This window comes from Streptomyces sp. NPDC005494 (assembly GCF_042872025.1).
In the GTDB taxonomy this organism is placed as follows: Bacteria; Actinomycetota; Actinomycetes; order Streptomycetales; family Streptomycetaceae; genus Streptomyces.
In genome coordinates, this window is sequence record NZ_JBIAJR010000002.1 from 228,821 (window position 1) to 284,332 (window position 55,512).

The 55,512-nt window shown below is 71.2% G+C and carries 53 protein-coding genes and 1 pseudogene (1 of these 54 running past the window's edge); 31 read left to right on the plus strand and 23 right to left on the minus strand.

Features of this window, described 5'->3' with window-relative positions; all coding sequences use genetic code 11:
• Positions 1 to 41: 41 nt before the first annotated feature.
• The 8 genes and pseudogenes from ACFYQ6_RS06830 to rpmG form a co-directional block, all read right to left on the minus strand.
• Entirely contained in the window at positions 42 to 1,526 is a 1,485-nt protein-coding gene (locus ACFYQ6_RS06830) for a SulP family inorganic anion transporter (protein ID WP_361573103.1), read from the minus strand.
• Positions 1,527 to 2,933: 1,407 nt separating this feature from the next.
• A complete protein-coding gene (locus ACFYQ6_RS06835) occupies positions 2,934 to 4,343 on the minus strand; it encodes a hypothetical protein (RefSeq protein WP_361573101.1) in 1,410 nt (469 codons plus the stop codon).
• Positions 4,344 to 4,810: 467 nt separating this feature from the next.
• Positions 4,811 to 5,101 (minus strand): annotated as a pseudogene (locus ACFYQ6_RS06840) (transposase family protein); the annotation flags it as partial.
• Between the two features lie 133 nt (positions 5,102 to 5,234).
• Entirely contained in the window at positions 5,235 to 5,537 is a 303-nt protein-coding gene (locus ACFYQ6_RS06845; protein WP_388761189.1) for a hypothetical protein, read from the minus strand.
• 203 nt (positions 5,538 to 5,740) lie between these two features.
• On the minus strand, positions 5,741 to 6,007 hold the full coding sequence (rpsR, locus tag ACFYQ6_RS06850; RefSeq protein WP_388761192.1) for a 30S ribosomal protein S18: 267 nt from the start codon (positions 6,005 to 6,007) through the stop codon (positions 5,741 to 5,743).
• 37 nt (positions 6,008 to 6,044) lie between these two features.
• Positions 6,045 to 7,199, minus strand: a complete 1,155-nt coding sequence (locus tag ACFYQ6_RS06855) for a GTP-binding protein (protein WP_361573095.1) — start codon at positions 7,197 to 7,199, stop codon at positions 6,045 to 6,047.
• Positions 7,199 to 7,453 (minus strand): type B 50S ribosomal protein L31, encoded by a 255-nt coding sequence (locus ACFYQ6_RS06860; protein ID WP_361573093.1) that lies wholly within the window; start codon positions 7,451 to 7,453, stop codon positions 7,199 to 7,201. The genes ACFYQ6_RS06855 and ACFYQ6_RS06860 overlap by 1 nt, the downstream gene beginning before the upstream one ends.
• A 43-nt stretch (positions 7,454 to 7,496) precedes the next feature.
• Positions 7,497 to 7,661 carry a 50S ribosomal protein L33 gene (rpmG, locus tag ACFYQ6_RS06865; RefSeq protein WP_388761197.1) on the minus strand — a complete coding sequence of 55 codons (165 nt, stop codon included), beginning with the start codon at positions 7,659 to 7,661 and terminating at the stop codon, positions 7,497 to 7,499.
• Positions 7,662 to 7,729: 68 nt separating this feature from the next.
• Here rpmG and rpmB point away from each other — a divergent pair, with 68 nt between their 5' ends.
• The gene (gene rpmB, locus ACFYQ6_RS06870; RefSeq protein WP_388761200.1) at positions 7,730 to 7,966 is read left to right on the plus strand and encodes a 50S ribosomal protein L28; all 237 of its coding nucleotides are present in this window, start codon (positions 7,730 to 7,732) and stop codon (positions 7,964 to 7,966) included.
• On the plus strand, positions 7,966 to 8,271 hold the full coding sequence (gene rpsN, locus ACFYQ6_RS06875) for a 30S ribosomal protein S14 (protein WP_361573090.1): 306 nt from the start codon (positions 7,966 to 7,968) through the stop codon (positions 8,269 to 8,271). Before rpmB ends, rpsN begins: the two co-directional genes overlap by 1 nt.
• Before the next feature lie 164 nt (positions 8,272 to 8,435).
• Here the strand turns inward: rpsN and aztD are convergent, their stop codons facing one another.
• From aztD to aztB, 4 genes are read right to left on the minus strand one after another with little or no spacing between them, the layout of a single operon-like run.
• Positions 8,436 to 9,629 (minus strand): zinc metallochaperone AztD, encoded by a 1,194-nt coding sequence (gene aztD / locus ACFYQ6_RS06880; protein ID WP_388761203.1) that lies wholly within the window; start codon positions 9,627 to 9,629, stop codon positions 8,436 to 8,438.
• A 49-nt stretch (positions 9,630 to 9,678) separates the two neighbouring features.
• Complete coding sequence (gene aztC, locus ACFYQ6_RS06885) at positions 9,679 to 10,632, minus strand: zinc ABC transporter substrate-binding protein AztC (protein WP_388761206.1); 954 nt, start codon at positions 10,630 to 10,632, stop codon at positions 9,679 to 9,681.
• Positions 10,629 to 11,849, minus strand: a complete 1,221-nt coding sequence (locus ACFYQ6_RS06890; RefSeq protein ID WP_388761209.1) for a hypothetical protein — start codon at positions 11,847 to 11,849, stop codon at positions 10,629 to 10,631. Before ACFYQ6_RS06890 ends, aztC begins: the two co-directional genes overlap by 4 nt.
• The gene (aztB, locus tag ACFYQ6_RS06895) at positions 11,846 to 12,727 is read right to left on the minus strand and encodes a zinc ABC transporter permease AztB (protein ID WP_388761212.1); all 882 of its coding nucleotides are present in this window, start codon (positions 12,725 to 12,727) and stop codon (positions 11,846 to 11,848) included. The genes ACFYQ6_RS06890 and aztB overlap by 4 nt, the downstream gene beginning before the upstream one ends.
• 65 nt (positions 12,728 to 12,792) lie before the next feature.
• On the opposite strand from aztB, the gene aztA reads away from it, so the two are divergent.
• Entirely contained in the window at positions 12,793 to 13,494 is a 702-nt protein-coding gene (gene aztA / locus ACFYQ6_RS06900) for a zinc ABC transporter ATP-binding protein AztA (protein ID WP_388761215.1), read from the plus strand.
• Between the two features lie 166 nt (positions 13,495 to 13,660).
• A complete protein-coding gene (locus tag ACFYQ6_RS06905; RefSeq protein ID WP_388761218.1) occupies positions 13,661 to 14,458 on the plus strand; it encodes a hypothetical protein in 798 nt (265 codons plus the stop codon).
• A 121-nt stretch (positions 14,459 to 14,579) separates the two neighbouring features.
• On the opposite strand, the gene ACFYQ6_RS06910 is transcribed toward ACFYQ6_RS06905, so the two are convergent.
• A complete protein-coding gene (locus ACFYQ6_RS06910; RefSeq protein ID WP_388762207.1) occupies positions 14,580 to 15,059 on the minus strand; it encodes a DUF6194 family protein in 480 nt (159 codons plus the stop codon).
• A 47-nt stretch (positions 15,060 to 15,106) separates the two neighbouring features.
• Between ACFYQ6_RS06910 and ACFYQ6_RS06915 the strand changes: the two genes are divergently transcribed.
• From ACFYQ6_RS06915 to ACFYQ6_RS06925, 3 genes are all read left to right on the plus strand, one after another.
• Positions 15,107 to 15,865, plus strand: coding sequence for a MerR family transcriptional regulator (locus ACFYQ6_RS06915; protein WP_388761221.1), 759 nt, complete (start codon positions 15,107 to 15,109; stop codon positions 15,863 to 15,865).
• 317 nt (positions 15,866 to 16,182) lie between these two features.
• Entirely contained in the window at positions 16,183 to 16,578 is a 396-nt protein-coding gene (locus tag ACFYQ6_RS06920) for a DUF6281 family protein (protein WP_388761224.1), read from the plus strand.
• Between the two features lie 411 nt (positions 16,579 to 16,989).
• On the plus strand, positions 16,990 to 17,730 hold the full coding sequence (locus ACFYQ6_RS06925) for a DUF6193 family natural product biosynthesis protein (RefSeq protein WP_388761227.1): 741 nt from the start codon (positions 16,990 to 16,992) through the stop codon (positions 17,728 to 17,730).
• 234 nt (positions 17,731 to 17,964) lie between these two features.
• Here the strand turns inward: ACFYQ6_RS06925 and ACFYQ6_RS06930 are convergent, their stop codons facing one another.
• Complete coding sequence (locus ACFYQ6_RS06930) at positions 17,965 to 18,636, minus strand: TetR/AcrR family transcriptional regulator (protein WP_388761230.1); 672 nt, start codon at positions 18,634 to 18,636, stop codon at positions 17,965 to 17,967.
• A gap of 63 nt (positions 18,637 to 18,699) precedes the next feature.
• On the opposite strand from ACFYQ6_RS06930, the gene ACFYQ6_RS06935 reads away from it, so the two are divergent.
• Positions 18,700 to 19,326, plus strand: a complete 627-nt coding sequence (locus ACFYQ6_RS06935) for a class I SAM-dependent methyltransferase (protein ID WP_388761233.1) — start codon at positions 18,700 to 18,702, stop codon at positions 19,324 to 19,326.
• A gap of 144 nt (positions 19,327 to 19,470) precedes the next feature.
• Here the strand turns inward: ACFYQ6_RS06935 and ACFYQ6_RS06940 are convergent, their stop codons facing one another.
• The 3 genes from ACFYQ6_RS06940 to ACFYQ6_RS06950 form a co-directional block, all read right to left on the minus strand.
• Positions 19,471 to 19,806 (minus strand): SCO0607 family lipoprotein, encoded by a 336-nt coding sequence (locus ACFYQ6_RS06940; RefSeq protein WP_388761236.1) that lies wholly within the window; start codon positions 19,804 to 19,806, stop codon positions 19,471 to 19,473.
• Positions 19,807 to 20,029: 223 nt separating this feature from the next.
• Positions 20,030 to 20,299 carry a GlsB/YeaQ/YmgE family stress response membrane protein gene (locus tag ACFYQ6_RS06945; RefSeq protein ID WP_388761239.1) on the minus strand — a complete coding sequence of 90 codons (270 nt, stop codon included), beginning with the start codon at positions 20,297 to 20,299 and terminating at the stop codon, positions 20,030 to 20,032.
• Positions 20,300 to 20,598: 299 nt separating this feature from the next.
• Positions 20,599 to 21,783, minus strand: a complete 1,185-nt coding sequence (locus ACFYQ6_RS06950; protein WP_388761241.1) for a serine hydrolase domain-containing protein — start codon at positions 21,781 to 21,783, stop codon at positions 20,599 to 20,601.
• A gap of 332 nt (positions 21,784 to 22,115) precedes the next feature.
• Between ACFYQ6_RS06950 and ACFYQ6_RS06955 the strand changes: the two genes are divergently transcribed.
• Positions 22,116 to 22,544 carry a hypothetical protein gene (locus ACFYQ6_RS06955; protein WP_388761244.1) on the plus strand — a complete coding sequence of 143 codons (429 nt, stop codon included), beginning with the start codon at positions 22,116 to 22,118 and terminating at the stop codon, positions 22,542 to 22,544.
• A gap of 184 nt (positions 22,545 to 22,728) precedes the next feature.
• Here ACFYQ6_RS06955 and ACFYQ6_RS06960 read toward each other — a convergent pair whose 3' ends face one another.
• Positions 22,729 to 23,547, minus strand: coding sequence for a DUF427 domain-containing protein (locus ACFYQ6_RS06960; protein WP_388761246.1), 819 nt, complete (start codon positions 23,545 to 23,547; stop codon positions 22,729 to 22,731).
• A gap of 230 nt (positions 23,548 to 23,777) precedes the next feature.
• Between ACFYQ6_RS06960 and ACFYQ6_RS06965 the strand changes: the two genes are divergently transcribed.
• The 20 genes from ACFYQ6_RS06965 to ACFYQ6_RS07060 all read left to right on the plus strand — a co-directional run bounded on the left by ACFYQ6_RS06965 (position 23,778) and on the right by ACFYQ6_RS07060 (position 50,064).
• Positions 23,778 to 24,761: a ferric reductase-like transmembrane domain-containing protein gene (locus ACFYQ6_RS06965; protein WP_388761249.1), complete on the plus strand. Its 984-nt coding sequence runs from the start codon at positions 23,778 to 23,780 to the stop codon at positions 24,759 to 24,761.
• Between the two features lie 132 nt (positions 24,762 to 24,893).
• Positions 24,894 to 25,085, plus strand: coding sequence for a hypothetical protein (locus ACFYQ6_RS06970; RefSeq protein ID WP_388762210.1), 192 nt, complete (start codon positions 24,894 to 24,896; stop codon positions 25,083 to 25,085).
• Positions 25,086 to 25,291: 206 nt separating this feature from the next.
• Positions 25,292 to 26,446: a bifunctional glutamate N-acetyltransferase/amino-acid acetyltransferase ArgJ gene (argJ, locus tag ACFYQ6_RS06975; protein ID WP_361573054.1), complete on the plus strand. Its 1,155-nt coding sequence runs from the start codon at positions 25,292 to 25,294 to the stop codon at positions 26,444 to 26,446.
• 230 nt (positions 26,447 to 26,676) lie between these two features.
• Positions 26,677 to 28,311, plus strand: a complete 1,635-nt coding sequence (locus tag ACFYQ6_RS06980; RefSeq protein WP_388761253.1) for a LuxR C-terminal-related transcriptional regulator — start codon at positions 26,677 to 26,679, stop codon at positions 28,309 to 28,311.
• Positions 28,312 to 29,142: 831 nt separating this feature from the next.
• On the plus strand, positions 29,143 to 30,651 hold the full coding sequence (locus ACFYQ6_RS06985; protein WP_388761255.1) for a class I adenylate-forming enzyme family protein: 1,509 nt from the start codon (positions 29,143 to 29,145) through the stop codon (positions 30,649 to 30,651).
• Positions 30,648 to 31,793 (plus strand): hypothetical protein, encoded by a 1,146-nt coding sequence (locus tag ACFYQ6_RS06990; protein ID WP_388761258.1) that lies wholly within the window; start codon positions 30,648 to 30,650, stop codon positions 31,791 to 31,793. The genes ACFYQ6_RS06985 and ACFYQ6_RS06990 overlap by 4 nt, the downstream gene beginning before the upstream one ends.
• Positions 31,793 to 32,434 (plus strand): FMN-binding negative transcriptional regulator, encoded by a 642-nt coding sequence (locus ACFYQ6_RS06995; RefSeq protein ID WP_388761261.1) that lies wholly within the window; start codon positions 31,793 to 31,795, stop codon positions 32,432 to 32,434. Before ACFYQ6_RS06990 ends, ACFYQ6_RS06995 begins: the two co-directional genes overlap by 1 nt.
• A gap of 203 nt (positions 32,435 to 32,637) precedes the next feature.
• Entirely contained in the window at positions 32,638 to 35,766 is a 3,129-nt protein-coding gene (locus tag ACFYQ6_RS07000) for an AMP-binding protein (RefSeq protein ID WP_388762213.1), read from the plus strand.
• Positions 35,756 to 37,054 (plus strand): alanine racemase, encoded by a 1,299-nt coding sequence (locus tag ACFYQ6_RS07005; protein WP_388761264.1) that lies wholly within the window; start codon positions 35,756 to 35,758, stop codon positions 37,052 to 37,054. The genes ACFYQ6_RS07000 and ACFYQ6_RS07005 overlap by 11 nt, the downstream gene beginning before the upstream one ends.
• Positions 37,047 to 41,012, plus strand: a complete 3,966-nt coding sequence (locus ACFYQ6_RS07010; RefSeq protein ID WP_388761267.1) for an amino acid adenylation domain-containing protein — start codon at positions 37,047 to 37,049, stop codon at positions 41,010 to 41,012. The genes ACFYQ6_RS07005 and ACFYQ6_RS07010 overlap by 8 nt, the downstream gene beginning before the upstream one ends.
• Positions 40,999 to 41,262: an acyl carrier protein gene (locus ACFYQ6_RS07015; RefSeq protein ID WP_361573040.1), complete on the plus strand. Its 264-nt coding sequence runs from the start codon at positions 40,999 to 41,001 to the stop codon at positions 41,260 to 41,262. Before ACFYQ6_RS07010 ends, ACFYQ6_RS07015 begins: the two co-directional genes overlap by 14 nt.
• A 95-nt stretch (positions 41,263 to 41,357) precedes the next feature.
• Positions 41,358 to 42,185 carry a TauD/TfdA dioxygenase family protein gene (locus ACFYQ6_RS07020; protein ID WP_388761270.1) on the plus strand — a complete coding sequence of 276 codons (828 nt, stop codon included), beginning with the start codon at positions 41,358 to 41,360 and terminating at the stop codon, positions 42,183 to 42,185.
• 73 nt (positions 42,186 to 42,258) lie between these two features.
• Positions 42,259 to 42,771, plus strand: a complete 513-nt coding sequence (locus ACFYQ6_RS07025) for a redoxin domain-containing protein (RefSeq protein ID WP_361573036.1) — start codon at positions 42,259 to 42,261, stop codon at positions 42,769 to 42,771.
• Complete coding sequence (locus ACFYQ6_RS07030; RefSeq protein WP_361573034.1) at positions 42,768 to 43,094, plus strand: rhodanese-like domain-containing protein; 327 nt, start codon at positions 42,768 to 42,770, stop codon at positions 43,092 to 43,094. The genes ACFYQ6_RS07025 and ACFYQ6_RS07030 overlap by 4 nt, the downstream gene beginning before the upstream one ends.
• 167 nt (positions 43,095 to 43,261) lie before the next feature.
• Positions 43,262 to 44,041 (plus strand): enoyl-CoA hydratase/isomerase family protein, encoded by a 780-nt coding sequence (locus tag ACFYQ6_RS07035; RefSeq protein ID WP_388761273.1) that lies wholly within the window; start codon positions 43,262 to 43,264, stop codon positions 44,039 to 44,041.
• A gap of 2 nt (positions 44,042 to 44,043) precedes the next feature.
• On the plus strand, positions 44,044 to 45,459 hold the full coding sequence (locus ACFYQ6_RS07040) for an asparagine synthase-related protein (RefSeq protein WP_361573030.1): 1,416 nt from the start codon (positions 44,044 to 44,046) through the stop codon (positions 45,457 to 45,459).
• Positions 45,460 to 45,621: 162 nt separating this feature from the next.
• Entirely contained in the window at positions 45,622 to 46,272 is a 651-nt protein-coding gene (locus ACFYQ6_RS07045) for a GNAT family N-acetyltransferase (RefSeq protein WP_361573028.1), read from the plus strand.
• A gap of 2 nt (positions 46,273 to 46,274) precedes the next feature.
• The gene (gene argH / locus ACFYQ6_RS07050; protein WP_361573026.1) at positions 46,275 to 47,690 is read left to right on the plus strand and encodes an argininosuccinate lyase; all 1,416 of its coding nucleotides are present in this window, start codon (positions 46,275 to 46,277) and stop codon (positions 47,688 to 47,690) included.
• Positions 47,687 to 48,880 carry an argininosuccinate synthase gene (locus ACFYQ6_RS07055; protein WP_388761277.1) on the plus strand — a complete coding sequence of 398 codons (1,194 nt, stop codon included), beginning with the start codon at positions 47,687 to 47,689 and terminating at the stop codon, positions 48,878 to 48,880. The genes argH and ACFYQ6_RS07055 overlap by 4 nt, the downstream gene beginning before the upstream one ends.
• Before the next feature lie 2 nt (positions 48,881 to 48,882).
• Complete coding sequence (locus ACFYQ6_RS07060) at positions 48,883 to 50,064, plus strand: MFS transporter (protein ID WP_388761280.1); 1,182 nt, start codon at positions 48,883 to 48,885, stop codon at positions 50,062 to 50,064.
• Between the two features lie 67 nt (positions 50,065 to 50,131).
• Here the strand turns inward: ACFYQ6_RS07060 and ACFYQ6_RS07065 are convergent, their stop codons facing one another.
• From ACFYQ6_RS07065 to ACFYQ6_RS07080, 4 genes are all read right to left on the minus strand, one after another.
• Positions 50,132 to 50,527, minus strand: a complete 396-nt coding sequence (locus ACFYQ6_RS07065) for a GNAT family N-acetyltransferase (protein WP_388761283.1) — start codon at positions 50,525 to 50,527, stop codon at positions 50,132 to 50,134.
• 120 nt (positions 50,528 to 50,647) lie between these two features.
• Positions 50,648 to 51,685: a MerR family transcriptional regulator gene (locus ACFYQ6_RS07070; protein ID WP_388761286.1), complete on the minus strand. Its 1,038-nt coding sequence runs from the start codon at positions 51,683 to 51,685 to the stop codon at positions 50,648 to 50,650.
• The gene (locus ACFYQ6_RS07075) at positions 51,679 to 52,419 is read right to left on the minus strand and encodes a HEAT repeat domain-containing protein (protein ID WP_361573430.1); all 741 of its coding nucleotides are present in this window, start codon (positions 52,417 to 52,419) and stop codon (positions 51,679 to 51,681) included. Before ACFYQ6_RS07075 ends, ACFYQ6_RS07070 begins: the two co-directional genes overlap by 7 nt.
• Positions 52,420 to 52,957: 538 nt before the next feature.
• The gene (locus ACFYQ6_RS07080; protein ID WP_388761289.1) at positions 52,958 to 53,842 is read right to left on the minus strand and encodes a DUF4429 domain-containing protein; all 885 of its coding nucleotides are present in this window, start codon (positions 53,840 to 53,842) and stop codon (positions 52,958 to 52,960) included.
• Positions 53,843 to 54,157: 315 nt separating this feature from the next.
• Here ACFYQ6_RS07080 and ACFYQ6_RS07085 point away from each other — a divergent pair, with 315 nt between their 5' ends.
• A complete protein-coding gene (locus tag ACFYQ6_RS07085) occupies positions 54,158 to 54,592 on the plus strand; it encodes an ATP-binding protein (protein WP_361573014.1) in 435 nt (144 codons plus the stop codon).
• Positions 54,593 to 54,691: 99 nt separating this feature from the next.
• On the opposite strand, the gene ACFYQ6_RS07090 is transcribed toward ACFYQ6_RS07085, so the two are convergent.
• Positions 54,692 to 55,480, minus strand: a complete 789-nt coding sequence (locus tag ACFYQ6_RS07090) for an STAS domain-containing protein (RefSeq protein WP_388761292.1) — start codon at positions 55,478 to 55,480, stop codon at positions 54,692 to 54,694.
• Here ACFYQ6_RS07090 and ACFYQ6_RS07095 point away from each other — a divergent pair.
• Positions 55,401 to 55,512, plus strand: the 5' portion of a protein-coding gene (locus ACFYQ6_RS07095) for a helix-turn-helix transcriptional regulator (RefSeq protein ID WP_361573010.1). It continues 842 nt past the right edge of the window; the window shows 112 of its 954 coding nt (coding positions 1–112); the start codon lies at positions 55,401 to 55,403; the stop codon falls past the right edge of the window. The genes ACFYQ6_RS07090 and ACFYQ6_RS07095 overlap by 80 nt on opposite strands.

The following is a 55,512-nucleotide window of genomic DNA, read 5'->3' on the forward strand; positions in this document are numbered from 1 at the left end:
GGGCGCCTGAACGGGCGCCCCGGCGAGTCGTCATCCGTGGTTCAGGAAGCCGTGGTCACCCCTTCCGTCCGGGTCAGCCGAACCGGGTCGGTACCGGACGCACTGTGCCGCTCCGCCCAGTTCTCCAGCGCCGTGCGGCAGGCGTGGTCCAGATGGTGAAGGCCGGACAGGTCCAGCGCGATGGGCCGGTCCGTGGGCAGTGCTTCCAGGCTGTCGAGTATCTTCGGCAGCCGCAGGAAGGTCGCGTTGCCCGACAGCCGGGCCCGGACGCCCTCCGCGTTGCTGTCAACGATCTCCAGCTTGATGTGCGAGGCGTCCCAGGCCGCCTTGGCCACCGAAAGGGCCAGACCCGTCAGCACACCCTCGAACATGTTTACCGTCACGATCGCCACGGCTGTGACGATCAGGATCAGCGCCTCTCCTCGGTGGTCGCGCCACAGCGCCACCAGCGCGCGCAGCGGAATCAGCTTCCAGCCGGCGTGGATGAGGATGCCTGCCAGGGCGGGGAGCGGGATGAGCCCGAGCGCGGACGGCAGCAGCGCGGCGAACAGCAGCAGCCACACCCCGTGCAGCACTCGGGAGGCCTTCGTCCGCGCACCTGCCCGCACGTTGGCCGAGCTGCGCACGATGACCGCGGTCATCGGCAGCGCGCCCAGGAGCCCGCTCACGGTGTTCCCGGCGCCCTGAGCCATCAGCTCCTTGTCGTACTCGGTGCGCGGCCCGTCGTGCAGCCGGTCCACCGCGGCCGCGCTGAACAGGCTCTCGGCGGAGGCGATCAGCGTGAAGGCCGCCACGGTTCCGAGCAGACTCATGGTCGCGAGCCCACCGAACTCGGAGAGGGCTGGTACCTGGACTGCGTCGAACAGCCCCTGCACCTGAACGGTGGCGACCGGCAGGTCGAACGCGAGTGTGGCGAGCGTGGCGAGCAGGACGGCCGCGAGCGCGCCAGGAACGGCCCGCACCCGCTTCGGCATCCTGTCCCACAGGGCGACCAGGACGATGGTCGCCGCTCCGACCGCCAGCGACGTGAGAGCCGCCGCGTCGGAGGCGGCGTCGACCAGGAGACCCGGAACACCGGTGAGCTTGCCCAGTCCGGTGAGCGGAGCCTCGATGCCGGCGGCTGCGTAGAGCTGGCCGGCGATGAGGACGAGCCCGATGCCCGCGAGCATGCCCTCGACGACGGAGACCGAGATGGCCCGGAACCAGCGGCCCAGCCTCAGCGCTCCCATGGCCAGCTGGAGCAGCCCAGCGGTGACCACGATCACCCCGAGGGCGGGCAGCCCGAAGGTCTGGACGGCCTCGAAGACCAGCACGGTCAGGCCGGCGGCCGGTCCTGACACCTGGAGGCTGCTGCCGCGCATGCAACCGGTGACGAGACCGCCCACGATGCCGGTGATGAGGCCCAGTTCGGCCGGGACGCCGGATGCCACGGCGACGCCCACGCACAGGGGCAGGGCGACGAGAAAGACGACGAGTGACGCGGCGAAGTCCTGCCGCAGGTGGGGGAATTTGGCGACGCGGTCCATGGCGGCCCTCATCCCGTGCGGAAGGGGGCCGAGCGCACGTCGCCGGGCGGGGGTGCCCACACGGCGCTGTCAGTTGCTTGTCGTGCGTGAACCGCGTGGTGGTCGGCGAGAGCTTGCATACCAGTTGTTCCTCCTGGCGCGCCGAGGACCGGCGCGTCGCTACGGGTGGGTGAACTGAGCGGTACGGGAGGGCACGGCGGTATGGCCCCGTGTCGGTGTGCCCGGCAGGGCCGGGGACAGGGGGACGGTTTCCGTACGCCTCGGATCAGCTCAGCAGCGGAACACCTGGAGCACGGGCGCGGAGTGTGCCGCCGAGGATCTGGCGGTGTGGTGCGCTCTGCCCATCGCGGCCACGGCGGCGGGAGCGAGCAGCCCGCGATCGCCGGTCGCCACCAGGGAGCGTGACGGAGCGTCGGGTGCGGGAACGACGGTCGGACGATGGCGGTCACGATGCCGCAGGAGCCCTTTTGACTCACCGCCGCGATCGGGGGTGCCACACGTGCCGTATTCCCCGCGCATTCCTTCCGGAACCGCACCTGGAAAGGCGGCCAAGTGGATTTGCGGGTTGCGAGCCTGGGCGCCGGAGAAGGGTGCGCCGGACGGCGGGAACAACGAAGCGGACAGGAGACCCATCAGGAGCGTCAGTACGAAGCGGACTGCCGCTGCGCGCATTCTGGCCTCCTTCCGGACTGCATCCTTCCTCGGGACGCTAACAGGCCGGGGGGCTTATGAAGTTAACCCTTTGTGAAGAGTCCGAAAGTCACCGTAGAAACGAGCGAATTGCGCCCCGGACCGGCTGTGGCCTGCACATGAGCCCTTGTTCGATTCTCAAGGACCGGGACAGCCGTGCGTGGGGGCCGTCGCATATGCCGAACGGCTGAAAACAAAGGCGTTCGTACAGTCGTTCGGTCCGGAAGGAGTTCGGAGGTTCCGAGGTCCGGAGGGTGCCGTATTGGGTTGCGCCGGAAAGAGGACTCACGGCATCGGTGCGGCGGGCGTGACGCGGGCGCGGAAATCGGCGATACGGGCTGCGCGTGGCCGGCCGGGTAAATGGTTCCGGTTCTGGGGAAAGGTGCACCGGCACATGATGTTCGGGTGGTGTTCGATTCCTGGTGCGATCGTGCAGCCGTTCCCGCGTGATTCCGAACGCGTCGCCCGTGCGCCGGACGCACGCGGCCGGACGCCGGTACGGATGTACCGCACCGGCGCCTGCCGGTCACTGCCGTTCGCGTCCGCCGCGAGCAGGGGGCCGGCCGGTCCCGTGGCAGCGGTCAGTGAGCGTTAACAGCGCTGCCACTCCGGGATGAGGACGGCTTTGGCGATGACGGTCATGCGCTCGGGGCTGATGCGGCACCTGCGAACGCCAGGGCGTCCCCGTCCTCGCCGACCGCGCCTACGTCGGCGCTCTCAGTGTGCCGACAGGCCCAGGCGTGCCCTGGCGTTCCTCAGGTCGGCGGTGAGCGCGTCGCCCATCGGATCCGCGGCTCGTTCCAGTATGCCGACGAGAACGGCCGCTCCGGCCAAGGCGCTCTCCTCGGCCTCGCGCAGCGGTACGGTCGCGGTGGACTCGCCGGTGTTCAAGGTGGTCCAGCGGCGGGCGGCATCGCAGAGGAGCAGTGCCTCCCAGAGCACCCGCAGTGCCGCGGGAAGGCGGTCGGATGCGATCAGCTGGTGGCCGACCCGGGCGAGCGAAGTGACCTGACGTGGAACAGCGGTGACCACGTTCATCCGGCCCGTAGCCGAGAACCTGCCTCCGTCCCCGCCGCAGAGGGAAAGTCGCAGCGTCCGGATCTCCAGCGGATCCAGGGCGCCGGCCCGCACACCGCCTGCGAGCCTCGTGGACTCCGTCCGCTCCGCTTCCAGCAGTGCCTCCCGCAGACTCGGCGCAAGTGCCGAGCCGAACTCCCGCTCCATCTCCGCGATCCGATCATGCGGCCCGCGGGCGGCCATGGCCAGATGTCCGGCCGCCTCCGCGTCCCGCCCGGCCTCTCTCAGGTGGACGCCGATCCGGGCATGAGCCCCGGAACTCCCGACCTGGCCGAGTTCTGCGGCCTCCAGAATCAGACCGTCCACGGCCAGCGCCGCGTCCCACTGCCCACGCGCCGCCTCCAGCATGGAGACGACCGGGGCGGCGAAACCGATCGCGTACGGCATTGCCTCAGGGCCGATTCGGCCCATCTCCTGGTATCGGGCGAGGGACTCCTGGCCGCATTCCAGAGCCAGTTCATGGTCTCCTGCACGCAGTTGGATCCGCGCCCCGACCGCGAGGATCCGGGCCGCGTCCCCGGACCGGTCCGACAGGGGAGTGAAGGCTCCCGCCCGCATGTACCCCCCGATCGACATGTCCAGATCGCTGAGGGCGCTGAAGGGACGGTCCCACTCGGCATAGGCCCGGGCCCTTCGTAGCCGGACATCGGCCGTCAGCAGGACCGCGGGAACGAGATCCGTCTCCTGCCGGTCACCCCGCTGCTCACCCTCCCTCCGGGCGGCGAGCTGCTCCGACTCCATCCGCTGGTACAGCTCCTCGGCCTGGTCCAGGGCTGCGACTGCACCGGTCACGTCCCCGACATCAGTCCTGGCCCCTCCCGTGGCGTAGAGCAGTCCTGCTCTGGCCTGGGGAACCTCAGGCAGGCCCGGGGAGGCGGCGTCCAAACGGTCCAGGGCGTGCTGCGCCCGCGCGAACTCGGCCAGCGCCTGTGCCGGCCCCTGGCTCTGCTCGGCGGCGAGCCCCCGTTCGTAGGCCGTCCGGTACTCCTGGATCGCCTGCTCGGTACGATCCCGGCCCTGAGAGGCTCCACGCCGCCGAAATATCTTCATCTTCCCTGGATTCCCCTTGAGTTGACTGCATCCAGCCGTCCGGTGAAACGCCGACAGCGGGCGCATCCTGTCACGGCGTCTCCACCGGATGCCCTCATTCCCTCCAAGGGGTCTGTCACGGGGTCTGTCACAGGTTCTCTGGCCGACTTGTGCCGGTGTGTCGGTCGCGCGCGGGTGTTGGCGGGGCGTGCGGCGCCTGCGATCGACGGACGGCCTGGCCCCAGGTGCGCGGCGGCGGCGACGGCGCCTCGGTTCGCTCGAGCGTCGGATCAGGGGAGCGGCAGGGGGCGGTCCAACCGCTCGCGTCCGTCGGGCGCCGTCATGCCGGGGGGCGTGCGCGACGAGCCGGAGGCGGCCGTCGACCAGCAGGTACAGGGTGGTTCCGTCGCGGTCATCGAGGCGGGGAACAGTGACTGCCCCGGTGGGCATGAGTTGCCGGCACAGGCCCTGTCAGGGAGTGAGCGCTTTCAGCGCTGCCTCTCCGGGGTGAGGACGGCTTTGGTGATGACGGTCATGCGGTGGGGACTGATCCGGGATCTGCGGAAGATCTGCCAGGACTTCAGCCGTGCCATGCCGCGATCGACCGGCGCTCTCGCAGCGGCCAGGGCCGGGTTGACGGTGCGCTGGGTCAGGGCGAGTTCACCGCCCGGTGGCCGTTTGAGCCCGGTGGTGGCCCAGGGGCCGGCACCCTGGTAGGCGCGGTCGGCGAGGCTCGGGACGCCCTGGCGTTCGCAGATCCGGATGATGCGGTGGGATGCGGAAGCAACAGGGCTCCTGTGCCGCTGGGTTGAGACTTCGAACACCTTCCCCAACGGCACGGGGGCTTTGTGCGTTGCGGCCCTCACCTCGTCCTCATCGGCGTCATCCGATCAGTGACCACCCTGAGAACGCTCAGTGATCGTCCCAATGGCCGTCGTGCGAGGCGTGCCGGTGGCCGTCGTGCGCGTAGTCGAGGTGGTCTGCGTGCGGAACTGCGACATGGCCGCAGTCCGGGCCGTGCTGGTGGTCGTGCTCTGCGTGCACGGAGTGCTCCGGGTTCACGCACTCGTCCACATGGCCTTCGTGTGCGCGGTGCAGATGGGTGTCGTGCGCGTAGTCGACGTGGTCGTTGTGCGGGATCGCCACGTGGCCACATCCCGGGGCGTGCTGATGAGCGTGCTCGGGGTGGGGGTGGTGCGCCGTGGTCGTGGACATCTCGCTGACTCCTTCACGGTTTGCGCTGCCTGGAGGGCGCCGGGCGACCGCCGAGGAGGATGGCGGATATTTCCGGCGTATCTGGCAGCGTAAGCCTCTCCGGCCCCGGGCACCTCCGGCGCGCCGTCGACGCCGGAGGCGGGTCACCGACGGCTCTCATTCGTCACGTTGCGTCACGCTACCGGGCTGCTCGGGGCCGAATTTCACCTGCCGGAGCCGGAGCCGGAGCCGGGCCCGGAACCGGAGTAGGGCAGGAGTGCCATCTCGCGTGCGTTCTTGATCGCGGCGGCGACCTGTCGTTGCTGCTGAGCGCTGACGCGGGTCACCCTCCTGCTGCGGATCTTGCCCCGGTCGGAGATGAACTTCCGCAGCAGATCGGTGTCCTTGTAGTCGATGTAGGTGATCCCGGCCGCGTCGAGCGGGTTCGGCCGGTGCTTCACGGGAGTGCGGGGGTCCTGGCGGCGGGCCATCGGAATTGCCTCACTGTGTGGGTGTGTGGTGGGTGGGTCAGTGCACCGGATCGAGGAGGGCGTCGAACGCCGCCGGCAGGCTCAACCACGCGGCGCGGCCGGCCCGGTACTCGTCGTCGGTCAGGAGGCAGGAGTCGAGCAGGGCGGTCAGGCCGTCCCGGTCGAGGCCGGGGGAGACGAAGACCAGATGCTGGCAGCAGTCGCCGTGCTCGGGGTGCCAGTCCAGTGCCGCGGCTGCCCTCCGCATCGGCGAGACCATGTCCCAGGCGGCGTCGGGCAAGGATGCGAGCCAGGGGCCGTTGTTCTCGACGCAGAGCGCACCGCCCGCGGCGTCCCAGGACAGCAGGGTGTCAGGACGGTCGGCGAGCCAGAACCTGCCCCGGCTGCGGGCGGCCGCGCACGTCAGATCCTCCAGCGCGTCGTACAGACGCTCCGGGTGGAACGGACGGCGCCTGCGCCATACGAGCGTGCTGACACCCGCCTCCTCGGCCTCTTGCGGCAGCAGGGCACAGGCCGGATGCTGGCCGGCGCCTGCCGCCTCCACGTCGAATCCCGCCAGAGCCAGTTCTGTCAGCTCCGGCGAACCGGACGCGGCATGCGGTGCCGTCGGGTGCAACTGGCGGAGCAGGGCTGTGTCCTCGTCGTCCGCCGTGCCGTCGTCCACCAGGGCGACGGCCGACGCGTACTCCAGCTGCCTGGCCCATGTGTCACCGACGGTCCGCCCGTCGGTCGGGGCCGCGGCCAGGCCGGCCTCGGCGAGGTCGTCGCCGTTGGCGAGGCAGGGCAGTACGAGCGCGGGGTCCACGGCGGTGATCACGCTCGTCACCTCGATCAAGCCCCGGCCGTCGGCTGCGATGACCTCGGCCATCGCCTTCGGCTCGACGGAGTCCCAGAGTTCGACGACGGCCATCCTGGTCGCCCCGTCGGCGGCCAGCCGCTCCAGCTCCGGCACCAGGTCCTCGCGCAGGGCGCAGCAGGCGCAGTCGTTCACCAGCGGGGTGTTGCCGCTGGACAGCACGCCGGAGGCGTCGCGTACCGTCCGGCGGACGGAGCCCTGCTCGGCCGTCGAGAGGTCATGGTGCAGGGCGACGCTGCGGGGCACATCCCTCAGCAGGCCCTCCACCACCTCGTGGCGCGCTTCGGAGTGCAGCCCGTTCACGATGACGACGGGAAGCCTGTGCTGGTTCTTCATCACCGGTCCTGGCCACGGCCGTAGCGCCGCTCGAAGCGTTCGACGCGTCCGGCGGTGTCCATGACGCGGGCGGTCCCCGTGTAGAAGGGATGACTCGCGGAGGAGATCTCCACATCGACGACCGGATAGACGTTGCCGTCCTCCCATCCGACGGTCCGGTCGCTGGTCAGGGTGGAACGGGTCAGGAAAGCGAAGTCCGCGGCCTTGTCGCGGAAGACGACGGGGCCGTAGGCGGGGTGGATTCCGGGCTGCATGGCGGTGTCCTGAGGTCGGTGGCCGGACGGGGGGTGGAGGGGGTCAGCGCTCTTCGCGGAAGTCGACGTGACGGCGGACGGGCGGGTCGAACTTCCGCAGGACCAGCCGGTCGGGGTCGTTACGGCGGTTCTTGCGGGTGACGTAGGTGTAGCCCGTCCCCGCGGTGGAGCGGAGCTTGACGATCGGGCGTAGTTCGTTGCGAGCCATGCCGCTACTATATGGCAATGGTTTCCATTTTCAATACGGATCCATGTCGATGAGAGGCAGGTAACTCCATGTCCGCCCACTGCCAACTGACCGGTGCTCAGCCGGGCTTCGGCAACAACATCTCCCATTCGCACCGGCGTACGTCGCGCCGGTTCGACCCGAACATCCAGCGCAAGCGCTACTGGCTGCCCAGCGAGGGACGGCATGTGCGCCTCGTGCTGAGCACCAAGGCGATCAAGACGATCGACGTCATCGGCATCGAGGCGGCGGTCGCCCGTATCCGTTCCCTAGGGGGGAAGGTCTGATGGCGAAGAAGAGCAAGATCGCCCGGAACGAGAAGCGCAAGGCCGTCGTCGAGCGGTACTCCGCGCGGCGTGCCGAGCTGAAGGGCCTCATTCGCCGGCCTGGCACCTCGGAGGCCGAACGGGCGGCCGCAGTAGCGGAGTTGCGCCGCCAACCGCGCGACGCCAGTGCGACGCGGGTGCGTAACCGTGACAGTGTGGACGGCCGTCCGCGCGGTCACCTGCGGAAGTTCGGACTGTCGCGCGTGCGGATGCGCGAACAGGCACACTCCGGATTTCTCCCGGGAGTGACCAAGTCCTCCTGGTGACGCTCCGGTGTCCGTGACGGGTGGTGGTACGGCCTGAGGGCGGACCACCACCCGTCAGCGTTTTCCCGGACCCCACGGCGAAGTGGCGGGCGGGGGCGCCCGCCACCACACGAGGAGCGCGCCCCCGCCCGGCGGGAACGCGCTCCTCGTGTGGTGGCGGAGGGTCAGTGCTGCTTGACGCCGCTCAGCTCGTTGGGGGCTTCGGGCAGCACCGTCGAGGCCAGCTGCTTGCCGGACTCGATGTCGATGGCCAGCAGCTTCTTGCTCGACGGGTCCGAGACGTATGCCGTGTGGTCGCGCACGAACATCGCCGGACGCGGTTGCTGCCAGTCCAGCGGCTCCTGCCACGGGCCGAGGGCGGAGATCTTCCTGGTCACCTTGCCCGTGTCGGGGTCGATGACGTGGACCTTGCCGTCGGTGCCCAGGACGAGCGCCTCACCGTGCGGTCCCCGTGCCAGCGAGCGGAAGGTGTAGCTCGTACCGATGTCGACGAGCCGCATCGTGCCCGTCCGGGTGTCGATGAGCGACACCTGCTGCGGGCGTTCCAGCTCGGCGTCCTTGTCCTTCTTGTAGTCACCGAGCACCACGGGCGACTCGTCGGACCCGGCCTGATTGCCTATCCGGCCGTACTCCGTGGGGCTCTTCACCTTCTTGACCGCGCCCTCCTTGTAGATCAGGACGCCGTCCTCGCAGCCGATGACGACCGCCTCACCCCGCGCGGTCGCCTCTCCGTGGACGCCGGGGCACTCCTCGCTGCGGGTGATCTCCTTGCGGTCCTTGTCCAGTACGGTGATGCCGACGCGCTTCTCCTCCGTGCCGAGGGTGGTCACCAGTGTGCCGTCGGCGAGCTGGATGGCGACACCGTGGTGCGGGGCGGCGGAGGTGTACGTCTCGGCCTTCGGTGCGGTGTCACCGAGGTCCTCGGGGGCGAAGACCGTGACGACGCCTGTGCCGTCGGCGAAGAGGACGGTCTTGCCCGCGTGGCGTACGACATGGCCCGGCTTGCTTCCCTCGAACTCGACACCGGTGAGCTTCCGGCCCGCCGCGTCCAGCACGCGGAAGCCGGTCGCGGTCGAGACCATCACATGCCGGTCGCTGCCGGCGGGATTGACCCGGTTGAACCCTTCCAGGTGTATGTCCTCGGCGAGCTTCAGCGTCTTGCCGTCCAGGATGTACAGGCCCCCGTCGTACGTCGTGACGATCGGGTCCGCGACCGGAGCCGCCGGTGCACCCGACGGCTTGTCCGCCGCCTTGGCGGCGGGCTCCCCGGCCTCGCCCCCGCAGGCGGTGAGCGCGACGGAAGCCGCGAGAAGGGCGCTGACGGCAGCTGCCGTCCTCGGGCGTACTGCATGCTTCATCGTGTTGTCTCCTTCTTGTTGCTGTCGTCCGTGACGGGCGACGACGTCGCTATGCGGTGTCCAAGCCGGTGGCTATGGACGTGGTGTTGGCGCGCATCATTTCCAGGTAGGTGGCGGCGCCCTTCCCCTTCGCGGTGAGGGACTCCGAGAACAGCGGTACGACGTCGACGTCGATCCCGCTCTCCCGCTTGAGCACCTGGGCCAGCCGGTCGGGTTGCGAGGAGTCCGCGAACACGGCCTTCACGCCTGCCGTTCCGATCGCGGTGGCAAGGGACTTGAGGTCCGAGGCGCTCGGTGAGGCGAGCGTGGTGCCACTCGGGATCACCGCGCCCACGATCCGGAAACGGAAGCGCTGCGCGAGATAGCCGAAGACGTGGTGGTTGGTCACCAACTGGCGCTGAGAGGGCGGGATCTCGTCGAACTGCTTCCGCATCCACGCGGTGAGTTCGGTGAGTTGTGCCGCGTAGGCGGAAGCGTTGCTCTCGACGGTGGGCCCGTCGGCGCCCCGTACGTGCGCGGTGACTTCGTCCGCGATGAGCCCGACAGCCTTGCGGACACGCTCGGGGTCGGTCCAGAAGTGCGGGTCGGGCTGGTCCGCGGACTCGCCCGCCGTGTAGGTGAGCGGGTCGACGCCCTCCCCGACGGCCAGGGTGGCGACACCGGCCTCCTCCGCGGCCGCCACGTGGCGCAGGATGTTCTCCTCCAGACCGAGGCCGTTGTGGACGATGAGATCGGCTTGCTCGATGGACGCCGCCTGCGGAGCCGATATGCCGAAGGAGTGCGGATCCGCGTCGGCCTGCATCAGTACGGTCACCTCGGCCTCGTCGCCGACGACGTTGCGGGTGATGTCACCGAGGATGTTCGTGGTGACGACCACGGAAGGCCGGTCCTTCTCGCTTTTCGCGCACCCGCTCACCCCCAGGAGCAGTACGCCGGCCAGGCAGGCGAGCAGGAGACGCCTGGGCGTCCGGCGCCTGTGGGCGTGTGTGGAATCGAGGTTCATCGGCCGGTCTCCACCATGTACGTCGGAGCGAAGTCGAGTGTGAAGGTGCGGGCGACCCGGAGCCGGTCGTTGTAGTCGATCTCGTGGACCTTCCGGGCAGCGGCGTCGTTGACGTACGCGCGAGTGGTGTCGACCTCGATGGCCACGGATCCAGGGCCCTCGGACTCGGCTCCCTGCGACAGGAGTTGCTTGCGAGCGACGCTCCTGCCGGTGGCTGTGTCGTAGGCCGTGAGCACGCCGTCCGTGCCGAGCGCGAGCAGGGGGGACCCCTCCCCGGCGGTGTTGGCGGACAGGACCGGGCCGGTCTCGACACGTGTCCAGGTGCGGTCGGTGACATCGAGGACCCAGACGGCGTCATCGCCGGACAGTGCCGCGAGTGTGGTGCTGCCCGCCCGGTGGTGGAAACCGGCGGCCCGCTCCGATGGCTTCACCGCTGTGCCGTAGGGAATCTTCTCGGCGTCGAACGTGCCCTTGTCCTCGCTGACCAGGAGAGCGCCGTCGGCACACCCGAACACCACGCCCCGGCGTGTGACTGCTGAACCGCGTACCTGGGCGCACGGCTCCTCGAACGAGGTGACCCGTGTGCCCTCCCGGTCGTGGACCGCGACGGTGTCCTTCCCCGCCTCCGTCCCGGTGACGAGCAGGTGTTCCCTGTAGGGCACGACGGGTCCGCTGCCCGCGCCGGTCAGAGCGCGGCCGGCGGGGACTGTGCCGGCCTCGAATGCCGCACGGTCGTACAGCTTCGTGCCGGCTGCGGAGGAGACGGCGGTGAGGGCCTGATCGCTGTGGATCCCGACCGCGCCCGTCCCCGCGACGGAGCCCACGTCGCGGATGGCGGCGCGGTAGTAGTGGACGTGGTCGCCGTGGTCCACCGTCCATGCACCGGAGTCGACCACGTGAGTGGCCCCGGCGGCACTCACGTACGCGAACCGGCTGTCGGTGCGCAGCCCTTGTACGTCTTCGGCGCCTTCCAGCGGGGTGACGTCCCCGGTGACCAGGTCCAGAGCCCCGACCGTGCCGGTGGCCGCGTCGGCGAGTACGAGGCGGGACTGCTGCTCGGAGGCTTCTTCGGCTCCCTCCACGTATCCGTGGGGTTTCGCCGCGGCCTTCGGTGGGGCTTTCGCATCGCTGCCGCTCTGGCAGCCGGCGAGGAGCCCGAAGCCGGTGAGAGCCGCGAGGGAGAGTGCTGTGGTGGTTCGGATCTTCCTGGGGGTCATGACGGACGTCCGTATTCCAGATGCTGGTGGTCGGTCGGGGAGGCTAGGGAAGAGGGACGCACCCACCGGGCGCGAAGACCGGAGGCGGCGGTCGAGATCAGGAACTGGACGACAGCGGTCGCCGCGATGCTCGCCCCGGCGGCCGTGTGCAGGTGCCAGGAGAGCAACAGGCCGATGAAGGTCGCACAGGCTCCGAGACAGGCGGCGCCGATCATGATCACCGGGATGCGCCGGGCCCACGGCAGCATGGCCGCGGGGGGAGCGATCAGCAGGCCGAAGACCAGCAGCGTCCCCACGACGTGGAACGACGCGACGATGGCCAGCGTGAGCAGGGCCAGCAGGGCCGCGTGTGCGAGACGCGGCCGAAGCCCGAGCGTGTGCGCCTTTCGCTCGTCGAACGCCAGGGCCACGAACGCCCGGTAGCCCAGTACGGAGATCACCAGCGCGATGGCCAGGGCGGCCCCCAGGTAGGCCAGATCGGCGCTGCGTACGGCGAGCACGTCACCGAAGAGGAAGCCGGTCAGGTCGACCGCGAACGACTGGGAACGCGACACGATGATCACGCCCAGCGACAGCATCCCCACGAAGAGCAGGCCGATGCTGGTGTCCTGCGACAGGCGCGGGGAGCGGCCCACGACGCTGACGCCGAGCGCCATGACGGCAGCGCTCGCGGCGGCTCCGAGGAGCAGATTGCCGCCCAGCAGCGAGGCGAGAGCGATGCCGGGGAGCATGCCGTGCGACATCGCGTCCCCGAAGAACGCCATACCGCGCAGGACGACCCACGTGCCGGCCAGGGCGCAGATCAGCGACACGAGTATGCCGCCCCACAGGGCCCGTTGGACAAAGGTCACCTCGAAGGGGCCCATCAACCATTCCATGGAGCGGGACACTACAATGAAAATGATTATCACTTCAATGTCTGTAGCGGGAAGAGGTTCACGAGATGCAGCGGCAGGTAAGGCTCGACGGCGTGTCCGCCGGTTATGCGAACCGCGCGGTGCTGAATCAACTCACCCTGGAGATACCGGCGTTCACCACAACCGCCGTGGTCGGGCCGAACGGGTCCGGCAAGTCCACGCTGCTCGGGGTGATCGCGGGTGTGATCCGGGCGACAACGGGCGAGGTGCGGCACCGGACCGCCAGGCGCCCGGCGTTCGTGACGCAGCGCAGCAGGGCGGCCGATGCGCTGCCGCTGACGGTGCGGGACGCCGTGGCCATGGGGAGGTGGGGAGACCGAGGGCTGTACCGACGGCTGTCACGCCGGGACCGGGAGGTGGTGGAGGCGAGCATGGACCGGCTCGGCATCGGCTCCCTCGGCCATCGACAGCTGGGGGAACTGTCGGGCGGTCAGCGTCAGCGCGCGCTCGTGGCCCAGGGACTGGCGCAGGAAGCGGATCTGCTTCTGCTGGACGAGCCGACCACCGGCCTTGACGCGACGGCGCAGCGGCTGATCGCGGATGTGCTGGCAGAGGTGACCGAGGAGGGGGTGACGGTCGTGCAGGCGACCCACGACCTCAAGGCGGCCGAGGGGGCGGGCCACCTACTGGTGCTCCAGGAAGGCCGGTTGTGGGGGGAGGGCCAACCGGGGGAGGTTCTGACCGGTGATGCGATCGAACGGATCTGGCAGCTGCCTCAGCGGGTGTGATGCCGGCCGGGGCGCTCCTCGCCGCGCCGGGGACGGCGTGGCGGCTGGGGTGCGGCGAGGCGGCGACGACAGGACAGGCGATGTCGTGTCCGCTGCCACCGTCGGCTACGTCCGGCTGTTGTCGGCGCACTGCGTTGTTGTCAGTGCGCTGCGTTTCAATGGCCCCATGGCGCACACCCCGTCGACGCTCAGTGACCTGCTGTCCGGACCAGCCGTCCCGCACGGGTATCTGCGTCTGCCCCCGGGCACCGACCCGCACACGCTCGTCAGGTCGCTGACCGGGCGGTTCGGTGCCCCGCGCACCCTTGTCCTGGACGGCTTCGCCGACCCCACCGTCGACGAGGAGTGCGGCGCGGCTCTTCTCGGCCTCCTCGAAGGCCGGGGGGTGACGATACGGGCCTGGGCGTACAGGGACCGGTGGATCGGCGCGGGAACGGCCAGGGACGCGGCGGGCGACACCCGGCCGGTGCTGGCGACCGTGCCGAGGCGGCAGCCGGACTCCCTCGCGGCGGCGCCCGGAGAGCGCGTGGACTGGGTCGAACGGCTCATCGGCATCACCGGCTGGTCCGCGCCCCCGCGACGGCCGGACGTCGACTGGGCGCGGACCGAGACGCGACTGGGGACACGCCTCCCTGGTGACTACAAGCGCATGGTGGAGACCTTCGGGGAGGGCGCCTTCGACGCGTATCTCTCGTTGAACCAGGAGCCGTGGACCGACCTCGCAGAGGACGGCCTGCTCGCATGGGCGGGCACGGAGCACAAGGACCGGTACTGCTGGCGGCCCGACGACGGCGATCCTGACGGCTGGCGAGTCACGGTCCAGACCTTCGACGGCGAGCTCGTCCACTTCGACTGCCGGGCCGCGGAGTTCGTCTGCCGTATCCTCGTCGACCGGCACCATCCGTTCACCATGGCCCGCTACTTCGACACCCACTGGTTCATGAGCTACCGGGAGGGTGAGTAGCGGAAGTGTGTCGGCGGGGACGGGCAGGCCCACACTGCCCGGCCGCCGCCTTCGCGTGATCGTGGCCGCGGCGCGATCCTTTGAGGCGAGTCGGTTCAGCCCTCCCGGGCCAGGGCGCGCATCAGCCGTTCTCCGGCGGCCTTCCCGGGTCCTGGCGTCGCGCGAACCGGGCGCGAGCGGCCTCGTGAGCGTCGCGCAGGAGTTGCACGACCGTGTCCGTCGTCCTCTCGCCGGGATCGACGACCGAGATCCATCCGAGCGCCCCGTACACGGGATGGGGCAGCACGCTGTCCACGGCGGCGTAGTCGCGGGGCCGGGTGAGGTCGCGTGGTTCCTCCCCCGTGAGCTCGACGAAGGCCGCACGCTCGGTGCGGATGTTCACCCGTCGGCGGCCTGGGGTGTCGAGGTCGGAAGCGGTGTCGTCCGGGTAGTTCCTGCTGACGATCGTTGCGTACGGCTGGACGTTCCGTGGCATGCGCCCGTCGGGAGCGTAGTAGATGAAGGCGTCCCCCCACGTGATCTCAGGAAACGCGCTTCCCGGTTCAGGAGTGAACACGAGTACGCCGTCGAGGGTGCGTGCGGTCGCGATGATCTGTTCCATACTCATGGTTCGAGTATCTGGTTCACGTGCTTATGTGGGGTTGGCTGATGGATGAACCGGTGAGCGGTCTCCGGCGGGTGCCGCTCCGCACCGTCGAAGTGGCCAGGGAGTCGGGGTACTCGGTACAGCAGGTTCGCGACCTGGAGCGACTGGGGGTCATCCCGCCGGCCGCACGGGCGAGCAACGGCTACCGTTCCTACACACCGCTGCACGTGCAGGCTCTTCGCGCCTACCGGGGGCTCGCGGGTGCCGCCGGGCCCGTGACGGCCCGGCAACTGCTCGCAGGACTGCGGACGGGGACGCTCGCGGACGCGGCGTCGGCGGTCGGCGCCGTGCACCTCCGGCTCGCGCGGGAACGAGAGGAAGCGCTCGACGCCCAACGGGCACTCCGTGCGATCCAGGCCGAGGTGGACGGACAGGACCACGAGCCGGTGAGCGACGCGATGACGATCACCCAGCTCGCGGAGGCGCTCGGCGTGCGTCCCTCCACCCTGCGGTTCTGGGAACAGGAAGGCCTCGTCAGCCCCGAGCGGGTGACGTCACTGCATGTGCGCCGCTACGGCCCCTCCGCGATCGGGGCGGCGCGCATCGTCGCGGCCCTGCGCGGGGCGGGGTACGGAATTCCGGCGGTGCGCGAGATCATGAGCTCCCTGCGCAGCCTCGACGGGCTGGAGAAGGCGGCGCTCGTCCTGCAACAGCGGCTCGATCAGATCGCCGCTCGGACCGTCACGCTGCTCAGGGCGGGCGCGGACCTGGCTGCCGTCGTCACGTCCGTACAGGAAGCAGGCCCCACGAGCGTCGGCTGAAGCCCACATTGCGTGGACCGTGAAGGCTGCCCGATCCCACCGTGTCCGTAGGGTCACGCCGCCGGTGAGGTCCGGTGACGACGAGATGCCGGCTCATCGCGCACCCGGCCGCACCGAGCACGATCGAGCCGCGTTCGCGGAGCTGCTCGACGAGCTCGCCGGCCTCGTCGAGTACGCACCATCACTCCGCTGTGACAATGCCCCCGGGGACCCGGAACCTGGCGGGCACCTCACACGTCCCATGCCCGACACTCCCGCCGGAGCGGTCGACGTGATCCGGTCCGGCGGAGAGGGGCATCTACTGGAGGGGGACGTTGATGAACTGGTCCGGACGATGTGCGGGCGTGCTGTCGGCGGTGGTTCTGGTGGTGACGGCAGCCGGGTGTAGCGCCGGCAACAGCGGCGGCGCGGAGGGGGAGGCGTCCTGTGCGGTGGAGTTCACCTACCAAGGGCGCACCTACAAGGACGTCGCGCATGCGGACTTCACGGTCACGGGAAAGCTTGGCACCGCCACCATGCCGCCGTGCGACGACACCGGTGGCGACGGGGAAACGGTCGAGGACGGAACCACGGAGACCGCCTACGGGGTCGAAGGCGTCGCCCCTGAAGTCGCGATCGCGGTGGGGAGCTCTCCGGACGACGTCGTGTTCGTCGTCTCCTACTCCGGCTCGACGCTCCCGCCGGAGGTGCAGAAACTGATCGACGCCTCATGACACAGCGGCTGCGCCTGGACGGCTCAGGCGCAGCCGCTCGACGAGGTGGCGTCGAGGGAGGGCGCCCGCGCGCGGACGCCCGCCGAGAGCATCGGCGGACCGAAGAAGCACGGACGGGCCGTACTGGCCCGGCAGCGGACGCCGTAGGCCGCGCCGACAGCCCCCGGCGGCCCAGGCGCGGATCGCCGCACTCGACACCGTCGCGGACTGACGTGTGATCCCGTCGAACCAGGACGAGGCCCCACCGCACATAGGGCGGGGCTCCACCGCACATAGGACGAGGCCCCACCGCACATGTGGCGGGGCCACGTCCGGGCCGGTGGGCGGGCGACGGGCGACGGGCCTGCCGCGCGGCCACACAGCGCGGTGGGACGCCACGCCGGGCGTCGGCCGACTGACAGAATCGGTCCCATGCCCGAACAGCTTTCCGGTGCGGCGCCGGGCGATGCGCTGCGCTCGTACGCGACGCTCTATCCGGACGTCGTGCGTGCGGGATCCCTGGGCAACGCCCTGCAAACCGTGGCGGACCGAGCCGGCTACGACCTCGCTGTCGAGCTGACGGCTTCCCCCGGCTGGCGGTACGTGGCGGCGAAGGTGACGGCCGGAGGCCGCTCCGCGAACGCCCTGATGGCGATGGACGTCCGCAGCTTCGCCATCGGCTGCTGGGCAGGCACGGTCCACATGGCCGACGGCAGCACGGACGACCTGTCCGAAGCCGCTGGGGCGCCGCACTCCTGGCTGCAGGTGCCACGGGTACGCGAACTCGTGACGCGGCGACCCTTCATGCGGACCTGGGCGTCGGCCGAGGCGCATGAACACGGTCAGGCCGTACCGGCGCGATGGCATCAGCTGCGCACATCCGTGGCGGGCGCACAAAACGCCGAGCTGCGCGTACTCGTGGAGGCGGCCTTCGACCAGCCCGCGCTGCGGGCCCTGTCGCCGGGCCGCAGCATGTACTGGCTCACCTTCAGCCGCCGGGCCGCGCCGCCCCTCTGCGGCGATCTGCCGGGTGTCATGCCGCTCGGGAACGGCCGCTACCGGGTGCGACACGCCGACGGGCGGCTGCTGGAGGCGGACGGAGCGACGGAGGCCGTCGCGGCGGTCCTGGCCGGTCTCCCGGCGGATGTCGCCGTGCCACCCGAGACGGCCTGACGGTGTCGAAGCGTCCGCCCTTGCGTCCGCCTCCACCGGGAAGCCGACCGGCATCACGGGCAGTGGCGGTTCCGTAGTCGGCGCGCCAGGCGGCGTCGCGCGCGGCCGATGACAGCCAGGTCTCGAGCGAGGCGTCGGAGGTGAGGTCCGTACGTAGGGCCGGACGAAGGGCCGGAGCGGCGACGACGTGGCGGCCGGACACCTCTGCTCGTCCCTGACCGGTGCGTTGTCTGATCAGGTGACCTGCTCGGGGTCGTTGCACAGTTGGGCGGTCAGGGACGCGCAGGCCCACTCCTCCCAGGCTTCGGGAGACCATCCCCGGTCGCGTACGAAGACCAGGTACAGCTCTGGGCTGAGCAGGCCGTACAGCAGGTCGGCGGCACGGGCGGTGTCGATGCCGGAGCGGGCGTCCGGCTTCGAGGTCAGCGCCTCCGCGGCGGCGTGCTGGACCGTGTAGCGAGGGTCCGGGCCCGCGGGCCACTGCGCTGCGATCTCCGGGTCCGTGGCCGAGGCGGCGGCGATCAGCGGCATGATCGGGGCGACCCGGCCGAGGATCTCGCGTACGCCTCGCACATGGGCGCGCAGCTGGCCGGCCGCGGTGGGCTCGGCGCACGCGGTACGGAACCAGTCCCGCTGCATCGTGGCGACCGGTTCGGTGTCGCCCGCGATGGACGTGTCGACGACGTCCTTGAACAGCGCGCGCTTGTTGCCGAACACGAAGTACACGGTCTGGACGGCCACGCCCGCGCGGTCCGCCACCTCCTGGAGGCTCGTCGCCCCGTACCCCTGAGCGACGAACAGGTCCCGCGCCGCCGCCACGATCTTGTCGCGCGTGCGCCGCGAGCGCTCGGCCCGTTTGTCGGGGCGCTTGGTGTTCTGTCTGCCGGATCCCTTGACCGCGTCCATGCCGCCAGAGTATCTCTGGAGTTGAACACTAGAGTCCAACTCTAGATACCTGGAGGGGTAGCGATGAGCGAGACCCGGACATCCGTGCAGCTCGACCAGGAGGCGGCGGTACGCCGTGAACTGGAGGACTTCTACCGCGAAGGCAAGCCGCCGTGGGACTGCGGCATCACGCCGCCCGAACTCGTCGAGCTGATCGAGGGGCCCTACCCACTGACCCCCGGCCATGCCCTCGAACTCGGCTGCGGCACCGGGACCAACGCCGTGTACCTGGCCCTGCACGGCTGGCGCGTCGCAGCCGTGGACCTGGTCGAGCGCGCGGTGCTGCAGGCTCGGGAGAAGTCCGCCGCGGCGGGCGTGGACGTCACGGTGCTGTCCGGGGACGCCACCCGGCTCGACGAGATCGGCCTGCCCGGCCCGTACGATCTTTTCTTCGACCTGAGCTGCTTCTGCGGCATTCCGCCCCACCGCCGCGACGCCTACGCCGCAGGCCTCACCGAGCGTTCCGCCCCCGGCGCGCGGTTGCTGATGTTCGGCTACGGGCCCGAGGCGTGGGACGACCCGATCTCCGGTGTCACGGCCGACGAACTTCGCGAGCGGTTCACCGGGTGGCGGCTGACCGACGAGACCCCGGGCACGAACCCGGTACCCACCGCCTGGTTCACCTTGCAGCGCACCGCCGCCGCGGAGTAGGAGGCGAGGCGGCCCTTCGCGGTGGTGCGGGTGGAGGGCCGGGCGGAGGGCGGGGGTGGGGCGGTGAGGGCGCGGGGGCACCCTCACCGCCCCGCCCCCGGAGGCACGGGATGACTCCGCGCGGGCACATGGGCCCTGGGCTGCTCAGCCGGCGTCGGGCGCATCGATGATCTTGCCGTCCTCGTCGAGCGTGTGGGTGTCCCAGTACACGTCCCACTTGTCGTCGACATGCTGCGGCACCTTGCCCTCCGGGTAGCGCGCGAAGCCTGCCGGAGGCTCCTCGTCGTCGGGCACGCACGCGGAGCCGGTGCCGCCGACGGACAGGACGGGGTACTCGCCGCCGCCGCAGATGGCCTCCCGGTACTCAACTCCCGCACACCCGGTGAGTGTCACGACCGCCGCCGCGCCCACAAGGGCGGCGAGGAGGCGCATTCTCGTGGGACGGACGGAGGCGGCGGGCCGGTTCGTTCTGCGGGACATGTGTGTGGTTCCTCTCCAGCGGTCTGGTCTGCCACCACCCTCGCCGCCGGAGGGGTGCCGCGCACTGAGTGCGCGTACTCACCAGTCCATGCGCGGATACCCAATGTGAGTGAATCCGAGGGAATCGAGGGGGGCAGGGCCCGCTGCGACGGAGCGGTGCCCCTGGTGCACGAAACGGCTCCGCCCAGGAAGGGCGGAGCCGTTTCGGGGGACGGGTGTCAGGTCAGGCGTGGCGGCGGTTGCCCGTGATGACGCGGTACAGCGCCAGCAGGATGAGCGACCCGACGATGGCGGCGATCCAGGTGGAGAGCTCGAAGAAGCCGTCGATGGAGTCGACGCCGAAGATGACCTTGCCGAGCCAGCCTCCGAGCAGACCGCCGGCGATGCCGATGAGCATCGTGATGATGATGCCGCCCGGGTCCTTGCCCGGCATGAGCGCCTTGGCGATGAGGCCCGCGAGCAACCCGATGATGATCCAAGCAATGATGCCCATAATGCCTCTCCTACCTGGTGGTGTAAGGACGGTGTCAAAGACCGTCTTTACCGTCCCGGTGCTTTCAAACACTGATCGAACAGTCGGGTTGCCGCGGTGGGTGGGAGAGAGGTGGATGTTGACCGGACTACCGCCGACACGCCGACGCATCTGACAGGGGCAGTGTGGACGGCGAAGACGGGCCGTCGCGGGGGTGAGCCGAAAACGGGCCATGAGAGGCAACGGAGTGCGCAGCTCAGGTCTGCGGCACCGGCGGAGCGCCGCGCTGAGCTAACCGCCCACAGCGACGACACCTCCGCTCACCGGGTGCTGGAGCCCCCGGCACACAGTGATCGTTCGATCAGCGCGCTGGCCGCGTTCTCCTGCTGCAATATGTGCTCCTTGGTGTCGCCGCGGGCTTCGGACATGGAGACCACAGCGCTTCGACGCCCGTCATCCGTGACGCCGTTGAGGGTGATGTAGCCGCCGTCCCCGCCCTCATGGCTCCAGTAGATTCCCCCGCATCCCAGAGGGCGTTCGACCAGCCCGAGCCCGTACCGGCCGTCCGGCCACAGCTCCTGGACCGCCGCACTCACGGCGACGGTCTGCTTCATCTTGGCCAGCTGCCGTGCCGGCAGCAGGCGGCCGTCGAGCAGCGCGCGGAAGAAGCGGTTCTCATCCCGAGTGGTCGTGACCCACGAAAGGTTCGCGTGGTCCACCGGTATCTGGTCGGTGACGTCCACCCGGGAACCGGGGCCGAAAAGCTGGTAAGCCTGGGCGTGCGGCCGGGGCAGAGTGGGTGAGGCGCCCATCCACCGGGTCTGGTTGAGGCCCAGCGGGCGCAGGATGCGGTTTTTGATCTCTTGGTGAGCGGGGTGACCGGTGGCCTTCTGGATGATCATGTCGAGCAGGACGTAGCCGGTGTTGGAGTACGCCCAGCCCTTGCCGGCCGCGAAGTCCTCAGGCTGATGAGCCATGGCGAGGTCGACCAGCTGATCAGGTTCGTAGATGATGTGGCGCTGCTGGTAGTACTCCTCAGGGGTGGTGTATCCGGGCAGAGCGTCCCGGATACCGCTGGTGTGCTGGAGCAGGTGGCGGATGGTGATTTGGCTGCCGTCGTTGCCGTTGCCCCGCACCACTCCGGGCAGCCAGTGGTCGACCGTGTCGGCCAGGGACAGTCTGCCCTCGGCCTCCAGCTGGAGGACCACGGTGGCGACCAGCGTCTTGGACGTGCTGGCCATGCGGAAGTAGCCGCTGGAAGAGACCGGGCGGCCGGTGTTCAGGTCGGCGGTACCGCTGGTGGCGACCGACTGCCGGCCGTCAGGCGCGATCACGCGGGCCTGCACACCGCTCACACCGAGGGCGTGGATCGCCTCGGTGTCCCGGCGTAACTGCTCCACAGGGGAGGGACCGGCGGGCTGAGCGATGGCCGGGACCACCTCGGCGGTGAGCAGCGCAGCGACACCGAGTGCTATGACGAGGTGCTTTCGCAGAGTCGAAGTCATGGCTGGACGCTAGTTTCGCCCCCAGCGGGGCGCGATCCGGTGGGCCCCACGACCGGAACGGGGGATACCCCCAGGCCGTCGCCAGTCCGGTGTCGACCTGCCGAGCGCGGTGTGCCGGTTCTCGAATACAAGACCACCGAGCGGTCCGCCGTCGGACGGGGCCGCTCTCTTGTCGAAGGGGCCTCTACCTCGCTCGTTTCCCTGATCCGGAAAAGGGCGCCGACGGTGATGGACGGCTTCGTATAAGGGCTGAGGGCTGCCCGAGCGGAGAGGAAGCGCTGAGTTCTCTCCGACGCAACTGCACGCCAGGGCTCGCTGGCTATCGTGATCCTGTGGAATCCGACGTTGCAACGTTCCCCCCTCGCCCCGTCAAAGGTGTGCGAGCCGTCTTCGCGCGGCAGGCCAGCTGTCCGTCCGACTTCGCGGAGGTCACGATGGACTTCGAACCGTGGGAGGCAGGCGTCGTCTTCGAGGTGGCCGTTGATCTGGTCGTCGAAGGCGACGAGGATCCGGAGTGGCAGGCCGACTGCCGGGCCGCAGTCGAAAGAGGGGTGCGCGACGAACTCGCACAACCAGAGGTCGAGTTGCTCCCAGCAGTAGCGGTGGTTCTGCGGCACATGCGCTTCCATCCGGTCGACTCCCACCCGCGGGCGTTCCTGCAAGCCGGCCGCGTCGCCGTCCGCAACGCGCTCGCAGCGGCCCGCCGACGTGAGTCTGCAACTGAGCTTGGAACAACCAGCGGTGGGGGCGGCCCCTGCTGAGCACGTCGTCCGGCGCCGCTGGGTCGCTGGATCGCTCGAGGCGCTCTTCCGGAGCGATAGTGCCGCCGGTGTCGGTCGAACTCGTCCTCGTCCTGTACACAGGCCTCGCCGCCATGAGACCGCACGACATCGAGACCGAGATCGATAATCGCGCCCCGAGATGCCCGCCGCGTGATCGTGTGCGCTATCGCGACGGTCGGCTGAAGAACGTGATGGGCCGTTCCCGCCGTACTCCGTCCACGAGGACGTCGACGGACTCGTCGTAGAAGGCCACCCGGTCCTTGATGATTCCTACGGAGGGCAACGGGTCGGGGTAGCTCCAGGCGATGTCGTGCCGCACGTCGGCGTCGCCCGCCCAGGACCAGTACTCGCTCGCCACGCCCTTGTACGGACACCGGGTGCGCCCGTCGGTGCGGGTGAAGAGGTCGAGGCGGACATCCTCCCGGGGGAGGTAGAAGCGCGCCGGCAGACCTGTCTCGAACAGCAGGATCGGCGCGTGCGTGTCCGCGACGACGGTGCCCTCGATCTCGACCTGGACGTGTCGGCTGCTGGGCAGGGCGTCCACCCGTTTGTGGGGGTCGCGCGGGTGCACGAAGATCTCCTCGTCCTCTTCGTACCAGTGGTCCAGCACCTCGCGCCCGAACCATTCGAAGCTGATGTGCCCGGCCAGATCCACCCCCGGGTAGGTCCAGGCGGCTGCGGGGACGGTCCTGTCGGGGAGCACCAGGTCGTAGAAGACCGTCGCGCCGGCGTGGCGCCGCCGCGCGGCGGGCCGCTCCGTCCGCCGCAGCAGGTCCGTCCGGACGTCCCCGGCTGGAAAGGCGTAGAGGGGGACGGGGCGACCGGGCTCCCACACGAGGACCGGTTCACGGCTGTCCACTACCGTGACCTGCCCCGCCGTCGCGCGCACCCAGCGCTCACTCGGTTCCCAGAACACGCTGTCCGGCTCATCGCGGCGGCGGACGACGGGCACGGCTTCCGGGGCGGGCCTCGGTGCGGTCATGGGTCTCTCCTCCTCGTTCCGGTTCCCGCCCCCGGCTGCCCGGTCGGACCTGGAGTCGCGTACCACGACAGCTGATTCCACACTCCTCCGTATCCCGGCCGGTGGCAAAGCGCCCTGGTGGCGGCTCTGGCCGGATAACGTCTCGGGGATCGCGGCCCCCTCAGCCAGACTCGTTGTCCCACGCCACATACGTACCGCCGCTGAGGTGGCCCGTGCCCAGGAGGCCCGTGATGGAGTCGGAAGCGAGGCCGGAGGGAGACGGGGCAGCGGCCACGCCTGGACGGCAGCGGCCTTCCGGCGACCGCGTGGCTCTGCGTGGTGACATGCGGGCCGCCCTGCCCGACGTCGCTGCGGCTGCGGTGGTCACGGCACTGGTGTTCGTGTTCCTGCGCGCGCGCATGGCATCGGGCGAGTCGGACACCGTTGCCGTCATGCCGTTCATGGACGATCCCGGTACCTACTGGATGTACCTGCTCAGCCAGGCATTCGGATGGTCGGGCCTGCTGTGGGCCTGGGGCACGGTCATGATCGGTCTGCTGCTGTCCGGGGCTCACTCGACCAGGCTGCCGGTCTCGCGGCAGGTACTGGAGCGTTGGCACCGCACCACGAGCCTCACGACGACGGCGCTGATGTTCGCACACGCGCTGATGTTCGCGGCGGAACTCGTACGCTACGAGACGAAGGTGTCGTGGGCCGAGCGGTTGTGGGTGGGTTTCGCGGACACCTTCGTGCCGGGCTGGTACGACTCAGGCACCGGCCGGATCGCGATACCGCTCGGACAAGGAGCCCTCTACCTGGCGATTCCCTTGGGGCTGCTGTTCTACGTTCGGCACCGCATCGGAGCGAACGCCTGGCGGCGCCTGCACCGTTTCGTGATCGTCGTATATGTGCTGAGCGTGTGGCACACGCTGCTGTACGGAACCAATGTCTGGTACGGGGACTGGCCGCGCACCGTCCTGTGGTTGCTGCAACTGCCGGTCGCGTGCCTGCTGTTGCTCCGCCTGCTGCGGCCGGCCCGGCGGGCGGAACAGCTGGGCTCGCCGGGTGGGCGCAGGGGTGCAACCGCGGGGTGGTGGGTGCGGGCGGCAGGGCGGGCCGCTGCCGGAGCGGTGATCGTCGGGCTCGTCGTCGTGGTGGCTTCAGACCGTGACGGTGGTCGGGACCGGCCCGCTCACCCGCCCGCGACGGTCCCGCACGCGCAGGAGACGGAGTGACGGCCTGAACCGTCGCCCTGGGCCGGAGTGATTGCGGATGGCCCGGCGACGGTGGCACGAGCACGCGCTCGGGTCGCGTCGGCCGTGGCAGCTGACTCGACCGCGAGCGGTGCCTACTCGTCTTCGAGAGCGGTGTTCCGGAGAGCGGTTTTCCGACGAGCTTCGTTCCGGAGAGCTGCATTCCGGAGGGCTGTGCTCCGGATGGCCACGTTGTGGACCCGGCACCCTCGTCCGGCGCCGCCCGGGAGCCCCCCGCACCCAGTGGGCAGGAGCCGGTTGGGTGGGCGGGGAAGGCGTGCAGGAGCACGTGTTACGGCAACGTGAATGCAAAAGTATGTAGTCGCGAGGTCCAGTACCTGTCCAGAATGCGGATGGCTGGCTGAACAGTGCGGCAAACAGGGTGATTTAGTGGGTCGTATGTCGTGATCGCTTGCTCTACCGTGGCGCGAAAGTGTACGGTTCACGGAATCTTCATGCATTGCCGGACTGCCTCGCACGGAGGGTCCGGACCACTCGGGAGGTCTGCCGGTATGGGATCCATGGCGCCGCGCGGTTTTCGCAGTGTCACCATGAACATGGGGCTCAAGGACGTCGATGACGACTTCGCCGCCGTGGTGTCCGAAGTACCCGCCCGTTCCGCGGCGGTCTTCACCCGTTCGCGCTTCGCCGGCCCGAGTGTCGTCATCAGCCGTGAGGCCGCCTCCCGCCGGAGCGCCCGCGGCATGGTGGTGCTCTCCCGCAACGCCAATGTGGCGACCGGCAAGACGGGGGCCGCGCACGCCGCCGAGGTGCGGGCCAAGGTGGCCGAGGCCGCCGGGGTCGAGCCCGAGGACCTGGTCATCGGTTCCACGGGGGTGATCGGCCGGCCCTATCCCATGGAGGGCATCCGGGCCGGACTGGCCTCGCTCTCCTGGCCGTTCCCCGAGGCCGACTACGCTTCTGCGGCCAAGGCCATCATGACGACCGACACCCGGCCGAAGTACTTCACCGTGCCCTGCGGTGACGCGGTGCTCACCGGCATCGCCAAGGGCGTCGGCATGATCGAGCCGAACATGGCGACGCTGCTCACCTTCTTCTTCACCGACGCCGACATCCCCGCCGACGATCTCGACGCCCTGTTCCGGCGCGTCATGGACAAGACGTTCAACGCGCTGAGCATCGACACCGACACCTCGACGAGCGACACCGCCGCGATCTTCGCCAACGGTCTCGCGGGGGCCGTCGACCTCGACGAGTTCGAGCGGGCGCTGTACGAGTGCGCCCTGCACCTCGTGCGGGACATCGCGTCGGACGGCGAGGGGGCCTCCAAGCTGATCGAGGTCCGCGTGACCGGAGCGCGCGACGACGCGCAGGCCAAGCGGGTCGGCAAGAGCGTCGTCAACTCACCGCTGGTCAAGGCCGCGGTGCACGGCGCCGACCCCAACTGGGGCAGGGTCGCGATGGCTGTCGGCAAGCTCGACGACGAGACCGACATCGACCCCCCGAACGTCGGTATCCGCTTCGGTGACCTCGTCATGCATCCCGAGGAGCCGAGCGATGAGCTCCTGGCGGAGGCGTCCCGCTACCTGACCGGCGACGAGGTCGTCATCCGGGTCGACCTCGGCATCGGAGACGGTGCGTTCACCGTCTACGGATGCGACCTGACCGAGGGCTACGTGAAGATCAACGCCGACTACACCACCTGACGTCCGACGGTCGTCGCGGACCACGCTGCCCGGTGCCACGCACCGGGCAGCTCCGCGCGTCCGGAAGCAGCCCACCAGGCCGGCAGCGGCGTACGGCGCACGACGCCCCTGCTCGGGGAGTGCCGGGAAGAGCTCCGTCCGGTGGGCAGCAGGCGGAGGATGAACAGGGAAACGCCGGGCATGCGGCCGTAGGGCGGGGCCGCGGCGCGCCACTGATCGGGGGGAGATCCATGACGGCGTCGGGGGACGGTGACCGAGAAGGGCCGGGCACAGCGGCGGCCCTCCAGCGCAGGGCGGAGCACCTGTTCAGGCTCGGGCACGCGGACGAGGCGCAGGCCGTCCTCATACGGGCGCTCGCCGTGGCAGGCGACGGGGCCGACCATTCGAAGGCGGAGCTTCTGGAGCGCCTCGGGCGCTATCTGGACGCGTCCAGCTGCAGTTGGACGCACGACTACTTCGAGCAGGCGCTCGCCGAACTGCGCCCCGACGAACCGTTCCACAGCAAGGTCAAGGTGCTGTGCTCGGTCGGCTTCGCCTATGTGCAGAGAGGGCGCACCGAGGAGGGGATGGGTCTGTTACGCGAAGCGTTCGACCTGGCACGGGACGTCGTGGACACCCAGCTGGAGATGACCGTGCACACCGTGGCGGCCGAGGCCCTGCTCGCCCTCGGCACGCCGGAGGAGTCGATCGAACGCACCCGCCGCGCGCGGCGCCTCGGTATGGAGTCCGCCCAGCACCACATCGTGGTCCGCTCCTACCTCAACGAGGCGAGGGCCGCCTACCTGAGGACCGGGAGCGTCGGCGACGCCCTGCGGATCAAGAGGGTCGGGCTCCGGTACGCGCGGGACTTCGGTGAACTCGCCACCAAGGAGGGCGACACACTGCGGCTGTCGCTGGTGAAGGACCTGATCGAGGCCGGCCACTGGTCGGAGGCCGACTCGCTGCTCGGCCCGGCGGTCGCCGACGGGCGCCACGGCTCGATCAACGCGGTGGAGGAGACCCTGGTCCGCTGCTGGCTGACGAGCCGGCAGGGTCCGCGCCCCCGGACGGTGCCGCCGTTCGTCGAACTGGTCGAGTCGAGCAGTCCGACCCGCCACGCCTACCTGCTGAACATCGCGCTGGCCGCCGCCGTGCGGCTGGAGGACTACGCGAGCGTGGAGGAGCTGATAGGCAGGGCGCTGACACTCGCCGAGGGAATACTCACTCCGTCCGGCTGCGGTCTGCACGTCGTGGACGCCCTCGCCTCTGCGATCGAGTCGCAGTGCGAGGGGCGGCACACCCTCATGCATCCCGACAGTTCGCCGTCCCGCTTGCTCGATGTCATCGAACGTACATACCCCAAGGTGCGCGGCCATGTGGCCGCCACGTACGAACTCACCGACGGCGTCGTGGCGCAGGCGCGCGCCCGGTGCGCCCCCGGACCGGATGCCGCCGCGCGGCACTGGGACGAGGCGATCGTCGTCTTCCGTCGGACACATGCCCGCGCCCGCTTGGTCACGGCACTGCTGGGCAGGGCCGCGCTGTACGGGCCCGTGGCCCGGGCCCGCCTCCTCCTCGACGAGGCGGAGCAGATCGCCCGCGACATGCGAGCGGCGCCGCAGCTCGAACGGATCGCGGCCCTGCGCGGTGCCGGGGCGGCGACGGCGGTGCACACCGCTCCGACCGCGGCGCTGACGGGGCGACAGCAGCAGGTTGTCTCCCATCTCGCCCGGGGTCGCACCGACCGGGAGATCGCCGGGGACCTCGGGCTCAGCGTCCGGACCGTCAACGCGCATGTCGTGCAGATCCTCGGACGACTCGGGGTCCGCAACCGCGCGGAGGTCGCCGCCTGGTACCACCGGTCGGGTCCGGTCCGGGAGGTGTGAGCGTCGCGGACCGCGGCGCCCCGGCTGCTCCGCGCCTGGCCGGCCTCCGCCCGGGTGCTTCCCGCGGGGCCTGCCTCCGCCCGGAGGACGTGTGCTCGCCGCCCGGTGGGGTTCTGCCGCACGCCGGCGCGGCTCCTGCGGCCTCTCCGAGCCTGCTGTGACGTCCGTCGGGAGCCCGGGCTCCCGACGCCGAGGGCTCCCGGGGCCTCCCATGTGCCTTCGTGCGGCATCGGCACATCCGTACCGGGGATTCGAATCCACGGGTACGAGTCGCGCGAAGCGCATCGGTATTTCTACCTAGGTACCGTGCGGGAATGTCTCGTCATATGGAATCGTCTTGCGCGGGCAATGTCCGTGTGATTTCTTCGACATGCCCGGTCGCCGCTTCGGTTCGGCGGCCGTGTGTTCAAAGGCAGTGAGTGGGGGAAGCGCCTTTGCGGCGTCGGTTGTTCACGTTTTCGGGGGATGGGCGCGGCTTCGGCCGCTGCGGGGGATGACACGGCCACGCTGTTCACGAAACAGCTGATTCTGAGCAACTCGACTGCTGTACAAGCGGGTCGGGGATGCCGAACGCGGTCCACGTTGCACCTCCGGCGCCCTTGTTCCGCCGTGCGCGTGCGGCGGCGCGGAGACGCGCCGGTGACCGGTCCCCGGCGAGCGGCCGAGTAATTCGTGCAGATTTTCCAAGAGGGTCGATTCCGCTTTGATCGCCTCCCCTGCGTCTGTGGGGGAATTGGTGGATGAATTTCCCTGCGTGTTCCACGTTTCGCGGACGCCGTCGTCCGCGGTTTTCCTGAAGTTCGGCAGAAATACCCTGGAGGAATTCCCGCCGTGACGCAGCACGCCGTGACGCAGCATGCCCGGCCCCGGTCCGCCGGCCCGGCGCCGGGAGGCGAAGGAGAGGTGTACGCGGGCTTCCGTGCCGCCGCCCTCGCCGCCCCCCGGACCCCTGCGGTGATCTCTCCGGACGGGGCCATCACGTCGTACGGCGCACTCCTCGACGCCGTGGAGGCGGCGGCGGCTCGGCTGGCCACCGCGCTCGGGCCCGGGGACGTCCTGGGCCTCGCCGTGGACGACCCGGTCGCCTTCGTCGCCGTCTACCTCGCCGCGTCCAAACGTGACCAGGTCACCGTGCTGCTCGACGGCCGGATGCAGCCGCACGGGACGCCACAAGGGACCGCGCGCTTCGACGTGACCGTGCTCGCGGTCGCCGACGGTGCGGGTTCGTTCGGGCTCAGCCCCGTCGCCGGGCGTGAACAGCCCGGAGGCGTACCCGCCCCGGCGTATCTGCCGGACGACTTCGTCGTGCACTGCACGTCCGGATCGACCGGTGAGCCCAAGGGCATCGTCATGACCGAGGCCGCGGTGTCGGCCCGGGTCCGCCTGTGGGCGGGCGAGATGGAACTGACCGCCGCGGACACCGTGCTGTGCCCCCTGCCCCTGTGGCACTGCCACGGCATCGACGTCCTCACCCTGCCCGCCCTGCTGAGCGGCGCCACCGTCGTCCTGGCGCGAGGGGACCGGCTCACCGGCAGAGGGCTCGCCCGGATCATCCGGCGGCACGGCGTCACCGTCATGAGCGGACTGCCCGTCATGTACGGCATGCTCACCGACGCGAGCAGTGCCCGCGCGGGGGACCTGTCGTCGCTGCGGCTTGCGATCTCCGGCAGCGCGCCGCTCGACCCCGCCGTCCAGACCCTGTTCCACGAACGGTTCGGGCTGCCGCTTCGCCAGGTCTACGGGCTCTCGGAGATCGCCGTCATCTGCTTCGACCGCCGGTACACCGGCCGCGGCTCCATCGGGCTGCCCGTCGCCGGCGTGGAGCACCGCCTCGAACCGGTACCCGAGGAGGACGCCCACGAGGGCCCCGCGTACGAACTGTACGTCCGCGGGCCCGGGCTCGCCCGGGGGTACTACAGCGACCCCGCGGCCACCGCCGAGATGTTCGAGGACGGCTGGCTGCGCACCCGCGACCTGGTGCGCGCCGACGCCGACGGCTGGTACGTCCTCGGGCGGCGTTCCACCTTCGTCAACGTGGCCGGGAGCAAGGTCGGGCCGCTCGAGGTGGAGGCGGCACTGCGCGACTGCCCGGGGGTGCTCGACACCGCTGTGGTGGGCGTCCCGGACGCACGTACCACCGAGCGGATCGCCGCCGTCCTGGTGACCGGGGACGGCTTCGACCTGGCGGCGGTCCGCCGACGCCTCGCGGAGCGGATGCATCCACACCAACTGCCCCGGCAGTACCACGTGACCGCGGCGCTGCCGCGCACACCGCTCGGCAAGACCGACTACGCCGCCGTGAGGCGGCTGGTGCTCGACCAGGAGGGGAAGACCACGTGACCAGCACAGTGGCCGGGGAGGCGGCCGTCGCCGATGCCGGGGCCCGGCTCGACGCCGTGGGGGAGGGGCTCTGGGAGGAGCTGTCGGCCACGCCGCCGGCCGACCACGAGAAGGACGCGTCGGGCGTGTTCGCCCTCCTCAAGCGCACCCGCGCGACGGCGATGCTGATTCCCGCCGCCCTCGGCGGATCCGGCGCGAGCGCCGCGCAGGCGGTGCGTTTCCAGGTCGCCCTCGGATCGCTCGCACCGTCCGCCGCGATCGCGACGACCATGCACCACTACAAGATCGCCGCCCTCGGCAGGGTCGCAGCCTCCGGCGACGAGCGGGCCGGCGCGATCCTCTCGGGAATCTCCCGCGACGCCCTGCTGATCGCCTCCGGCGGCGCCGAGTCCACCCCCGGCCGCGATCTGCGCAGCCTCGGCAGCCAGGCCGTCCGCGACGGAGGCGAGTACCGCGTCACCGGACTGAAGCGGCCCTGCTCGCTGTCGACCAGCATGGACATGATGTCCCTGATGGTGGAGCTGCGGGCACCCGACGGCTCACCGGAGGGGTACGCGCAGGCATTCGTCGACGCCCGGGCACAGGGGCTGACCCGCAGCCCGTTCTGGCAGAGCCCCGTCTTCCTCGCCGCCGAGAGCCACGCCGTGCGGCTGACGGACGTACGGATCGACGCCGGGCAGGTCTTTCCGCTCGTCGGCGACGGGGGACGCCGGTTCGCGACCGACTGCTACCTCTGGTTCCAGCTGCTCATCACCGCCTCCTACCTCGGCGTCGCCTCCTGCCTGGCCGACGCGACGCCCCCCGAGAGGCGAGCCTCGTCCCGGGGCCGGCGCGAGGCCGTGGCCCAACTGCGCGAGCTGGAGGGCGTACTGCTGCGGGCCGCCGGAGCCGTCGACGAGGCCGCACCCGCCCGCGACCAGCTCAACCTCGCCGTGCGCGCCCGTGACCGGGTCGAGGACGAGATCGGCGCCGTCGGCGCCGCGCTGGTGCGCGCCGCGGGTGGCGGCGCGTTCGCCCGCGGCGACCTGTGGACGGGCCTCGCGGGCGCCGTCAACGCGATCGCCTTCCACCCGCCGCAGCGCGGCGCGCGCGAGGGCGTGGGCCTGGAAGAACTGGATGCCGACGTGAGGGACCGCGACTGATGTACACCAGAGACCACTTCAGCCTTCCGCTGCCTGCCATGTGCGAGTTCGTCCGCGCCAAGTCCTTCGGGGTGCTCGCCACCTCCCACGAGGGGCGGATCCACACCTCGCCCCTCCCCGTCGACCTGCGCGAGTCCGACGAGGGCGAACTGTTCGTCGCCGGGCACGTGGCCAGGGCCAACGCCATGTCCGGGACCTTCGGCGCCGGCGGCCTTGCCACCGTGACGGTCCTGGGACCCGACACCTACGTCGCCGCCGAGTGGTTCGGCACCCGCGACCGCATACCCACCTGGCTCTACTGCGCCGTCGAGGTGTCCGGCCGGCTGGAGCTCAGTGACCCCGCACAGACCCGTGCCGACATCGAGGTACTCATCGACCGCCTCCAGCGGGCCACGGTCGAGGGCCCGCCGTGGACGCTCGACGAGATACCGGCGCACCTGTCCGAGGTGTACCTGAAGGACATCGTCGGGTTCCGCCTCCGCGACCTCGAACTGACCTCGTGCTTCCGCCTCAACCAGCGCAAGGGCGGTACGGAGAGCCTGGCCCGCGCGCTGCAGGACGACGGCGCCGGGGCCCTGAGGGACCTGGCCGACATGGTCCTCGACCCGCCGACCACGAGACGCGGGTGTCCGGCCTCATGAGCGCACGGGACAACGGCGCACGGCGCAATGGCACGCGGGACGACGGCACACGGGGCCACGGCGCGCGGGGCAATGGCACGTGGGACGACAGCGCACGGGACAACGGCGCGCGGCGCAATGGCACGTGGGACGACGGCACGCGGGGCAATGGCACGTGGGACGACGGCACATCGTACGGACGCACACAGGACGCCTTGTCCCGGATGCTTCGCCTCACCGGAGACGACCGCACCGCCCTTCTGTGGCGCGGCCGTCGGACCAGCTACGCCGAACTCGTCTACGCGGCCGACACGCTGACGGACCGTCTGCTGAGCGCCGGCGCCACCGGCACCCACGTCCTGGTGATGGGCCCGCTGTGCCCTGCCTACGTGGTCGGGCTGCTCGCCGCCCTGCGCAGCGGCGCGGTGCCGGTGCCCGTCGACGCCGGCCTGACCGCCGGCCGGTACGCGTGGACCGAGCGCATCGCCCGGCCGTCCGCCGTCCTGTCCAGCGACGTCTCACCAGCCGGCCACTACCGGGGTGTCGGCGACCCGGACGAGGTGGTGCTCGACGCCGCCACCGGCCTGGCGGTCGCGGACACCGCCGGCCCCGCCGGGCGGCCAGGCCCGCAGCGCCACACCGACCCCGACGCCGGCTACCTCATCCCGACGTCCGGCTCGACGGGGGAGCCGAAGGCGGTCGTCGGCAGCCGCCGGGGCCTGCACGCGTTCCTCCACTGGTTCACGGCGGAGTTCGCGCTCACCCCGGCCGATGTGTGTGCCGCCGTCACCCGCACCAACTTCGACCCCTCCCTGCGTGAACTCCTCGCGGTGCTCACGGCGGGGGGCACCCTGAGCCTGCCCGACGTGGACGCGCAACTGGACCCGGAGGCCCTGGCCCGTCACCTGGCGGCCCACGAGGCCACGATCGCCTTCCTGGTCCCCTCCCTCGCCCGCCGGATCGGCGACGTGCTCGACGGCGTGTCCCCGGGCGGCCTCGACCACCTGCGGCTGGGGTTCTTCGCCGGGGAGGTACTGCCTCGCAGGGTCGTCGACCGGTGGACCCGGCTGGCCCCGGGGGCCGAGTTCGTCAACCTGTACGGCTTGACCGAGGGCACCCTGGCCCAGCTGTACCGCCGGGGCATCCGCGGCACGTCGGGCCTGGTGGCCGACGGCGTCCCGGTCGGCCGCCCGAGACCTGGCACGTCCGTGCGCGTCGACGACCCCGGACCGGACGGCTCCGGCGAGGTCGTCGTCACCTCCACTGCGCCGGCACTGGGACTGCTCTCCGGCGAACCCGGCCCCGAGCCGGGGACGTTCCGGGTCACCGCACTCCCCAGCGACCTGCGCACCGGTGACACCGGACGCCTCGACGAATCCGGCGAGCTCGTCGTCGTGGGCAGAGGCGGCAACGACCTGAAGGTGTCCGGCCGCCGCGTCTCCTACCAGCGCTTCGTCGACGAGGTGGAAGGGCTGCCCGGCGTCCGCCAGTGCGCTGTCGTCGACCGGGACGGGCCGCACGCGTTCGTCGCCGTCGCCGATCCCGCCGCACCGGCGGCCCGGACGCTGCCCGCCGCCGTCGCGGACACCGCCCGGAGCCTCGGACTGCCCCGGCCGGCCGTCCACGTCCGTGGCGACCTGCCGCTGCTGCGCAGCGGGAAGGTCGACCGGACCGCGCTGGCCGCCTCCGTCGTCCCGGACAGGCCGGCGGATCTCCCGGCTCCCGCAGTTCCGAAGGCGGGCGGCACTGTCGAGGAACAGCTGCGGGCCCTGCTGGGGTACGGGGCCGGCACCGCGTCCACGACACCGTTCGTCGACACGGGCCTGACCTCCCTCGACATCATGGAGTTCGCCCCGGAGGTCAACCGGCGCTTCGCGACCGGCCTGTCGGTGAAGGACTTCTTCGGCCTCCGCGACGTCGCCGCCCTCGCCGAGGCGGTCGACGCCTCGCGGGCCGCAAGCGGTGCGGCCACCTCCGGCGGTGCGGCCACCGCGTCCGGGCCGGCCACCTCCGCCGGTGCGGCCACCTCCGGCGGTGCAGCCACCTCAGCCGTGGAGATTCCCGCCGGCTCAGCGCCCGTGCCCGGGGCGGCCACCGGTGACACGTACCCCCTGTCGGAGCGCCAGCTGGCCTACCGGGCGCTGTGCATGGCCGACGGCAACGCCGACTGGTGCAACATCTCCCGTGAGATCCCCGTCGACGGCACCTTGCGTACGGACGCCGTGCAAGCCGCCGTCGACACCCTGGTAGCCCGTCACGACGTGCTCAGGCTCGCGCTGACCCCCGACGGGACACGGCAGCGGCACACGGAGGCGTCCGTCGTCCGGTGCCTCGTACGTCCCTGTGACGGGCCCGCGGCCCGCGGTGCGGAGCACCGGGCACGTGTCCAGGAAGCCCGTGTACGCGCCGTGTCGGAGCTGATCGACACCGGCGCGGCACCGCCCCTGCGGGTGGTCACCGTCAGGGGCGAGGACACCACCTCGGTGCTCCTCGTCGTCCACCACCTCTTCGTCGACGGCCTCAGCCTCGACCTGCTCGCCCGGGAACTGGGGGAGCTGCTGCACGGCCGCCGCCTCCCCGGCGCCCCGCCCGCGACCGGGTACCGGGACTACTGCGCAGCGACCGAACGCCGCGCGGTGGGCGATCCCGCGGACGCCGCGTACTGGGACGACCTGCTCGCGGGCGCCGGGCAGGTCGTCCTGCCGGAGGCCACCGGCGACGGCGCCGCCTCGGGGGAACTGCTGTCGAGGCCCTTCGGCGTCGCCGCGACACGGGCCGCCAACCGGCTGGCCACCGCGACCGGGGTCTCGGTGTTCTCCGTCGTCCTGGCCGCGTTCGAACTCGCCGTCGCCCGCACGTTCGGGCTCGGGCCGCTGACCGTCGTCGTGCCCGTGCAGATCCGCCACGGCTCCGCAGCGCACACGGCCGGCATGTTCACCAGCCAGCTCGTCGTCCGCGGGCGTGGCCCGGCCACCGTGGCTGAGCGGGCGGCGCAGTTCGCCGCGCAGGTCGAGGCGGGGCTCGCACACAGTTCACGCGAGTTCGACCAGCGCGCCGAGGCCCTCGGCCTCGCCGGCACGGACTGCTTCCCGCTCTCCACCGTGCTGTTCAACCAGCACCCCCGCCGCCGAGGGCTCCGCGCCGGCGACCTGGGGGACTGGCGGCCCCGCCCGCTCGGACGGGCCCTGCGCTACCAACTGCAGGGCGAACTCCAGATGTCCGGCGGCGAGATGGCGCTGACCTACTACTACCGGCGGGGCATCACCGCGGACCGGGCCGACGTCGTCGACCAGGTCCACGCACACGTCCTCGCCGTACTGCGCGACGCAGGAAGGACCCCTGGTGAGCACTGACACCGGCACCGAGATCAGTACCGAGACCGGAACGGACGCCGTTACGGACACCGTTACGGACACCGGTACGGACTCCGGAACCAGCACCGAGACCGGCACCCCCACCCGCGGCAACACCACGCCCGCCCCCACCGACCGTCAGGCGCTGCTGCTCGCCCGGCGGGCCGGCGCCACGCCCGCGTACCTGTACGACCGCGGTGAGCTGCGGGCCGCCGTCGCGCGGGTACGCGCGGCGTCCATCGAGGGCGCCGGCCTGTACTACTCGCTGAAGGCCAATCCGCACCCGGGCGTCGTCAACGCGCTGGCCCCCCTGGTCGACGGCTTCGACGTGTGCTCGCGCGCGGAGATGGAGACCGCCCTCGACTCCGGGACGCCCCCTGGCCGGGTGCTGTTCACCGGACCCGCCAAGTCGGGGGGCGAGGCCGCGGCAGCACTGGCCGCGGAGGTCGCTGTGACCGTCGAGTCACCTCGTCAGGCCGCGCTGCTCGCGGCGACGGCAAGGGAACTCGGCATCGGGGGGCGCGCCGTGATCAGGCTCAACACCCCTTACCCGGCGCGCGTTCCCGGCGGCGAGCCGTCCCCGAACCAGTTCGGTGTCGACGCGGACGACGAGGCACGTGTGGTGGAGACGCTGCGCGCCGGCGGCCTCTCCGTCTCCGGCCTCCAGTTGTTCTGGGGCTCGCAGTACGCCGACCCCGCCGTCGTGCACGCCGCCCGCGTGGCCATGACCGCCCGCGCCCTGGCATGCGTGGACCGGTTCGCCCTGGAGGTCGACTTCGTGTCCGTCGGCGGCGGGATCGCGATGCCCTGGTGCGACGCCGACCCGGACGTCGACTGGGCGGCCATGGCCACGCCGCTGTCCGCCCTCCCGGACGGCGCGGCGGGCCTGCCGCTCGTGTGCGAGTACGGGCGCTCCCTCGTCGGACCGGCCGGAAGCCTGCTGACCACCGTCCTCGACACCAAGACCGTCGGCGGCCTGCGCCACGTCCTCGTCGACGCCGGGATGAACCACGTGATGATCGCCAGCCGCCTCGTCGCCGGAAACGGACGCGGCGAGGTGCGGGTCCGCGCCGTCGGGGCCCCGCCGGACGCGCCGACCGGCCCGGTCCGGGTCACGGGCCCGCTCTGCTCCCAGCTCGACGTGCTCGCCGACGGCGTACTGCTGCCCGAGGTGGAGCCGGGCGACCTGCTCCTGTTCGCGGGGGTCGGTGCCTACGGCCCGACGTTCAGCCCCGGCGGCTTCCTCAGCCGCGAACCCGCACGAGAGGTCGTCCACGGCGATGTCTGACACCGCGACCCTGCCGAGGACCGCGCCGACGGCGCTCCCCGCCCTCGGCCCCATCCAGCGCGCCTACCTCGTCGGCACGCAGGACGGCCTCGAACTCAGCGGACCCGCACGCTACTACCTGAGCTGCGACCTGGACCCGGACCGGGCCGCAGGCATCGGCGCGCGGCTGAGGGAGCTGGTGCGGTCCAACGACATCCTGCGCGTACGGGCCGACGCCGGACTGGCGCTCACCGTCCTGCCGCCCGACGTGGCCGACGCCGTCGACGCGGACGTGCGCCAGGTGGAGGACCACGCCTTCGACGCCGCCGACACCGAGGTCCGCCGCCTCTGTACCGACGACCGGTTCGCCTTCGGTGACTGGCCGCAGCTGGAGGTGACGGTGGTCCGGTCCGCCCACCGGGCACGGCTGCACCTCGTGTACTCGCTGTGGCTCATGGACGCCGCGTCCCTCGCCGCGTTCCTCACCGGCCTGGTGACCGACGGCGGCGCACCGGACACCGAGTCCTGCGCCGTCCCGCCCGCCCCGGACGCCGCCGCGTCCAGCGCCGCCCCGCCCGCACCGCGCCGCAGCCGGACCGCACGCGACGAGCGGTTCTGGCGGGAGCGGGCCGCCTCCCTCGCCGGCCCGGCCGAACTGCCCCTGCGCCCCGGATGGCGCCACACCGGCCCCCGCGTGTCACACCGCATGGTCACCCTGGACCCGGCCACGGCGCAGCGGATCGAGGAGCGGGCCGCCGCCCGCGGGCTCACCCCTGCCATGGTCCACCTGGCCGTCTACGGCACCGTCCTGGGCCGCCTCGGCGGCGGCGCGGCCCACACGGTGACCGTGCTCCACTCCCGGCGGAGCGGGCCGGCCGGCCCCGGCGGCCTCGGCAACCACGGCAGCAGCATGCCCCTGGAGATACCGGCGGCCGCAGGGTTCGCGGACACCGCCCGCGAGGTCCAGCGCCGCTACCTGACACAGGCCGTGCACGGCTCGCTCGGCGGCGCCGAGATCATGCGCCTCGCCGATCCCTCGGCCGACCTCAGCCGCCTCGCCCACCCGTACGCCTTCACCGCGCTCGACGCCGACACCCGTGGCGAGTCCGCAGCGGGCCTGCGGCGCCGCTGGGACGACGTACAACTGCGTGTCCCGCAGGTCCTGATCGACCATCAGGCCGTGCGGGAGTCCGACGGCAGCGTCCGCCTCGGTTACGACTGGCGCACCGACGCGTTCGACCCCGGCTTCGCCGACCATCTGGTGGAGTGCTGCGTGCGGCTGAGCCGCGACCTCGCCGCCGACGACGCGCCGTGGGACGCGCCGCCGGCGCGGCGGCCCGCTCCCGCCCGCCGCCGTCCGTCCGGCCCCGCCCGTTCGGAGACGCTCCACGGACGCGTTCTCGCCACCGCCGCACGCACCCCCGACGCACCGGCCGTGCACGACGAGGGCGGAACGCTCTCCTACGCAGGCCTCGTCGCGCTGGCCCGTGCCGCCGCGGACACCCTGCGGGGCGCCGGGGCGCGTCCCGGCGACCGCGTGGCCGTCCACCTGCCGCGCGGTCGCGGACAGGTCGTCGCCGTCCTCGGCGCGCTGCTCGCCGGCTGCGTCTACGTCCCGCTCGACGACGCCACCCCGGACGGCCGCCTCGACGGCATCGCACGGCGCGGCGGCGTACGGTTCGCGCTCACCGAGCCGGGGGACGGCGCCCGCTGGACGGAGCGCGGCGCCGTGCCCCTGCCGCTGCCCGGCAAACCGTCGCCGACCGCCCCGTCCCCCACCGCCCCGTTCCCGGACGGCGCACCCGGACACCCCACCGCCTACGTCATCTTCACCTCCGGCTCGACCGGCGAACCCAAGGGCGTCGTCGTCTCGCACACGGCCGTCCTCGGTACCGTCGACGCCGTCAACGACATGATCGGCCTGTCGGAGGCGGACCGGGTGCTCTCGGTGTCCTCGATCGGCTTCGACCTGTCCGTGTACGACCTCTTCGGCCCTCTGCTGCGCGGAGGTTCGGTCGTCATGCTGTCGCCGGACAGCGCCAGGTCCCCCGCCCGGTGGGTGGAACTCGTCCACCGGCACGGCGTCACCGTGTGGAACTCCGCACCCGCCCTCGCGTCGCTGCTCGCCGAGGAGCGCTCCGCCCTGCCGTCGCTGCGGTCGGTCCTGCTCAGCGGCGACTGGATACCCCTGTCCCTGCCCGGCGCGCTGTGCCGGCTGGCGCCCCGAGCCCGGATCACCAGCCTCGGCGGTGCCACGGAGGGCGCGATCTGGTCCATCGCCCACCCCGTGGGAGAGGAGGACTGCGCCGGGCGTTCCATCCCGTACGGCCGGGCGCTGCCCGGCCAGGAGATCCTGGTGCTCGACCCCCTCCGGGAGGTCTGCCCCGACTGGCAGGTGGGGGAGATCCACATCGCCGGCGCCGGTGTGGCCGACGGATACGCGGACGACCCGGAGCGCACAGCGGCGGCCTTCTTCGACGACCCGGTGTACGGGTGGACCTACCGCACCGGCGACCGGGGCCGCCGTCACCCCTGCGGGACCATCGAGTTCCTCGGCCGCACCGACAACCAGGTGAAGCTGAACGGGCACCGCGTCGAACTCGGTGAGATCGAGCACCGCCTGGAGCAGGCCCCCGCCGTACGGTCCGCCGCCGTGTGCGTGCGCGGCGACGGGCGGCGCAGGCGGCTCGCCGGCTTCGTCACCCTCGCCCCCGGCGCCCCGGCCGACTGGCGCAGCGGCGTGACGGCCGGCCTGCGGGACACCCTGCCTGCCTACATGCTGCCGGACGTCCTCGTCGCCCTGGACGAGCTGCCCCTCAACGGCAACGGCAAGATCGATCGCCGCCGGCTCGCGGCGCTCCCGATCACCCCGGAACCAGGGAGCACCGCCCCGGGACCCGCAGACCCTGCCACGGCCCCCGGGAGCGGCGACGGGGCCGGCGCTCCGCTGTCCGGCCTCCACGGCCACGAGGTCGCGGCCTGCTGGCGCGAGGTCCTCGGCCGCCCCCCGGGCACCGGGTCCTTCTTCGATGCCGGAGGCACGTCCTACGACGCGATCAGGCTGCTCTCCCTGCTGCGCAGCGGCTACGGGCACGAGGTGTCCTTCGGGGACTTCATGGGCGACCCGACAGCGCGAGGGCTGGCCGCCCTGTGCCTGCGCAGCCGCCCCGCGGACCCCACCGGCGTGTGGACGCACCGGCCGAGGACGTGTACCGCCCCGCGTCTGCGGCTGGTCCTGTTCGCGCCTGTCGGCGGTGGTGTCTCCTGCTACACCGGCCTCGTCCGCGGTCTCGGGGACGACGTCGACGTGCACGTCGTCGGCCTCGACGCCCCCGCTGACGCGGCGGGCGCCACCACCCTGCCGGAACTGGCCCGCCAGTGCCTGCGGAGGCTGCCGGCGGTGACACGCGGCGACGGCGTGCCGACCGTGTTCGCCGGCTGGTCCTTCGGCGGCGCCCTCGCCTACGAGGCGGCCTGCTCGGGCGAGGCCCGTACCGCCCGTGTCGTGGTCGTCGACACCCCGGTCGCCACCGCGGCCAGGGCGAGCGGCGAGGCCACCTGGGAGGACTTCCTGCACGACGTACGGCAGACCGCCGGGGCCACAGCCGTGGCAGGCGACGCCACCGCGGACCCGGCGCTCGCCGACCGGTTCGCGGTCCACCGGCGGAACACCGCGCTGCTGCGGACATGGGCCCCCCGGCCCTCCGATCGACTGCCGCTCGTGGAACTGCGCGCCGTCGACGCGCCCGCCGAACCCGACGGCACCGCCTGGGCACGGCTCGCCCACCGCGAGGAGTGCGTCTCCCTGGCCGGCGGTCACTTCCAGGTCTTCGACGGCGACAACCTGCGCCTGGTCCGGAACGCGATCGAAGGAGCCGCGTGCGGCGACGCGATCGAAGGAGTGGCGTGCGGCGACGCGATCGAACACGTCACGTGCGGCAACGCGACAGAAGGAGAGAAGTGCGATGACCGGCTCTAGTGCGACGACCGGCCCCGAGGTGCGTGGCGCGATCCACGAGGAACTCGCGGCCCACGGATGCTCCGCCCCGCCGGACCGGCACGATCTCGACCTCATCGGCCTGGGCGTCAACTCGGCCGTCCTGATCCAGATCCTGTCGGCCCTGGAGGACCGGTTCGACATCGACCTCGACACGGAGCAGTTGTTCTCCGAGCCGCTGACGGTGGCCCGGCTGGAAGCCGGCATCACCCGCGCCGCAGCGGCCGGCTGACCACGGCCCGCCCCTACGACCACCGGCGCCCAGCCGGTGAACCGACCCTGCACCAGCGGCGCCGCGCCGGTGCCTCCACCGCCGAAGGGACCCCCATGTCCGAACAGACCGCACGCCGGCAGCTCACCCCGTCCGGGATGGGCTCGCTGCTCCCCTGCGACCCGCAGGACTCCGTCGAGGACCTCGCCCTGACGGCCCGCCGGGCCGCACTGGAGACCGGATGCGCGCTGATGCGCGGCGTACGCCTGGACGAGGACGGCTTCCGTCTCCTCGTACGCTCGCTCGGCGACACCGTCGACCACAAGTTCGGCGAGGGACAGGCCGACCTGCTCAAGCTCAACGCCTCCCGTGACAAGGACAAGGTGGTCACCGGACGCGGAGCGCTGCCCCTGCACACCGACGGCCTCCTGGTGGGGGAGCGGGTGGACCTGATCATCCTGTACGCGGCCGAGTTCTCCGACGTCCCCGGTTCCGGCGAGACGTACGTGAGCGACCAGTTGAACGCCTGGGAGGAGATGCCCGCGCACCTTCGCCAGGTCCTCGACGAGCACGAGATCGAGTACCTCGTCACCGAACGCGGCTACTTCCCGACCGTCCCCGAGGACTGGTACACCATCCCCACCACCCGCGACTACGGCCGGGTGAAGTCCCTGAACCTCGCCACCGCCTTCGCCCCCGACGCCGAACCGCGTTCGTGGGACGTACGGGTCAAGGGCATGGAGCGCACCGCCTCCGACGCGTTCTTCACCGAACTCGACACCTTCCTGCGCGGCGAGCGCTACGCCTACACCCACCGGTGGCAGGTGGGTGACCTGCTGGTCATCGACAACCAGCGCACCCTCCACGGCCGCACCGCCATCAGCGACGGCGGCATCCGCGTCCTGTTCCGCGGCCAGCTCACCCTGTCGGCCCCCGCGGCCTGACCCCCGTACGTCACCCGGACAGACACCGCCCCGGCCGCCCGCCGCCCGCACCGCCTCCCGACAGGAGACCCGCATGCTCAAGACCCGCCGCCCCGCCCCCGAACTCGACGTCCCCCTCACCACCGGCGGGCGCTGGGCCCTCGCCGACCAGCGGCCGTCCACCTTCAGCCTGGTGGTCTTCTACCGGGGCGTCCACTGTCCCATGTGCCGGGCCCACATCACCGAACTCGACGCCCACGCCGACAAGCTCGCCGAACTCGGGGTGACCTCCGTCCTCGCGGTGAGCGGCGACGACCGGGGCCGGGCCGAACGCGCCGTGGAGGAGTGGGGCATCACCCGCGTACCGATCGGCTACGACCTGGGCCAGGAGACGATGCGCGCCTGGGACCTGCCCGTCTCCAAGGCCATCAAGGAGGGGCAGCCCAACGAGTTCAGCGAGCCCGGCCTGTTCCTCGTCCGCCCCGACACGACGCTGTACGCGGCCGTGCAGACCAGCATGCCGTTCCTGCGACCGCACATCGACGAGGTCGTCGAAACCATCCGCTGGATCAACGAGAACGACTACCCGGCGCGGGGCGAACTGTGACCACCCCCGGGGCGCTCACCGCGGGTGAGCTGAAGGCGCTCCTGGACGCGGGCGCCCCGGTCGACCTCGTCGACGTGCGCGAACCACACGAGTGGGAAACCGTCCGCATTCCCGGCGCACGGCTGGTGCCCATGGCCGCCTGGCTGGACGGCTCCGCGCTGCCCTCCCTGCGACCTGGCCGTCGCCCCGTCTTCTACTGCCGCAGCGGGGTGCGGACCCTCGCGGTCCTCGCAGCCGTCCGAGCGGCCGGACACACCGACGCCGTCCACCTGGAGGGCGGCGTCAACGCCTGGGTGCGCGACATCGGCCCCGGGCCGCCGTAGGCCTGCTCCGGGCCGGCCTCCGCGTCGCAACGGCGGTCGCCACCACCCGTTCCCGCGCCCCGGACCCGTTGTCGCCGCACACCGCAGAACAGCCCCGTTACCCACCGGCCGCGCACCCGCCCCGTGCGCCGCCCACCCCACCCATTCCCCTGCCCACGGAGGAACACGTGACGAGCACCGATACCGCCAACACGAGCATGCAGTGCGAGGTGCTGCCGGGCGCGGTCGCCCTGGTGGAGTTCTCGCAGGCGCACGAGCAGAACCCGTTCAGCCGCGCCCGCATGCGCGAACTGACCCAGCTGGTGCTGGACCTGGACATGAACGACGAGGTCCGTTCCGTTGTCCTCTACGGCGGAGCGGGGCGCTCCTTCGGCGCGGGCGGCGACTTCCACGAGGTGTCGGAATTCTCCGGTGGCGACGAGGTCGACGCCTGGATCGACGACATCACCGACCTCTACAGCACCCTCGCCGGCATCTCCAAGCCCGTGATCGCCGCGATCGACGGGTTCGCCATCGGAGTGGGCCTGCAGATCGCGCTCTGCTGCGACGTACGGATCGGCAGCAGCGCCTCCACCCTCGTCATGCCCGAGTTCAAGGTGGGCATCGCCTGCAACTTCGGCGGCTACATGCTGGAGACCGTCGTCGGCCGGAGCGTGATGCAGAACATGCTCTACACCTGCGACCCGTGGCCCGCCGACCGCGCGCTCGCCGACGGACTGCTGCACGAGGTCGTCGAACCCGGCCTGCTGCTGGAGCGGGCCCTCGAACACGGCCACCGCATCGCCGGATACACCGCGGCCGCCGTCCAGTCCACCCGGGCACGTGTCAACGGGCCCTACGTACAGGGCCTGCGGCGCGTCCGCGAGGAAGGCAAGCGGTCCCACCGCACCGCATTCTCGGCAGGCGAGGCACAGCAGCGCATGCGCCGCATCATCGGAAAGGCCTGAACATGTTCCCCGTCAGCAAGTGGTGCGTCGTCACCGACACCCCCGTCCCCGCCCTCGCCGGCCTCGCCGCGCACGCCGACCTCGGCGGCCTCCACGTCTACCACCGCGGACCCACCACGGCTCAACTGCCCTCCGAAGCACCGTTCCTGGTCGACGTGGCGACGCTGCGACTGCTCGCCGCCGACGCTCCGGAATCCGCGCCGTGCACCCTGCGGGTGACCCACGACGCCGTCACCGCGCGGACGTCCCCGCTCAACGAGAACCCGGTCTACTACGCGGCCGACCGGATCCGTGGCCGCTTCGCCTACTTCACGGACCTGATGGTCGCCCCGCTGGTCCTGCCCGCGCTGGGCCTGCCCGTCACTCCCGCCGACCTGCCCGGCCCCGACCACGCCACTCCGCTCGCCGGAGTGGTACGCCTCCGGCACGGCACCGTCGTGCGCACCCGGTACCGGCGGGGCCACTGGCTCACCGAGACCGCCGACGAGCCCGACCCCCTGGGCGGCTTCCACAGCCCCCACCGCAACGACCCGGCTGCCGCCGGCGAGGCACAACTCGAAGCCCTGGCAGCGGAGATAGCCCGGATCGACGCACTCGCACCCGCGGGCACGGGCTACGCGACCCTGCTGTCCGGAGGCATCGACTCCGGCACCGTCACCCACCTCGCCGCCACCGCGGGACTCGACGTCACGCCCTACAGCGTCGCCACGCCGTGGGGCGACGAGCTCGCCGACGCCGCGGAACTCTGCGGGGAGCTGGGCATCGGGCTCGAAGCCGTACACCTCACCGAGGACGACATCGTCGCCTCCGTCCCCGAGGCCGTCCGCTGGCTCGGCGTCACCGACCCCGAGGTCGTGGAAGTGGCCCTGACCGCGACAGCCGTGCAGCGCCTCGGCGCCGTCCCCGCCCGGCGCGTCCTGCTCACCGGATACGGCAGCGACCTGATCAACGCCGGCCTCTACCGCCCCTTCGAAGCGCGTGAGGAGCTGATCGACCAGGTCCTCGGCGCCGTCGACCGCACCCGGCGCAGCAACGAGCTGTCCAACCGGATGCCGCTCGCCTACGGCACGGTCGTCCACCACCCGTTCTGGTCGTGGCCGGTGATGCGCGTCGCACTGGAGACCGCACCCGAGTGCAAGGTGCGCGAGGGGCGGGAGAAGTACCACCTGCGCACCGCCATGGGACGCCGGGTCTCCGAACCGATCGCGTGGCGCAAGAAGATCGCCGTCCACCACGGCGGCGGACTCCAGGACGGGGTGGCCCGCCGGCTGGAGCGTGACACCGGCATCACCGACCGGGGCGCCGTCTACCGGGCCGTCTTCGCGGAACTGGTCTCCCTCGCGGGCCAGGGCGAGCTCGAGCCGGCCGACCCCGTGGCCGTACTCGACCGTGCCGTCGCACGCGTCCGGAGCCGCTGAGCCACCGAGCCCCGGCATCCCGCTGCGGCACCGCCGCCGACCGCTGACGACGAGCCCGTCACGACCAGCGGCGGCTTCGCCGCGAGGTACCACCCCGCACCCGCTCCTGCCCGCCACAGCGCTGTGACCGGGTCATCACGTCATCCACCACAGAAGGACCAGATGAGCCAGCAGTTCACCTCGCCGGGAGTCACCACGTCGTCTCCGGCGCGCGACGCGGCAACCGCCCCCACCCGTCCACCGGCGGCCCCGGCGGCGGACGCCGACTTGTACGAGGTACGGCGGCGGCCCCTCAGCACCGCCGAGGCCGACGAGGTCATGGAGCAGATCCGCCGCTCGTCCGCCATCACCGGTTACAGCGCCGCCGAATGGACCGGCGGGCGCGACACCTTCGTCCTGGTCCACAAGGCGACCGGCCGGCTCGCCGGCGCCCTGCTCGTGCACCACCTGCTCGGCCGGTGGAGCGAGATCGCGGTCGTCTTCGTCCTGGAGGAGCACCGGGGAAGAGGGCTTGGACGCCGGATGCTCCACGGGGCCCTCGGGAGTCTGCGGGCCATGGACCGCGACCTCCTGCTCTTCTTCTCCTCCGACACGATGGGCCGGATCTGTGCCGAGGCAGGGTTCTCCGTCTCCGCCTCCGAGGCCGACTTCGTCCGCGGATCCCTCGCGCGCGCCTTCCACCTGAAGGTCGTCTACAAGATCCAGTGGCTCTCCAACGCCTACCGGCTGCGCGAGATGCGCAGGAAGCGCCGGGCCTTCCAGTGCTCCTTCGAATTCCGCGTGGCCGCCCTGACGAGTGAAGGAAACCGTTGACCATGACCGACACCAACCGCGACGACCAGATCTGGCAGGGCTGGCTCACCGGCGGCAGCTCTCTGCTGGAGGAGGTCAACGCCTCCGTACGCTTCGACCACCGGCTCGCCCGTCAGGACATCGACGGGTCCATCGCCCACGCCCGGATGCTCGCCCGCTGCGGGGTCGTGACCGAGACCGAGGCCAAGGAGATCGTCCACGGCCTGGGCCGCATCCGCGAGGAGATCGAGGCCGGGGACTTCGTCTTCGACCCCGCCCTCGAGGACGTCCACATGAACATCGAGGCCCGCCTGCGGGACCTCGTCGGACCCGTCGCCGGACGCCTGCACACGGCACGCTCCCGCAACGACCAGGTCGCCGTCGACGCCAAGATGTGGGTCCGGGCGGCGATCGACCGCCTCGACGCCCTGCTGGGCCAGGTACTGGAGATCATCGCGGAGCGGGCCGAGGCGCACCACGCCGACGTCATGCCGGGCTTCACCCACCTCCAGTGCGCCCAGCCCGTGACCATCGGCCACCACCTGCTCGCCTACGGCGAGATGTTCCTGCGCGACCGCGACCGGCTGCGCTCCGCCCGCCGCCGCCTCGACGAGTCCCCCCTCGGCGCCGCCGCCCTCGCCGGCACCGGCTACCCGATCGACCCCCACGACACCGCCCGGCAGCTCGGCTTCGGGGGAGTGACCCGTAACTCCCTGGACGCCGTCTCCGACCGGGACTTCATCCTCGACTTCCTGTCCGCCGGCGCCACCCTCGCCGTCCACGTCTCCCGGCTGGGCGAGGAGATGGTGATCTGGAGCACCCCCCAGTTCGGGTTCATCGCCCTCCCCGAGGACCTCTGCGCCGGCTCGTCGATCATGCCGCAGAAGCGCAACCCCGATCTCCCCGAGCTGATGCGGGCCAAGTCCGGCCGCATCTTCGGCGACCTGATGGCCCTGCTCACCGTCATGAAGGGGCTGCCGCTCGCCTACAGCCGTGACATGCAGGAGGACAAGGAAGCCCTCTTCGACGCCGCCGACCACCTGGAACTGAGCGTGCGGGCCGCGGGCGCCATGCTCCGCGGCATCACCTTCCGCCCCGAGAAGACCCGCCAGGACGCGGCGCTCGGCAACACCGTCGCCACCGACCTCGCCGACTGGCTGGTCGCCGAGCGGGGCGTGCCCTTCCGGGAGGCCCACAGCGTCGTCAAGGGCCTCGTCAAGTGGCTGGGGGTGCAGGACAGGGAACTGAAGGACGCCGCCCCGGCCGAACTCGCAGACTTCGACGCCCGGTTCGCCGACCTGCCCGCCGAGGTGCTCACTGTCGAGCACGCGGTCGCACGCCGCAACTCCCCAGGGGGCACCGCCCCCGCACTCGTCCGTGAAGCAGCCGTGGAACTGCGCCGGCGCAACGCCGCGCTCGACCGAGGAGAAGACCGATGACCAAGCGCGTAGTCCTTGCGTACTCCGGCGGAGTGGACACCACCGCCTGCATCCCCTACCTGCGCCACGAGATGGGCGCCGACTTCATCGTCGCCATGGCGGCCGACCTCGGCCAGGGCGACGAGCTGGAGCCGATCCGGCAGAAGGCACTGGCCGCCGGCGCGGACGTGTCCGTCGTCGTCGACGCCAAGGAGCGGTTCGTCACCGAGTTCGGCTTCCCCGCCGTCCGGGCCAACGCCCTCTACGACGGCCAGTACCCTCTCTCCTCCGCACTCGGCCGGCCCCTGATCGGCGAACTGCTCGTGGAGACCGCCCACGCCTACGAGTGCGACGCGGTCGCCCACGGCTGCACCGGCAAGGGCAACGACCAGGTCCGCCTCGACCTGACCGTCGCCCTGCTGGACTCCTCGCTGGAGATCATGGCCCCGGCCCGCGAGTGGTCGTTCAGCCGCTCGGAGACCATCGCCTACTCGGAGAAGTACGGCATCGAACCCCACGTCACCAAGGAGAAGCCCTGGGCGATCGACCTCAACATACTCGGCCGCAACGTCGAGGCCGGTCTCATCGAGGACCTGACCTGGGAGCCCACCGAGGAGGTCTGGAGCCTGACGACCGCCCCCGAGGCCGCCCCCGACGCCCCCGTCCACGTCACCGTGGGCTTCCGGTCCGGCATCCCGGTCAGCGTCGACGGCGATGAGCTCGTGCCCCTGGACCTCCTGGCCCGGCTCAACACCCTCGCCGGCGCGCACGGCTACGGCCGGATCGACATGCTCGAGAACCGGGTCGTCGGCGTGAAGTCCCGCGAGCTCTACGAGGCCCCGGGCATGCTCCTGCTCATCCGCGCCCACCAGGAGCTGGAGAACCTGACGCTGCCCGCCGACGTGCTCAACCAGAAGCGCCCGCTGGAGGCCGTCTACAGCAAGGCCGTGTACGACGGACTGTGGCACGGCCCGCTGCTCGCGGCCCTGAACGCGTTCGTCGGCGCCACCCAGACGACCGTGACCGGGGAGATCACCCTCAAGCTCTACAAGGGCGGCGTGAGTGTCGCCGCCCGCACCGCGGAGCGCTCCCTGTACCGCCACGAGCTGGTCACCTACGGCAGCGACTGCACCTTCGACCAGAGCAGCGCCGAGGGCTTCATCGACATCTTCAGCCTGCCCGGCAGGGTGTGGAACAAAGTGAACGGCTGACCATGCTGGAAGCATCATCGACCGTGGCACGCCCCGGAGGACCGGGCGTCTTCCGTACCGCCGTAGGACCGATCGCCGTCATCGGCGTCTTCGGTATGACCCTCGGCATCACCTATCCGCTGCTTTCCCGCATGCTGGAGGAGCGCGGCGTCTCAGGGACGGTGATCGGCCTCAACGGTGCGATGACCCCGCTGGGCATGGTGCTCACCGCCGTGGCCGTCCCGGCACTCGTGAGACGGTTCGGCGCCTGGCGGCTGATGACAGCGGCATCCGCGGGCACGTCCGTGATCATGGCGCTGTTCGCGGTGACCGACAACCTCGCCCTGTGGTTCCTGCTGCGCGGTGTGCTCGGCAGCTGCGCCGTGGCGATGTTCATCCTCAGCGAGACGTGGATCAGCGAGAACGCGGGTGCGACCCACCGGGGACGCCTGCTGACCGCGTACACCTCCGTGCTCGCCCTGGGATTCTGTATCGGCCCCGCCGTCCTGAGCGTGTCGGGCAACTCCAAGCCGCTCGCCCTCACCCTCGCGGTCGTCAGCCCCGTCCTCGCCCTGTGGCCGCTGTGGACGGAGCGCGCACGTGTCCCGTCCATGCGTGCCTCCGGGCGGGTGCCGGTGGCGGCGCTGGCACGGCAGCTGTCGGTGCTGCTGGTGGCGGTCCTCGCGGTGTCCGTCTTCGACGCGGTCACCCTCCAGTTCCTGCCGCTGTACGGGGACCGCTCGGGGCTCGGCTCCGGTCAGGGCGAACTCGCCCTGACCATGCTGCTGGTCGGCCAGATGGTCCTGCAGTTCCCGCTGGGCTGGCTGGCCGACCGCATCGGCGGCCGGGCGGCCCTGATGCTCTCCCTGACCGTGGGGGCGGGCGGCGCGCTGCTCCTCCCCACCGTCATGGACTCCGGCCCCTGGCTCTGGCTCGTGGTCGCGGTGTGGGGCGGCGTCGCCTTCTCCGGCTACGCGCTCGTGCTGAGCATCCTCGGCGCCAATCTCGACGGCGAGGACCTGCTCATGGCCAACACCGCCTTCGCCGTCGTCTGGGGCGTGGGCGGAGTCGTCGGGCCGCCCTACGCGGGCGCGGCGATGGACATCTGGGGTGCGGACGGCATGCCCTGGTCGCTGGCGCTGCTGTGGATCCTGGCCCTGGTCACCGCAGCCGCGGCGCTCGCGGCCCGCACCCGCCGCCGCTGACCGGCACCGCACCCGGCGTGCCACCGCCCACCGTGGGCGGTGGCACGGCGGGCTCGCGGCCGCGATGTCAGAGGGCGATCAGCCCTGCCGGTGTCTCCCGGAAGCCACAGACATCGACATGGAACGAACGCAGAGGTTCCTCGAAGTCGACGTGAAGCCATGCGCAGTTCGCGGCACGGGCCTCCTCGGCCGCAACAGCGACCAGGGTGGCGCCGACCCCTCTCGACCGAAGGTGCCGGGCGACCACCGTATCCAGAATGAAGGCGTGTGCTCCACCGTCCCAGACGACGTTGACGAATCCGATCAGGGAGCCGTCCTCCCACGCGCAGACCCAGCCGAGACTGTGGCGCTCAAGTCGAGCTCGCCAGCCCGTCCGGGCGATCGGGGAGCCGAAACCGTCGGCGTGCAGAGCGCCGAGGGACGCGTCGTCGAAGTCGCCGCGCCACTCGTACGTGATGGTCACGCCCGGATCATAGTGCCCGGTACGGGCTGAACATGACGGGCGGAGCGTCTGCGGACCCAGAACTCCGGGCGTGCCCTGAGCCGTTGAAGCCTCCGGCGAGGCGCAGGTCGGACAGCGCGTTCAGGAAGGCTCGTCCGCCCGGTGTTCGAGGGACCGCTCTTCGAGAACTCCGACGAGGGCCGAGGCGACGAGGGCGACCGCGGCGTCGTCGTCGTGAGCCAGACGGCGCAGGACCTCCTGCGCACGGGTTCCCGAGAGCTCGACCAGTGCCTGGGTGAGGCGGATCCGCGTCGCGGAGTCCGCGGTGGGTGCGGCCAGTTCGCCGGCCAGGGCGGTCATGATCCGGTCCGCGCACCCGGGGTCCAGGGACAGCGTTCCCAGAACCTCCGCGGCGTCCACGTCGTTGGAGCCCTCCACCACCATGCCGACCAGTGTGGGCACAGCCGCGGCCACGCCCTGCCTGCCCAGAGCAAGAGCAGCGTGCCTGCGTACCGTCGTGTCCGGGTCCCCGAGGGCGTCCGCGAGCACTGCCATGGCACCCGGAGCCTCGGGCATCTCGGCGATCGCCAGCACCGCGCGCTGCCGGATGCCGGCGTCCTCCGAGCGCATGCCGGCGTGCAGCGTCGCCACGCCGTCGCTGCCCGTTCGGGCGAGCGCCCAGCGCAGGGCGCCTGCGACGTGCGGATCGGACTCGTTCAGTACCGCCCCGGCCAGCAGTTCTGCGGGCACCGGCACGTCCTCCCGCCGGGCCAGGAGAACCTGCTGTCTGCGCGCGGCGCTGGGCGAGTTGAGTTCCCGCACGAGTTCGACGATGCGCAGTACTTCCTGCCAGTCGGTGGGCGCCGACGCGTCGATCGCGCGGAGCCGTTCGAGCAGTTCCTGCTCTCGCGCCAGGCGCTCCTCCGTCTGACGGATGAGGTCGCCGACCAGGTCGAGCGGCGTGAAGGCCGGGTCCTCCAGCGCGCGCCCGATCTGCTTGAGCGAGAGCCCGAGGGACCGCAGACTCTCCACGTGGAAGATCCTGCGGACATCGTCGGCGGAGTACTCGCGGTAACCACCGAGGGTGCGGCCCGTGGGCCGCACCAGCCCCAGAGCGTCGTAGTGCCGGAGCATCCGGGTGCTCACCCCGGAGCGGCGCGCCACATCGCCGATCAGCACTCCGCGCGCTCCGAAGCCTCCACCTGCTCCGCCCTCTCCGCGGGCCCGGCGGTCTCCGAGGTCTCGGTGCCTGCCGACGTCGCCGCCGCGGCAGCGGCTCGTTCCGGGCCGAGTGCGACCATGCGCTTCGCCTCGTCGAGGGCCGCGTCGAAACCGGTCTCCGGGTTCTGCCGGAGCAGCTCGGTGGCACGGGCGTGCGCGGCCGTCGCCGGGTCGGCACTCTCCGCTGCCCCCTCCAGGGCGGGCTTGATCACGTCACCGAGGTCCACCAGGGCCCGGCTCAGACTCAGCTGCACATCTCGGTCGCCACGGCCGAGCTGCAGAACCAGCTCGTCGGTCAAATCCTTCTCCTCGTGCTCGGGTACGAGGACGACCGCGACGCGCCACGCGGTACGCGCGACCTCGTCGTCGGCGTCCCGCAGCATGTCGCGGGTGATCCAGGCCCACGCACTCCTGTCGCCGATCTTGGAGAGGGTGTGCAACGCCTGACTGCGGGCCCGGGGACGCCCGGAGTCCAGCTCACGGCGGATCCGGGGCAGGGTGATCTCCGTCGGGAGACGGGTCAGTGCCCAGGACAGCATGTCGCGTACGAAGAAGTCCGGCTCGACCGCGCAGCGCTCGACGAGCACCTCCAGGAACACGGGGTCGGGGTCGGAGCCGACCGCCAGGGCCGTCCGAAGCCGGACCGAGGAGTCCTCGGATCCGAGGGCGTCGGTCACACGGGTGTTCTGCATGGTTGCGTCGGTCGCGTTGATCGGGACCACCTCCTGCGCCACAGTAGAAACGTTGTCACCGTGTCAAGGTCAAGCGCGTGACCGACGCGTCGGATGCGTCTTCCGGGCCCCTCGAAGCGGTGTCGCATGGTGTTCGGCAGTGGCTCGCTCACCCGCCCGAACCTCCCCTGTCGCACTTGTCCACCCTGATCGAGTGGGCGATGAGGGGGACTTCCGGGTAGGTGACGTGCTGTCGGTCTCGTGCCCCTTCACGGTCACCCGGGTCGTGGCCGCTCGTCCTGCTCAGCCGTGCCGGGGCACCGTCGTCCGTCGAGGATGCCGAAGAGGTGGCTGCGCGCACGGCGACCGGGTCGCACCAGGACACGGTCCGGGAGTGGACGGCCCTCGCCGACGCCGCGCCCACACCCTGACCCGCCGGAACGCCTGCGGATCTCTCCCGTGGCACAGCCCGGACCCGCCCCTCCGGGGGCGGGCGTACGACGAGCCGAGGACAGAGGGCCTCGGGTGGTGGCGGGTCCGGGCGGGCCCCGCAGGTCGCTCAGAGGCGCTTCAGGACTGCGGCCTTGGCGGTGGCGAACTCCTCGTCGGTGAGGACGCCGGCCCCGTAGAGCTCCCCGAGCTCGCGGAGTCTGCGCAGCAGCAGGTCATGGTCGTCGGCGGCGGGCGCGGCGGCGGCCGGGGCGAGCTCCGGGGCGGGGGAGGGCAGGTCGCGGGGTACGGCCCGGCGGGCGGGCGCCCGCAGCCGGACGAGCACGGCAGCCGCGACCAGGACGGCGGTGTACTCCCGCTTCGACAGCCCCCACAGCTCCAGGGAGTACGGATCGAATGTGGCCGGCGCGGTCGACACCGCACCTGCCCGGTCGAAGCGCAGGGAGCCGTTCTCCAGCCCGATGGAGGGCACCCAGCGCACGCCCGTCACCTCCGGCAGTGGGAGGGAGACCGTGCCGCCGGCCGTCTTGGACTCCGCGGCCTTCCAGTTCCAGGAGAGGCGGACGGTCTCGCCGTCGAAGGAGGCCGTACCGTCCCCGCCCCCACCGGAAACCGGCACCGACGGCCCCGGCAGCAGGAAGCGGTCCACCGGCCCGTCAGGCACCTGCTCGATCAGCAGAGCGTTGCGTATCTCGTCGACGAGATACTCCGCCACACCCGTGCGGTCCTTCTCCACCACCAGATGGTACGGATCGGAGGCATCCTTCAGCCGTCCGTCCGCCGCCCACAGCACGGGGCAGGCTCCGGACCGCAGTCGCAGCCGCAGACGGCCGCCCTTGCGGTCCGGCTCGAACGAGACCCCCGCCACCGCGTGCAGCGGGACGATGATCTCACCGAGGTCCTGACGCACCGGGTGCACCTTGCCGCCAGGCACGATCCGTATCGCGTCTCCGTCGAAGCCCCATGTGCCGTCACGCGTGATGATGTCCGCCATACCCCGGATTCTGCCAGCCCGGTGACCTCGTCGAGCGGTGCGCGGGCAGTGCGGCACACGGCGTCCACGGCCGTCCGCTCCCCAGCTGTGCCGGGTGGCTCTCTCCGTCCGGGACCGACCACAGGATCGCGGCGCCGGCCGCTCCCTGACCACCCGGCCACCATGCCGGGACCGGCCGGCTGCGGGGCAGCGCGAGCGCCCTGCCGGGCCCGATGCGCGGTCCGCCGCCGAGATCACTTCACCGGCCAAGGGCCGGGGCCAGCTGCCGCCCCGTGTAAGCCCAGGAGTGGCGGGCAGGCGGGGACGACGTAGACGTTGCAGCAGATTGGCGGTGAAGGCAGCGTGAGCGAAGGGCTTACAGGTGTTCTCGTGAAGGTCCTCCCGACGAGCGCGGCTGCCGCCCGCGACCAAGTCGATGCATTGCTCCGCGCCCAGTTCCTTTCCGGCAACGAGGGAATCCGGGACGACATCGTCTGGGCCGATGCCCTGCTGGTCACCTCTGAGCTCGTGACCAATGCGTGCCGTCACGGCGGCGGCATCACCGGTTTCTCCGCGAAGATCCACGGCGACGAACTCTTCCTGACAGTTGCTGATGCAAGCACCGAATTTCCCGTCGCTCGCCCGCGCCCCCCAGGCCAGTTCACCGTGGGTGGTTATGGGTGGCCCATGGTCAGCCGTCTGGCGACAAGCCTGACAGTGGTCCCGACAGCTACCGGAAAGCGCATCGAAGCTGTCATACCTCTCATGTGAGGCGGCGTGCTGCCTTAGAATGCGGTCGGAACCGGCCCGGCCGCAACCAGCTGGATGCAGCTGGTGCTCCAGCAGGGCTGCGGCCCATGCGCCGAGCGTTCAACGGCCGGCACGCGTGACGGCTTCGCCGGAGCACCCGCGCGAGGCCGAATGAGCCTCCGGCGCAGCGAGAAGGCGGCCGGTGGTGTCCGTGGCCTCGAGGAGGCGGCACACAGCTAAGGACGGTGCGGTCACGGCGACTCGGGTGCCGTGAGAGTTTCCGCTGAGCAGTGCACGCAAGAAGGAGACATCCGCGAAGGTGACAGCGGAGCAGTCGATCACAAGGCCGGAAATCCCCGCCTGGCGCGCTTGGCACAATGCCTGGACAAGGACGCTGCTCGTGGCGGCGTCGAACGCCCCCTTTGCGTACAACACGTACCGGCCCTTGCTCACGTCTTGACATGCCGTGACCTCGGCCCGCCCGCTGTGGTGCTGGCCCGAGTGAGCTGTGAGCACTGCAGACCTCTCTCGGTGCGTAGATGACACGGTCGGCCTGCCGCGGTAGGCCGTTCGACTCGACGAATGCCCTCGTCCCCCACCCGCACACCCACCCATCCGCGCTTCGCCGCCTGCGTTTCGCGACAGAGGCTGCGGCGCTTCGTTTTGCGACCTTCCGGAGCGCCGCCGGTGCCGCGATCTGCAGGATCTCCTCTGCGGAGCGCCGGCCGCACGGTTCATCGCCTGCACGATGCCCGTGCCGTGGCCTGCGAATTCTGCGTCGTACGATGTGGCAGGACTGCCGCGCCGATGCGCGTAGGGAGAGGTAGAGGTGGAAACGGAGCGTTTCGACAGCAGAAGCCTGGAGGCGACGGAGGAGTTCCTGTCGCGGGCGTACACGCCGATGCGCATCGGTGGCCGGCCCAACGACACGCAGACGCAGA

Excerpts from the sequence above, each read along its gene's own strand:
- rpmB (WP_388761200.1), top strand. The coding sequence starts at position 7,730 with ATGTCCGCCCACTGCCAACTGACCGGTGCTCAGCCGGGCTTCGGCAAC.
- ACFYQ6_RS07045 (WP_361573028.1), top strand. The coding sequence starts at position 45,622 with ATGAGCCAGCAGTTCACCTCGCCGGGAGTCACCACGTCGTCTCCGGCG.
- aztD (WP_388761203.1), bottom strand. The coding sequence starts at position 9,629 with ATGAAGCATGCAGTACGCCCGAGGACGGCAGCTGCCGTCAGCGCCCTT.
- aztA (WP_388761215.1), top strand. The coding sequence starts at position 12,793 with ATGCAGCGGCAGGTAAGGCTCGACGGCGTGTCCGCCGGTTATGCGAAC.
- rpsR (WP_388761192.1), bottom strand. The coding sequence starts at position 6,007 with ATGGCCCGCCGCCAGGACCCCCGCACTCCCGTGAAGCACCGGCCGAAC.
- ACFYQ6_RS06960 (WP_388761246.1), bottom strand. The coding sequence starts at position 23,547 with ATGACCGCACCGAGGCCCGCCCCGGAAGCCGTGCCCGTCGTCCGCCGC.
- ACFYQ6_RS06915 (WP_388761221.1), top strand. The coding sequence starts at position 15,107 with ATGGATGAACCGGTGAGCGGTCTCCGGCGGGTGCCGCTCCGCACCGTC.
- ACFYQ6_RS06925 (WP_388761227.1), top strand. The coding sequence starts at position 16,990 with ATGCCCGAACAGCTTTCCGGTGCGGCGCCGGGCGATGCGCTGCGCTCG.
- ACFYQ6_RS07075 (WP_361573430.1), bottom strand. The coding sequence starts at position 52,419 with ATGCAGAACACCCGTGTGACCGACGCCCTCGGATCCGAGGACTCCTCG.
- ACFYQ6_RS06890 (WP_388761209.1), bottom strand. The coding sequence starts at position 11,849 with ATGACCCCCAGGAAGATCCGAACCACCACAGCACTCTCCCTCGCGGCT.
- ACFYQ6_RS07015 (WP_361573040.1), top strand. The coding sequence starts at position 40,999 with ATGACCGGCTCTAGTGCGACGACCGGCCCCGAGGTGCGTGGCGCGATC.
- ACFYQ6_RS07000 (WP_388762213.1), top strand. The coding sequence starts at position 32,638 with ATGCTTCGCCTCACCGGAGACGACCGCACCGCCCTTCTGTGGCGCGGC.
- ACFYQ6_RS06930 (WP_388761230.1), bottom strand. The coding sequence starts at position 18,636 with ATGGACGCGGTCAAGGGATCCGGCAGACAGAACACCAAGCGCCCCGAC.
- ACFYQ6_RS07055 (WP_388761277.1), top strand. The coding sequence starts at position 47,687 with ATGACCAAGCGCGTAGTCCTTGCGTACTCCGGCGGAGTGGACACCACC.
- ACFYQ6_RS06855 (WP_361573095.1), bottom strand. The coding sequence starts at position 7,199 with ATGAAGAACCAGCACAGGCTTCCCGTCGTCATCGTGAACGGGCTGCAC.
- ACFYQ6_RS06965 (WP_388761249.1), top strand. The coding sequence starts at position 23,778 with ATGGAGTCGGAAGCGAGGCCGGAGGGAGACGGGGCAGCGGCCACGCCT.
- argJ (WP_361573054.1), top strand. The coding sequence starts at position 25,292 with ATGGGATCCATGGCGCCGCGCGGTTTTCGCAGTGTCACCATGAACATG.
- ACFYQ6_RS06905 (WP_388761218.1), top strand. The coding sequence starts at position 13,661 with ATGGCGCACACCCCGTCGACGCTCAGTGACCTGCTGTCCGGACCAGCC.
- ACFYQ6_RS07090 (WP_388761292.1), bottom strand. The coding sequence starts at position 55,480 with ATGCGCATCGGCGTGTACGCCCGCGACAGGAACTCCTCCGTCGCCTCC.
- rpsN (WP_361573090.1), top strand. The coding sequence starts at position 7,966 with ATGGCGAAGAAGAGCAAGATCGCCCGGAACGAGAAGCGCAAGGCCGTC.
- ACFYQ6_RS06920 (WP_388761224.1), top strand. The coding sequence starts at position 16,183 with ATGAACTGGTCCGGACGATGTGCGGGCGTGCTGTCGGCGGTGGTTCTG.
- ACFYQ6_RS06860 (WP_361573093.1), bottom strand. The coding sequence starts at position 7,453 with ATGCAGCCCGGAATCCACCCCGCCTACGGCCCCGTCGTCTTCCGCGAC.
- ACFYQ6_RS06980 (WP_388761253.1), top strand. The coding sequence starts at position 26,677 with ATGACGGCGTCGGGGGACGGTGACCGAGAAGGGCCGGGCACAGCGGCG.
- rpmG (WP_388761197.1), bottom strand. The coding sequence starts at position 7,661 with ATGGCTCGCAACGAACTACGCCCGATCGTCAAGCTCCGCTCCACCGCG.
- argH (WP_361573026.1), top strand. The coding sequence starts at position 46,275 with ATGACCGACACCAACCGCGACGACCAGATCTGGCAGGGCTGGCTCACC.
- ACFYQ6_RS06940 (WP_388761236.1), bottom strand. The coding sequence starts at position 19,806 with ATGTCCCGCAGAACGAACCGGCCCGCCGCCTCCGTCCGTCCCACGAGA.
- ACFYQ6_RS06910 (WP_388762207.1), bottom strand. The coding sequence starts at position 15,059 with ATGGAACAGATCATCGCGACCGCACGCACCCTCGACGGCGTACTCGTG.
- ACFYQ6_RS06950 (WP_388761241.1), bottom strand. The coding sequence starts at position 21,783 with ATGACTTCGACTCTGCGAAAGCACCTCGTCATAGCACTCGGTGTCGCT.
- aztC (WP_388761206.1), bottom strand. The coding sequence starts at position 10,632 with ATGAACCTCGATTCCACACACGCCCACAGGCGCCGGACGCCCAGGCGT.
- ACFYQ6_RS07025 (WP_361573036.1), top strand. The coding sequence starts at position 42,259 with ATGCTCAAGACCCGCCGCCCCGCCCCCGAACTCGACGTCCCCCTCACC.
- ACFYQ6_RS06845 (WP_388761189.1), bottom strand. The coding sequence starts at position 5,537 with ATGTCCACGACCACGGCGCACCACCCCCACCCCGAGCACGCTCATCAG.
- ACFYQ6_RS06835 (WP_361573101.1), bottom strand. The coding sequence starts at position 4,343 with ATGAAGATATTTCGGCGGCGTGGAGCCTCTCAGGGCCGGGATCGTACC.
- ACFYQ6_RS07010 (WP_388761267.1), top strand. The coding sequence starts at position 37,047 with ATGTCTGACACCGCGACCCTGCCGAGGACCGCGCCGACGGCGCTCCCC.
- ACFYQ6_RS06830 (WP_361573103.1), bottom strand. The coding sequence starts at position 1,526 with ATGGACCGCGTCGCCAAATTCCCCCACCTGCGGCAGGACTTCGCCGCG.
- ACFYQ6_RS06995 (WP_388761261.1), top strand. The coding sequence starts at position 31,793 with ATGTACACCAGAGACCACTTCAGCCTTCCGCTGCCTGCCATGTGCGAG.
- ACFYQ6_RS06935 (WP_388761233.1), top strand. The coding sequence starts at position 18,700 with ATGAGCGAGACCCGGACATCCGTGCAGCTCGACCAGGAGGCGGCGGTA.
- ACFYQ6_RS07040 (WP_361573030.1), top strand. The coding sequence starts at position 44,044 with ATGTTCCCCGTCAGCAAGTGGTGCGTCGTCACCGACACCCCCGTCCCC.
- ACFYQ6_RS07080 (WP_388761289.1), bottom strand. The coding sequence starts at position 53,842 with ATGGCGGACATCATCACGCGTGACGGCACATGGGGCTTCGACGGAGAC.
- aztB (WP_388761212.1), bottom strand. The coding sequence starts at position 12,727 with ATGGAATGGTTGATGGGCCCCTTCGAGGTGACCTTTGTCCAACGGGCC.
- ACFYQ6_RS07060 (WP_388761280.1), top strand. The coding sequence starts at position 48,883 with ATGCTGGAAGCATCATCGACCGTGGCACGCCCCGGAGGACCGGGCGTC.
- ACFYQ6_RS07020 (WP_388761270.1), top strand. The coding sequence starts at position 41,358 with ATGTCCGAACAGACCGCACGCCGGCAGCTCACCCCGTCCGGGATGGGC.
- ACFYQ6_RS06945 (WP_388761239.1), bottom strand. The coding sequence starts at position 20,299 with ATGGGCATCATTGCTTGGATCATCATCGGGTTGCTCGCGGGCCTCATC.